40 protein-coding genes and 3 pseudogenes are annotated in these 42,132 nt (G+C 69.2%); 19 read left to right on the top strand and 24 right to left on the bottom strand.

Annotation, left to right across the window (positions count from 1 at the left end; all coding sequences use genetic code 11):
- Positions 1-93: 93 nt before the first annotated feature.
- A pseudogene (locus tag ACIP64_RS39960) lies at positions 94-513 on the bottom strand (RNA polymerase sigma factor); the annotation flags it as partial.
- 150 nt (positions 514-663) lie between these two features.
- Between ACIP64_RS39960 and ACIP64_RS39955 the strand changes: the two are divergent.
- The 5 genes from ACIP64_RS39955 (at position 664) to ACIP64_RS39935 (ending at position 3,153) form a co-directional block, all read left to right on the top strand.
- Positions 664-1,149: an Asp23/Gls24 family envelope stress response protein gene (locus tag ACIP64_RS39955; protein WP_401597363.1), complete on the top strand. Its 486-nt coding sequence runs from the start codon at positions 664-666 to the stop codon at positions 1,147-1,149.
- Between the two features lie 77 nt (positions 1,150-1,226).
- Positions 1,227-1,418, top strand: coding sequence for a hypothetical protein (locus tag ACIP64_RS39950; RefSeq protein ID WP_401597361.1), 192 nt, complete (start codon positions 1,227-1,229; stop codon positions 1,416-1,418).
- Positions 1,419-1,660: 242 nt separating this feature from the next.
- Positions 1,661-1,819, top strand: coding sequence for a hypothetical protein (locus ACIP64_RS39945; RefSeq protein WP_401597358.1), 159 nt, complete (start codon positions 1,661-1,663; stop codon positions 1,817-1,819).
- 64 nt (positions 1,820-1,883) lie between these two features.
- On the top strand, positions 1,884-2,525 hold the full coding sequence (locus tag ACIP64_RS39940) for a DUF6286 domain-containing protein (protein ID WP_401597355.1): 642 nt from the start codon (positions 1,884-1,886) through the stop codon (positions 2,523-2,525).
- A gap of 19 nt (positions 2,526-2,544) precedes the next feature.
- The gene (locus ACIP64_RS39935) at positions 2,545-3,153 is read left to right on the top strand and encodes an alkaline shock response membrane anchor protein AmaP (RefSeq protein ID WP_401597352.1); all 609 of its coding nucleotides are present in this window, start codon (positions 2,545-2,547) and stop codon (positions 3,151-3,153) included.
- A gap of 368 nt (positions 3,154-3,521) precedes the next feature.
- On the opposite strand, the gene ACIP64_RS39930 is transcribed toward ACIP64_RS39935, so the two are convergent.
- From ACIP64_RS39930 to ACIP64_RS39915, 4 genes are all read right to left on the bottom strand, one after another.
- Positions 3,522-4,367: an RNA polymerase sigma factor SigF gene (locus tag ACIP64_RS39930; RefSeq protein WP_401597371.1), complete on the bottom strand. Its 846-nt coding sequence runs from the start codon at positions 4,365-4,367 to the stop codon at positions 3,522-3,524.
- A gap of 143 nt (positions 4,368-4,510) precedes the next feature.
- Positions 4,511-4,942, bottom strand: coding sequence for a response regulator (locus ACIP64_RS39925; RefSeq protein WP_401597349.1), 432 nt, complete (start codon positions 4,940-4,942; stop codon positions 4,511-4,513).
- Positions 4,939-5,292 carry a hypothetical protein gene (locus ACIP64_RS39920; protein ID WP_401597346.1) on the bottom strand — a complete coding sequence of 118 codons (354 nt, stop codon included), beginning with the start codon at positions 5,290-5,292 and terminating at the stop codon, positions 4,939-4,941. Before ACIP64_RS39920 ends, ACIP64_RS39925 begins: the two co-directional genes overlap by 4 nt.
- 110 nt (positions 5,293-5,402) lie before the next feature.
- Positions 5,403-6,083 carry an HSP18 transcriptional regulator gene (locus ACIP64_RS39915; RefSeq protein ID WP_401597343.1) on the bottom strand — a complete coding sequence of 227 codons (681 nt, stop codon included), beginning with the start codon at positions 6,081-6,083 and terminating at the stop codon, positions 5,403-5,405.
- A 127-nt stretch (positions 6,084-6,210) separates the two neighbouring features.
- On the opposite strand from ACIP64_RS39915, the gene ACIP64_RS39910 reads away from it, so the two are divergent.
- The 3 genes from ACIP64_RS39910 to ACIP64_RS39900 all read left to right on the top strand — a co-directional run bounded on the left by ACIP64_RS39910 (position 6,211) and on the right by ACIP64_RS39900 (position 7,631).
- Positions 6,211-6,645, top strand: a complete 435-nt coding sequence (locus ACIP64_RS39910; RefSeq protein WP_401597341.1) for an Hsp20/alpha crystallin family protein — start codon at positions 6,211-6,213, stop codon at positions 6,643-6,645.
- A 111-nt stretch (positions 6,646-6,756) separates the two neighbouring features.
- Complete coding sequence (locus ACIP64_RS39905; protein WP_401597339.1) at positions 6,757-7,146, top strand: DUF2267 domain-containing protein; 390 nt, start codon at positions 6,757-6,759, stop codon at positions 7,144-7,146.
- Positions 7,147-7,199: 53 nt separating this feature from the next.
- Positions 7,200-7,631 (top strand): DUF2267 domain-containing protein, encoded by a 432-nt coding sequence (locus ACIP64_RS39900; protein ID WP_401597337.1) that lies wholly within the window; start codon positions 7,200-7,202, stop codon positions 7,629-7,631.
- A 246-nt stretch (positions 7,632-7,877) separates the two neighbouring features.
- Here ACIP64_RS39900 and ACIP64_RS39895 read toward each other — a convergent pair.
- A pseudogene (locus ACIP64_RS39895) lies at positions 7,878-8,216 on the bottom strand (cytochrome ubiquinol oxidase subunit I); the annotation flags it as partial.
- 662 nt (positions 8,217-8,878) lie between these two features.
- Positions 8,879-9,487, bottom strand: coding sequence for a TetR/AcrR family transcriptional regulator (locus ACIP64_RS39890; RefSeq protein WP_401597334.1), 609 nt, complete (start codon positions 9,485-9,487; stop codon positions 8,879-8,881).
- 103 nt (positions 9,488-9,590) lie between these two features.
- Here ACIP64_RS39890 and ACIP64_RS39885 point away from each other — a divergent pair, with 103 nt between their 5' ends.
- The 5 genes from ACIP64_RS39885 (at position 9,591) to ACIP64_RS39865 (ending at position 13,517) form a co-directional block, all read left to right on the top strand.
- A complete protein-coding gene (locus ACIP64_RS39885; RefSeq protein ID WP_401597332.1) occupies positions 9,591-10,601 on the top strand; it encodes a zinc-binding dehydrogenase in 1,011 nt (336 codons plus the stop codon).
- 20 nt (positions 10,602-10,621) lie between these two features.
- Positions 10,622-11,224 carry an NADPH-dependent F420 reductase gene (locus ACIP64_RS39880; protein WP_401597329.1) on the top strand — a complete coding sequence of 201 codons (603 nt, stop codon included), beginning with the start codon at positions 10,622-10,624 and terminating at the stop codon, positions 11,222-11,224.
- Positions 11,225-11,287: 63 nt separating this feature from the next.
- Positions 11,288-12,376 carry an alkene reductase gene (locus ACIP64_RS39875; protein WP_401597326.1) on the top strand — a complete coding sequence of 363 codons (1,089 nt, stop codon included), beginning with the start codon at positions 11,288-11,290 and terminating at the stop codon, positions 12,374-12,376.
- Positions 12,377-12,806: 430 nt separating this feature from the next.
- On the top strand, positions 12,807-13,238 hold the full coding sequence (locus ACIP64_RS39870) for a hypothetical protein (protein WP_401597323.1): 432 nt from the start codon (positions 12,807-12,809) through the stop codon (positions 13,236-13,238).
- Positions 13,239-13,271: 33 nt separating this feature from the next.
- Positions 13,272-13,517, top strand: a complete 246-nt coding sequence (locus tag ACIP64_RS39865; protein WP_401597320.1) for a hypothetical protein — start codon at positions 13,272-13,274, stop codon at positions 13,515-13,517.
- A gap of 73 nt (positions 13,518-13,590) precedes the next feature.
- Here the strand turns inward: ACIP64_RS39865 and ACIP64_RS39860 are convergent, their stop codons facing one another.
- On the bottom strand, positions 13,591-14,208 hold the full coding sequence (locus ACIP64_RS39860) for a TetR/AcrR family transcriptional regulator (protein ID WP_401597318.1): 618 nt from the start codon (positions 14,206-14,208) through the stop codon (positions 13,591-13,593).
- Between the two features lie 419 nt (positions 14,209-14,627).
- Between ACIP64_RS39860 and ACIP64_RS39855 the strand changes: the two genes are divergently transcribed.
- The 4 genes and pseudogenes from ACIP64_RS39855 to ACIP64_RS39840 all read left to right on the top strand — a co-directional run.
- Positions 14,628-15,242 carry an ester cyclase gene (locus ACIP64_RS39855; protein WP_401597315.1) on the top strand — a complete coding sequence of 205 codons (615 nt, stop codon included), beginning with the start codon at positions 14,628-14,630 and terminating at the stop codon, positions 15,240-15,242.
- A gap of 148 nt (positions 15,243-15,390) precedes the next feature.
- Positions 15,391-16,158, top strand: coding sequence for an SDR family NAD(P)-dependent oxidoreductase (locus ACIP64_RS39850; protein ID WP_401597312.1), 768 nt, complete (start codon positions 15,391-15,393; stop codon positions 16,156-16,158).
- A gap of 321 nt (positions 16,159-16,479) precedes the next feature.
- Positions 16,480-16,848 carry a DoxX family protein gene (locus ACIP64_RS39845; protein ID WP_401597309.1) on the top strand — a complete coding sequence of 123 codons (369 nt, stop codon included), beginning with the start codon at positions 16,480-16,482 and terminating at the stop codon, positions 16,846-16,848.
- 35 nt (positions 16,849-16,883) lie between these two features.
- A pseudogene (locus ACIP64_RS39840) lies at positions 16,884-17,332 on the top strand (sigma-70 family RNA polymerase sigma factor); the annotation flags it as partial.
- 352 nt (positions 17,333-17,684) lie between these two features.
- Here ACIP64_RS39840 and ACIP64_RS39835 read toward each other — a convergent pair.
- From ACIP64_RS39835 to ACIP64_RS39825, 3 genes are all read right to left on the bottom strand, one after another.
- Positions 17,685-17,870, bottom strand: coding sequence for a CsbD family protein (locus ACIP64_RS39835; RefSeq protein ID WP_401597307.1), 186 nt, complete (start codon positions 17,868-17,870; stop codon positions 17,685-17,687).
- 272 nt (positions 17,871-18,142) lie between these two features.
- Complete coding sequence (locus ACIP64_RS39830; protein WP_319660878.1) at positions 18,143-18,310, bottom strand: hydrophobic protein; 168 nt, start codon at positions 18,308-18,310, stop codon at positions 18,143-18,145.
- 521 nt (positions 18,311-18,831) lie between these two features.
- Entirely contained in the window at positions 18,832-21,156 is a 2,325-nt protein-coding gene (locus ACIP64_RS39825; protein WP_401597303.1) for a SpoIIE family protein phosphatase, read from the bottom strand.
- Positions 21,157-22,182: 1,026 nt separating this feature from the next.
- On the opposite strand from ACIP64_RS39825, the gene ACIP64_RS39820 reads away from it, so the two are divergent.
- On the top strand, positions 22,183-22,722 hold the full coding sequence (locus ACIP64_RS39820) for a phosphate-starvation-inducible PsiE family protein (RefSeq protein WP_401597369.1): 540 nt from the start codon (positions 22,183-22,185) through the stop codon (positions 22,720-22,722).
- Here the strand turns inward: ACIP64_RS39820 and ACIP64_RS39815 are convergent.
- The 12 genes from ACIP64_RS39815 to dnaK all read right to left on the bottom strand — a co-directional run bounded on the left by ACIP64_RS39815 (position 22,696) and on the right by dnaK (position 38,215).
- A complete protein-coding gene (locus tag ACIP64_RS39815) occupies positions 22,696-24,870 on the bottom strand; it encodes an FUSC family protein (RefSeq protein WP_401597366.1) in 2,175 nt (724 codons plus the stop codon). The two genes, ACIP64_RS39820 and ACIP64_RS39815, sit on opposite strands and share 27 nt — an antisense overlap.
- 253 nt (positions 24,871-25,123) lie before the next feature.
- Positions 25,124-26,299, bottom strand: coding sequence for a glutathione-independent formaldehyde dehydrogenase (locus ACIP64_RS39810; protein WP_401597300.1), 1,176 nt, complete (start codon positions 26,297-26,299; stop codon positions 25,124-25,126).
- Positions 26,300-26,612: 313 nt separating this feature from the next.
- Positions 26,613-27,704 carry a hypothetical protein gene (locus tag ACIP64_RS39805; protein WP_401597297.1) on the bottom strand — a complete coding sequence of 364 codons (1,092 nt, stop codon included), beginning with the start codon at positions 27,702-27,704 and terminating at the stop codon, positions 26,613-26,615.
- Positions 27,705-28,006: 302 nt separating this feature from the next.
- Positions 28,007-29,719, bottom strand: coding sequence for an FAD-dependent oxidoreductase (locus ACIP64_RS39800; RefSeq protein ID WP_401597295.1), 1,713 nt, complete (start codon positions 29,717-29,719; stop codon positions 28,007-28,009).
- On the bottom strand, positions 29,719-29,982 hold the full coding sequence (locus ACIP64_RS39795; RefSeq protein WP_401597292.1) for a UBP-type zinc finger domain-containing protein: 264 nt from the start codon (positions 29,980-29,982) through the stop codon (positions 29,719-29,721). Before ACIP64_RS39795 ends, ACIP64_RS39800 begins: the two co-directional genes overlap by 1 nt.
- Positions 29,983-30,424: 442 nt before the next feature.
- Positions 30,425-30,874: a DUF1931 family protein gene (locus ACIP64_RS39790; protein ID WP_401597290.1), complete on the bottom strand. Its 450-nt coding sequence runs from the start codon at positions 30,872-30,874 to the stop codon at positions 30,425-30,427.
- A gap of 379 nt (positions 30,875-31,253) precedes the next feature.
- Positions 31,254-31,712 carry a thioredoxin gene (trxA, locus tag ACIP64_RS39785; RefSeq protein WP_401597287.1) on the bottom strand — a complete coding sequence of 153 codons (459 nt, stop codon included), beginning with the start codon at positions 31,710-31,712 and terminating at the stop codon, positions 31,254-31,256.
- Positions 31,709-34,348: an ATP-dependent chaperone ClpB gene (gene clpB, locus ACIP64_RS39780; RefSeq protein WP_401597284.1), complete on the bottom strand. Its 2,640-nt coding sequence runs from the start codon at positions 34,346-34,348 to the stop codon at positions 31,709-31,711. Before clpB ends, trxA begins: the two co-directional genes overlap by 4 nt.
- The gene (locus ACIP64_RS39775; protein ID WP_401597281.1) at positions 34,339-34,746 is read right to left on the bottom strand and encodes a chaperone modulator CbpM; all 408 of its coding nucleotides are present in this window, start codon (positions 34,744-34,746) and stop codon (positions 34,339-34,341) included. The genes clpB and ACIP64_RS39775 overlap by 10 nt, the downstream gene beginning before the upstream one ends.
- Positions 34,743-35,696 (bottom strand): DnaJ C-terminal domain-containing protein, encoded by a 954-nt coding sequence (locus tag ACIP64_RS39770; RefSeq protein ID WP_401597278.1) that lies wholly within the window; start codon positions 35,694-35,696, stop codon positions 34,743-34,745. Before ACIP64_RS39770 ends, ACIP64_RS39775 begins: the two co-directional genes overlap by 4 nt.
- A 6-nt stretch (positions 35,697-35,702) precedes the next feature.
- On the bottom strand, positions 35,703-36,314 hold the full coding sequence (gene grpE / locus ACIP64_RS39765; protein WP_401597276.1) for a nucleotide exchange factor GrpE: 612 nt from the start codon (positions 36,312-36,314) through the stop codon (positions 35,703-35,705).
- Positions 36,315-36,322: 8 nt separating this feature from the next.
- The gene (gene dnaK, locus ACIP64_RS39760; protein ID WP_401597274.1) at positions 36,323-38,215 is read right to left on the bottom strand and encodes a molecular chaperone DnaK; all 1,893 of its coding nucleotides are present in this window, start codon (positions 38,213-38,215) and stop codon (positions 36,323-36,325) included.
- Positions 38,216-38,823: 608 nt separating this feature from the next.
- Here dnaK and ACIP64_RS39755 point away from each other — a divergent pair.
- Entirely contained in the window at positions 38,824-40,602 is a 1,779-nt protein-coding gene (locus ACIP64_RS39755; protein ID WP_401597272.1) for a PucR family transcriptional regulator, read from the top strand.
- A 153-nt stretch (positions 40,603-40,755) separates the two neighbouring features.
- Here the strand turns inward: ACIP64_RS39755 and ACIP64_RS39750 are convergent, their stop codons facing one another.
- Positions 40,756-41,208, bottom strand: a complete 453-nt coding sequence (locus tag ACIP64_RS39750) for a helicase associated domain-containing protein (protein ID WP_401597269.1) — start codon at positions 41,206-41,208, stop codon at positions 40,756-40,758.
- Positions 41,209-42,132: the final 924 nt, after the last annotated feature.

Below are 42,132 nucleotides of genomic sequence, written 5' to 3'. Positions count from 1 at the left end.
GCCGCCAACACCGGGGAATGACCAACATCAACCGAAGCAACGGGGGTCACCTTTCACCCGTCGGAAGCGGCTCAGAATTCAGGCGTCGCCGACAGCTGGGGAGCTGCCTATGCCCGCGGCAGTGGGTTCGGGCACTGAATTCAACGGTACCGGTGTCGGCTGGGCGCGCAGGAGGTTCAGGCAGCGGTTGACGGTGATGCGGTACATCCAAGTGCTGAAGGCCGAGGCGTGGCGGAATTCGGGCAGCCGCCTCCAGGCGCTGATGAAAGCGTCCTGAACGGCATCCTCTGCGTCCTGGAGGTTGCCCAGGGTGTGAAAAGCCAAGGCGAGCAAGGGACTGCTGTGGCGCCGGACCAGGATGGCGAAGGCTTCCTCATCGCCTTCGCCGGCGCGTATCGCCAGCAGATCATCCGGTGCGGAGGCCAAGCCGTTGGACCAGGCCGGGGCAGATGGCTCGGAAGCCGAGTTCAGGCCGGCCGTTCCGCGTGAGGAGGCACTGACGCTGTGTGTCATCACCGCACCTCCTCGCGGCCTTACACGTGCCCCACATGGGCCGCTTGATGCTTATTTACGGAAAGACGTGACGATTTGCCCAGCGGGTGTGTCGAACCTTGTGACGGGACACCTGAGCGGTGCCCACAGTGACCAATCGAGGAGACTGCCATGACGGACACCAGCGACCGTCCCTCCACTGGACTGGGCGGCTCCGAGCGCATCGGAACCCTGCTGAAGGGACCCACCGGCGCCGACACCAGCCCCGAAACGCGGGGCAAGACCACCATTGCCGATGGTGTCGTGGCCAAGATCGCGGGAATGGCGGCCCGCGAAGTACCCGGCATCCACAACCTTGGCGCCGGCATGGCCCGCGCCATCGGCGCAGTGCGCGAACGCGTTCCCGGCGGGGGGCCTGGCGTCAGTCGCGGAGTGAAATGCGAGGTGGGCGAGAGCCAAGCCGCCGTGGATCTCGACGTCGTCGTGGAGTACGGCTGCCCCATCGTCGACGTGGCGGCGGAGGTCCGAGTCAACGTCATCTCCGCCGTGGAACGCATGACCGGCCTGGAGGTCGTCGAGGTCAACCTCGTTGTCGACGACGTGAACCTGCCCGACGAGGAAGACGAGACCGAGCCGACCGAGGGCCGCGTCCGGTGAACATCGACAGCGGGCGACGCGGTCCCCCACCGGGCGGAGCGCGGCGCACGAACGCCCGTGGGACAGGTGAGTGAGAGATGAATACAGCAATAGCGGGTCTGGCAGCCGGGATAGCCCTGGGATTCGCCGGGTACTTCGGCGGATTCTGGGCCTTCCTCCTGGTGGCAGTCCTGGGCGCGGTGGGCTTGGTCGCCGGTCTGGTCATGCAAGGCGACGTCGACCTGCTCACTCGGCGGCAGCAGGACCACTCCGCTCGGAGGCCACGGTGAGTTCCACCCTTCCCGCCGCCGAACCACCCGAGCATCACCGCCGCGAGCAGGCGGACGGCCCCATGACGCCTGCCCTACGGGGAGCGACGGTCATACCGGACCGTGTCGTGGCTCGAATTGCCACGCGGGTCGCGAGCACAGCCCTCAAGAGGCTCACTGGTCCGCGGCATTCGCCCACGCGCCCGGCATCACCTGACGTTCGTGCGACGACTCACGACGGCACGGCTCGACTGGCGCTGTCGGTGGACCTTCCCTACCCCACGGACATTGCCGTCACTTGCCGGGAGCTCCAGCGCGAGGTCACCGAACGTGTGGCCCAGTTGACCGGTCTGCACGTCAACGATGTCGCACTGACGATCCGGCGCTTGGACACCGCCGACCGGCCGCACCGCGTCCAGTAACCCTCCATTCAGCGGAACCGCCCGGCCCCGGGCGCAGCTCCGCGCCCCACAGAGGATGGCTGCCATGAGGTCCAAGACCGAGGAACCTGCCACCCCGCACCGTTCCGAGAAGGACGCCTCCGGTACCAGGCCCTCGCCGAACGACACCCGCAGGCGAGGGAAGAAGGCACCTCGCCTCTGGTCGGACCGCCGCATTCCAGCCACCCTGATTGCCCTGGTAACCCTCTGCGTCAGCGGAGCGCTGCTGTACGACGTGATCGCAGTACGCGCCGGACATCGGGCCTGGGCGTGGCGCACCCATCTTGCCCAGGAGATGGCCACCCGCCCGGTCGATGACCTATGGATGCTGGTCGGCAGCTCGCTCGCCGTTGTCCTTGGCCTGTGGCTGCTCATCCTCGCCGCGACTCCCGGCCGGCGCCGACTGCTGCCCTTGCGGGCGCCGGCGGACTGCGCCGACACGCAGGCATGGCTTGACCGTCGGGGTGCCGAACTGCTGCTGCGTGACGCCGCGATGCGGGTCCCGGGCGTCGGTAGCGCCCGAGCCACCGTCGGACGCCGCCGCCTCACCGTCCACGCCTACGTGAGCTTCCGCGACCCAGGCACCGTACGCGACGACCTGACCCGCACCCTGCACGACCAGTGCCGCCTGCTCGCTCTGGCACACACCCCGCGACTGACTGTCCGAGCCCGACACCACACCCGCTGACCCGCCCCGGGAGCGCGCCATGAACGGCCGATCCACCCTCAACCGCCTCCTGCTGACCGCCGGCGGCCTGGTACTACTGGGCGGCGGCCTGCTCATCCTCACCGCCGGATTCGACGTCTACCGCCAGCTCAACCTGGCACCGCCCGCCGACTGGCCGCTCACCGCGCCGCACGACGTCCTGCTCAGCAACGCCGACCGCGTCCGTTGGAGCAGCCAAGGATGGTGGTGGTGGCCCGCAGTCATCGCCGCACTCACCCTGACCACCGTCCTCGCCCTCCTCTGGTTGATCACCCAAGTGCGCCGCCACCGCACCCGTACCGTGCACCTGGGCGGGACGCCCCCACCCGACGGCGTCGAACTGCGAGGCAGCGCACTGAGCAACGCCGTTGCCGCGGAAGCAGGCATGCTGTCTGGCGTGGAACGGGCGGACGCCCGCATCGCCGGACGGCCTGCACATCCCTGCCTGCACATGGCCCTCACCCTGACCGATGACGCCACGCCCGGCCCCGTGCTCAAGGCACTGTGTCACGGCCCCCTCGCGCAAGCCCGCGCCTCCACCGGCCTGGCTCACCTGCCGGCCCGGACACGCATGGACGTCGCGCGGCACAAATCGCGCCGCGTCACCTAGGAGCCCAGCGTTTGGACACCATCCGGAAGAGAAATCTGATGGCCGACATACCCAAGTCCGCTGTTGCCGACGCGGGATCTCGGGTCTGTCCAACGGACGGCACCTCTCCGTGCCAAGCGGGGGCGAACAGAGAAGTGCCGTGCTGACTACCCGGCATCGGCCTGCTCTCTCGGGCAGCGGCCCGCTGACCGCCAGAGGCAGCGAGATGCGTGCGAACGGACCGGGTACGCAACAGCGTCCCATTCGCTGCGCGGCCTCGCCCACGTGCGACCACGTTGGGCCTATGGTGTGCCATGTCGGCCCGGCCGGGATGCGGCGGTACAAGCCGCCGGTGGGTCCCCGGCCGTGCCGGCAACCGGGCGGTGAGGCTACGCCAGCGCCAGCGCCTGGGTGCGTAGGCGCTTCAGGATCCTGGTCAGGAGCCGGGATACCTGCATCTGCGACACGCCCAGTCGTTCGCCGATCTGCGCCTGGGTCAACTCGTGGCCGAAGCGAAGCGACAGGATGAGCCGGTCCCGCTCCGGCAGCTGCGCGATCAGCGGCCTGACTGCCTCGAGGTCCTCAATCTTGGTGAAGGCGTTGTCGTTGTAGCCCAGCCGGTCCGCCCACCCGGTTCCGCTGTCGCTCTCGTCGGTGGGTGGTGCGTCCAAGGATGCGGCGGAGTAGGCGTTGGCGGCCGTCATCGCCTCCACCACCTCTTCCTCGCCGATCTCCAGCCGGGTCGCGAGCTCGGCGACCGTCGGCGCCCGGCCCAGCTCAGCAGCGAGCACGTCTGTGCTCTTGGCGAGGTCCACCCGCAGCTCCTGCAGGCGCCGCGGCACGTGGACCGACCAGCTGGTGTCGCGGAAGAACCGCTTCATCTCGCCCACGATCGTCGGCAGGGCGAAGGTGACGAACTCCACCCCGTAGTCGGGGTCGAACCGGTCGACGGCCTTGATCAGGCCGATCGTGCCGACCTGGAGGATGTCCTCCATCTGCTCGGCGCGCTGGGAGAAACGGCGGGCCGCGAAATGCACCAGCGCCGTGTTCATCTCGATCAGCGTGTTCCGGACGTACTGGTAGTCCGCCGTGCCCTCTTCCAGCGTCTGCAGCCTGGCGAACATCACCTTGGAGACCTGCCGCACCTCGGGGGCCGTCATCGCACCGGAAGTCTCCGGCAGCGCCTCCTCGGTGCCGGTCTCCCGTACCGCGCCGACCACGCCGTCGGTCACCATCTGCATCCCAGCGACCCTCCTCACCAGTACGTTCTTCGTCACGCCTTTGAGGCACCGCCCGCTTACCCGCGATCACGCCGCCCATGCACCTCCCGTGAGAAGCGCCATCACCGCTGTTCTCCGCCATGGCCGCGCACTGCCAACTACCGCCGAGGAAACTTGGTGACCGTGTCGAGATAGAACGTGTCGATGCTCTGCACCGCGCGCTCGAAGTCGTCCAGATTGACCGGCTTGGTGACATAGGCATTCGCGTGCCGCTGGTACGCGCCGCTGATGTCGTCCGGTGCGGCCGACGTGGTCAGCACCACCACCGGGATCGTCTGCAGGTCCTCGTCGGTCTTGAGGACGGCCAGCAGTTCGCGGCCGTTCATCCGCGGCATGTTCAAGTCCAGCACGATCAGGTCCGGCCGGGGGTTGGCCGGGTCGCGCAGGTACTCCAAGGCCGCCATGCCGTCCTCGACCTGGGTGAGATTACGAGCGCCACGCGCGGTCAGGGCGTCCTCGATGAGCATCGCATCAGCGGCATCGTCTTCCACCAGCAGCACGTCGTAGGGGCGGGCGGGGGCGGCCATCATCGAGTACTCCGGGGCGATGGGTGGGGGGAAGGGTGGGTGATCAGTCCCGGCCAGCGGCGGCGAGCGCCCTGCCGGGTCATGTTCGACGCCCGGCCGATCTGCGGGTAACCAGCGCCGGCATCAGCCGCGTCATGCGCTGCCTGCTCCTCCAGGCGCTCAATGGCCTGCCGCAGATGAACCAGCATGTGCAGATGCGCCAAAGCTTCCGCCTGAGCGGGCGACTGCTCACCCCACGGCAAACGCTCGAACGCACGCCCAACGAGTTCACGGACAAGGCCGTCGACCGCACCATCGGCGAGCGCGGAGATCTCCTCCTCGCTCATCCGCAGCGAGAAATGCACACCAGGCATGAACACACCATAGGAGCTCCCAGCCGCTTTCGACAACAAGCGTTGTCATCCTGTGCACGGGTACGCCTGTACCGGCGGTGCGGGCGCGCTTCGGCCGTGGCCGTCGCGGCCTACGGCAAAAAGGCATCCCCCTGGCGTTCTTGGTCGCTGATGTGACGCAGCTGGTCGGCGTGGCGGGTGAGGCGTGCGATGCCTTCGGCGAGGTCGGGGTGTCCGGTCATATGGGGATGGGCGTCGGCGAGGGGGCCCATCAGCTCTGCCGCGTCATCGCCGGCCAGGGCCAGGTCCACGGCCGTGATGGCCGGGCGTGATGCCGGGGGGAGGTCGGGAAGGGCGGTGACCTGTGCGGCGAGCCGGCGCAGGCTGGCGGCGTTGTCGCGGGCCCATGCGGTGACCGAGCGGTCGGCGGCCCGGCGGTCACGGGTGGCCTTCACCCGCTGCTCCCCGGTGGTGCCGTCCGCTCCCGGCCGTAGGCGCAGGTAGCGGCGCTCGGCGGCCTGCCGGCTCGCGACGCCCAGCGGATCGGCCAGGTCCGCCCAGCTCGCGCCGGCGGCGCGGGCGGCTTCGATCAGGCCGGTTTCCCAGCGGGCGAGTTGCTCCCGGACCTCGCGGAGCAGGACCAGTGAGGCAAGCGCCTCCTGCCGCCCGCTCTCCGGGCCGGGCTGCGGCGTGGTGCCGTCGGCGGAGCGGGCGACGCGGAGGGCTTCCTCGATGGCGGCCAGGGCGGTCGCGGCGGCCAGGAACGGAGCGGGATCGTCCTCATGGGCCCCGGCGGGCGGATTGGTCGTCATGCGAGCACTCCCGGCTGTCATCCTTCCGACGACATCTGCGTTTGTCATCGCTTGGACGACATGCTACAACGGATGGCAGGTGAAGCGCATTGGCAGCTACTGCCCGAACACTTGGAGGTGTTTCACAATGTTGATGCGCACCGACCCCTTCCGTGAGCTGGATCGCCTGACGCAGCAGATGCTGGGAGCGACCGGTACCTGGTCGCGGCCGACGGCCATGCCCATGGACGCCTACCGCGAGGGGGACCAGTACGTGATCGTCTTCGACCTGCCCGGCGTCACGCCGGAGGCGATCGACGTCGACGTGGAGCGGAACATGCTCACCGTCAAGGCCGAGCGACGGCCCGTGGCCAAGGCCGATGACGTGCAGATGGAGCTGTCCGAACGGCCGCTGGGCGTGTTCTCCCGGCAGTTGGTGCTGGCCGACACCCTCGACACCGAGCACATCCAGGCCGACTACGAGGCCGGAGTGCTCACGCTGCGCATTCCGGTCGCGGAGCGGGCCAAGCCCCGCAAGATCTCCATCACCTCATCGACGGACCGCAAGCAGATCAGCGGCTGATCCCTGCCGGGCGCAGCCGCGGCCAAGATCCACAAGCAGCGGAGGGCGGGTCGCTCCATCCCCCCTCTTCGACCCGTCCTCCGCACCCGCGACAAGGGGCACATCGTGGTCATGCGATCTCAGGCATTCCTCGAGCGCGTTCAGGAACGCGGTGAGTACCCGACGCTGCAGGAGGCGGACCGCGCGGCACGCGTCGTGCTCGCCCTGCTCGGGGCGCACGTGGTCGGCCAGGAACGCGCCGAGCTCGCCGCCCGACTTCCGGAGACCTACGCGCTCATACTCCTCAATCCCCTCCAGGCCACCGAGCCATTGGACGCGGAACGGTTCGTGCGGGCCGCCGCCGCCTGGATCGACGGAGCCACCGAGCAGACCGCGCGCTGGGACGTGGGCGCGGTCCTCAGCGTGGCCGCCGAGGAAGCCGGCCCCGACCTGCTGCGACGACTGCTCCTGCAACTGCCCCCGTCCTACGACCTGCTGTTCGGCCACCTCGCGGCCGATTGACACCACGTCTCCTCCCGCTGACACCCAGCACTCGCAAGGAAGGACTCCCGCCGATGTTCCCGCAGCCCAACGCCACCAGCCCCGCGCCCGCGACGACATTCGGCCAACTGGTCGAACGTGTGCGGTACGAGGGCGTCTACGCCACCAGCGAAAAGGCCGAGCAGGCCGTATGGGACGTCCTCGCCGCCCTCGGCCGGCAACTCACCGGCGAAGAACGCGCCGCCCTGGCGACCGCCCTTCCCGTCGAGGCGGCCCTGGAGCTCACCGCCCAGATCACCACTGCCCCACGCACCGGTGCCGAATTCGTCAGCGACCTCGCCACCCGCACCGGCGGCACCACGGCCACCGCACGCTGGGACGCCGGCACTGTCTTCACCGTCATCGCCCAGCTCGCCGGTGACGACCTCGTCACCCGCATTCTGCACCAGCTGCCCCCCGGCTACGCGCTGCTGTTCGGCCGCGCCGACCTCACACCGGCAGCCTGACCCCAGCCGCAAGCCGGACGCGAGCCGGACCGACATAGTGCCGGGTGACCTCTTCGCGCTGGGCCGTGGTCAGCCAGGGCATGCGGTCGGTGAACGCTACGGCCGCACGGTGGGCGTCGCTGATCTCGCTCTGCCACACCAAGAAGTCTTCGCACTGGGCGACGCCCTCGGCAGCCGCGGGATGAGCAGCGGGACCCGGGAAGGGCTTCACTCGTGCTCCCCTTCGCCGAGGGACTTGGCTGCTCCCTAACCGGGCTCGACAACGTCGCGGCGCCCGGCGTTGAGTTCCTGGTCCCTAGCGGCGATTTCGGGGCGGTGGAGGTCGAAGGCCGAGGATTCGGATCGGATGCGGGGCAGGGTGAGGAAGCTGTGGCGCGGTGGGGGCAGGAGGTGGCCCATTCCAGGGACCGGCCGTAGCCCCATGGGTCGTCGACTTCGACGGGCTTGCCGTAGCGGGCGGATTTCCACACGTTGTAACAGGAACGGCAGCGTGGACAAGCCCAGCAGGAAGGCTCCGAGGGCGGAGACGGTGTTGAGGGTGGTGAAGCCGTCGGCGGCCAGGTAGTTGGCGTAGCGGCGGGGCAGGCATCGGCGTGGTCGGTGGGCCCGACGGGTGTCGTCGTGTGTCAGTGCGTCAGGTGCCAGCTTGGGGCGGCGGGCATGGGCGGGCAGCAGAAGCCGGGACAGTTACCACCTCACCCCAGCCGGTGGGGAACTGACGGTCCTTGCCGCCCTGCAACAGTAGGGGGGGCACCGACAAAATGTGCTGATCAGGGGTTTGCATCCCATCAGCGAAGATCGTTTCCCGCAGGCCAGCTCACGCACTGCATGAACCGCGACGGCCGCCCCGTGAGCGCGCCCAGAATCCGAGCCCGCCGTCCGGGCTCGACTTCGTGGACCACCGCCCATCCCGTCGAGCAGACGTTTCAGGCGGCGTGGGCCTGCCCGATCCGAGGGCGGAGATGCCTCGCAGACCGATGACGATGGCGCGCTCGCCGTCTGGTTTCGTCGTTCAGCAGCTCGGTGAGCAACGTGATGGGGAAGCACCCCCGAGGGCGCACGACCTTGGGGACGCCGCCCTCGGCTCGGGTGCGGGGCGCTAAGCGGCGCGGGCCGCCCGTGGGGTTCACAATGCCCAGCTCATTGCTCTCGGGCCGTTGCACAACGCCTGCGCCTCCGCCTGTGGGGGCCGGGCCGTCTGTCGCGAACGCCTCGGCCCCACGATCCCGCGGCGGCCCTGAATCGCATCAGTCGACGGCGTAGTTGCGGCCGGTCTGCAGGATCTCGTCGGAGAGTTCGGGCTCGACGTGGCGTACGGCGCGGGCGAGCATCAGCGCGCCGACCATTTCGCTGAGCAGGCGGACGGCCCTGTGGCGGGCCTCGGCCGGGTCGAGCTCGTGGCCCTTGTCCTCGGCTTCGCGCAGGAACTCGGCGGTGAAGCCGGTGAGGTAACCCTCGACGCCTTCGGCGTACGCGCTCTGCACGGCTTCGCTGTGCCGTCCGGCGTCGGTGGCCAGGGAGGCGGACGGGCAGCCGCCGTCCGGGGCGTCACGGTGCGCGGTGGACAGGTAGTCGGCCATGACCCGCTCCAGTGGAGAGCCGCCTTGGCCCGGACCGTCCTCGATCGTCCGGGCCAGGCCGGCGAGCGAGGCGGCGTAGGAGGCGCTGCACACCTCCACAGCCAGGTCGTTCTTGGAGGCGAAGTGGTTGTAGAAGCCGCCGTGGGTGAGTCCGGCTTCCTTCATCAATTCGGCGATGCCGACCGCGTCGATGCCCTGCGAGCGGAACATGCGGCTCGCCGCTTCGAGGATGTTCTGCCGGTTGCGGGCCTTGTCCTCCTTGGTGATCCGTGGCATGGCCGTCCTCTCGCATTGCTCATTTGACTTTTTTAATGATGCCCCTCATCGTAGCAGGAGGCTTCAATGACACCCATCATTAATATTCAGGAAGGGGAGCACCATGCGCGCCATCGCCTACGACCAGCACGGAGAAGCCGGGCAGGTACTACGCCTGAGCGAGCAGCCGGCCCCCGCTGCGCCCGAGGCCGGGCAGGTGCAGGTGCGGGTGCTGTCCCGGCCGATCCACCCCGGCGACCTGGCGGCAGTGGCGGGCTTCGCGGGTGGGCCGCGGCAGCGGTTCGCCACGCCACGGATTCCCGGCGTGGCGGCAATGGGCCTCATCGAGACCGTCGGCGAGGGTGTGCAGGACCTGCGGCCCGGCCGGCGGGTGGCGTTCTTCCCGGTGCCGGGCGCCTGGAGCGAACTCGTCACGGCGCCGACCGATCTTGTGGTGCCGGTGCCCGACGACCTCAGCGACGAGACCGCGGCTTTGATGCTGGCCAACCCGCTGACCCTGCTCTCCTTGCTGCAGGCGGTCCAGGACGCCCAGCACGGCCAGGCCGGTCCGGTGGTGCAGAGCGCCGCCGGCTCGTCGGTGGGAAAGCTGGTCAGCGCCGCAGCACTCAAGCACGGCATCGAGCTGGTCAACCTGGTGCGCAGCGCCACCGGGGCGGAGACCTTGCGGCAGCGCTTCCCCGCACTGCCGGCCATCTCGACGGCCGACGCCGACTGGCGCACTCAGGTCCAGGACGCGACCGGCGGCCGGGGCGCCCAGGTCGTACTGGACGCGGTGGGCGGATCCCTGTCCGGTGAGCTGGCCGGGCTGCTCGCCGACGGCGGCACGCTGATCACCTACGGAGGGCTCGGTTCCGGCAGCACGCCGCTGGAGTCACTCGCGCTGACCCCGCGGGGCCTGACCGTGCGGGGCACGTCCGTCTTCCAGTGGATGGCCGCCCGCACGCCCGAGGAACGGGCCGAGGACGTCGCCTTCGCCGTCCATCTGGCCGCGACCGCCCCGGAACTCTTCGAGGTCGCCGCCAGCTACGACCTCGCCGACTTCGCGAAGGCCATCGACCATGTCCGCCGCCCCGGCAGGAGCGGAACCGTCCTGCTCACCAGCCCCGCACCCTGAACCCCACGAAGGGCACCGCCATGAAGATTGGAACCCTGGGCGCTGGAACCGTCGCCCAGGCCATCGCCCGCCACGCCGTGGCCCACGGCCACGAGGTCGTCCTGAGCAACAGCCGCGGCCCCGCCTCCCTGGCCGGCCTCGCCGGCGAACTCGGACCGCTCGCCCACGCCGGCACCCCGCAGGAAGCCGCCGCGGCGGAACTCGTCGTGCTCGCAGTCGGCTGGCCCCAGATCCCGGACGCGGTAGCCGGCCTGCCGCCCTTCGACGGGCGCATCGTCATCGACGCCACCAACCAGTTCGCCGCCCCGCCGCCGCCCATGAAGATCGCCGACCTGGGCGAGCTGACCGGCAGCGAACACGTCGCCTCACTGCTGCCCGGAGCCCGCGTCGTCAAGGCGTTCAACACCCTCTACGGCCAGTACATCGCCGCCGACCCGCGCCACCAGGCCGGACGCCAGGTGCTGTTCCTCGCCGGTGACGACGCCGACGCCAAGACCACCGTCAAGGACCTCACCGCCGCCTTCGGCTTCGCCCCCGTCGACCTCGGCTCCCTGCGAGAGGGCGGACGCCTCATGCAGCTCGGCGGCCCACTGTCGGGCCTCCACGCCCTCAAACAGGACTGAGCCGGGCCCTCGCCCATTCCTGACTTCTCCTCCTCATCCCCCCTCAGCACAAGGAAGTTGCTCATGACCACCACCCAGCCCCTGCTGCAGCCCGTCCGTCTCGGCGCGCTGGAGCTTTCCAACAGCGTCGTCATGGCCCCCATGACCCGTGCTCGCGCTCAGAACGCCGAGCTGGCCCCCACCGACCTGCACGCGACCTTCTACGCGCAGCGCGCCGGCGCCGGCCTGATCGTCACCGAGGGAACGTGGGTCAACTCCGACGCGATCGGCTTCATCCACGCGCCCGGCATCTACACCGACAGCCAGACCGCCGGCTGGGCGAAGGTGACCGAAGCCGTCCACGAGGCCGGCGGGCGGATCGTCTCCCAGTTCGGTCACCTCGGCGCGGCCTCGCACCCCGACCACCTCGGCGGCCGCCTGCCCGCCGGACCCTCGGCCATCAACCCCGGCGAGAAGTCCTTCACCCCCTCCGGCCCGAAGGACACCGTCACCCCGCGCGCCTACACCGCCGCCGAGATCGCCGCCACCATTGCCGACTACCGCCATGCGGCCGAGAACGCCCGCCGCGCCGGCTTCGACGGCGTGGAAATCCACGCCCAGCAGTCCCACTTGATCCCGCAGTTCCTCAACCCGCGTCTCAATCAGCGCACCGACGCCTACGGAGGCAGCAGCGAGAAGCGGGCCCGGTTCCTCCTCGACATCCTCGACGCCGTCAGTGACGTGTGGGGCAGCGACCGCGTCAGCGTGAAGATGTCCCCGGGCTGGGCCAACGGAACCACGTTCACCGCGGACGAGGAGACACTCACCGACTACGACCAGCTGTTCAAGAAGCTCAGCGACAGCAACCTGGCCTACCTGCACCTGCTGGGCACCCCCGGCACCATCGAGGAGCGCATCGCCCTCTTCTCCCGCTACCGCGCCCACTACCTGGGCAACATCGTCGCCAACCTCGGCTTCACCCAGGCCCTCGGCAACGAGATCCTCGACCACGGGATCGTCAATGCGGTCTCCTTCGCCGAGCCCTTCATCGCCAACCCCGACCTGGTCGAGCGCTTCGCGCAGGGCCACCCGCTGGCCGACGGCGACCGGGGCACCTACTACGGCGGTCACGCCGAGGGCTACACCGACTACCCCGCCTTCACCGCCAACTGAGCAAGAAAGGTTCAGTGCTGGTGTGTGGGGCGGCAGAAGGTTTCCTGCTGCCCCACACCGAACGCAGCGCCGACCGGTTCCCGGACGCCACTGGCCGCGAACCACAGCAAACAGGGGCAACATCACAGGCCGGGTACCTCCAACGCAGCGGGCCCAGTCCCGAGCCACGAAACTGGGCCCGTTCGCGTCCCCCGGCGACTGACCTCCCCTTCCCGGCGGGCCCCCCGGCTCACCCCAGGATGCGCCGGCGTCCGCGAGCCGGGTTTCCAGTCCGGGAGGGGAGCAAGCCGACTGCATGGGTCAATGGCAGGGGCTCTGCCGTTCCTCTCCCGTGGCTTGCCCTCGCCAGCTGCCGCATCCTGGTGGGGGCGGTCTCGTCCCCGCGGAACTCACAGCCCCCTCAGGGCGGGGCCGCCCTTCCCCCTCGGCCGTGCCCGGTCCTTTGTCCGTCTCCCGGTGCCGGCGCCTGGGGTGGGGGTTCGTCGACAAGGTCCGCCGCGTCGTCGCCTCGCACGCCGAGTGCATCCGGTACCTCTCCGACCCGGGCACCGAAGCCCTGGCCGCGCAGTACGAGCTGGAGCAGGCCTTCGCGACGCTCCCAGCCGCTGCCGGTGCCCACGCCCATTCGGCGTTCCTGTGCGACCACGCCACCGCCACCGACACCGTCGGCGCAATGGGCGACCTCGTGGAGCACCTGGCCTTCGGCCTGCTCTACGACCCTGACGCCAAGCCCGAGGACCGGCCCAACACCGCACGCTCGTCATCAGCCAACAGCAACGGCTCCAACTTCGGACCCCGCCGTGGCACCGACACACCACCAGAAATACTCATCAAAAATCTTTCGGCGTGGCGGGCGGCGTAGCGGGCGACGACGGCACACGGCTGCCCGATCGACGTGTCGCCGCCCAGCGCTGGGTCCACCACCGACCTTGAGGAGTTCGGCCGCCGACACGCCGGCCGCTTCGAACGCGAAGACATCCATGCCGACCTCGCCGGCGCCGAGTGGACCGACGACGAGGTGTTCGCCGCCTACGGCCTGGACGACGCCACAATTGCCGCGCTGCGCTCCTGGGCCGTGGAGTGGGCCGATGAACCGGTGGCCGGGCTTCTCGAGGAGTCCGTCGGTCCTGACGCCGACTGAAGCGGCCCCCGCTGGTCCATCCGCGGACACATCGTGGACGACTCGGCCGCCGCACCGCGTAGGACGCGGTCTTTCAAGCGTTCGACGTCTCGCTGCACGGGCGCGGAAGCAGTAGACCATGGAGGACGAGGCTTGAGAGTGCGTCGGCCATGGTGTTCCTGTCCTGTTCGGCCGCCGGTGCGGCGGCGGGGTTCAGCCGTTCTGCGATCGGGTCTTGTGCGAGGGCCAGTGCGGGACCGGTGACGGCGAAGTACAGGATGTGCGTCGGCACACGCGGAATGCGGCCTGACGTCATGAGCCTGTCGACGAGCGGTGCGATGCTGTCCCAGAACGGCTTGATGAATCGCTGGTGGAGGTAGTCGAGGCGGTCGGAGTCGCGTGTTGACTCATCGCTGATCAGCCGATTCATACCCGAGGCGTTCGCGGCCACGCGGTAGAGCGCGACGATGACGTTCCTCAGGCGTTCGTCGTCGTCGAGGCACTGTGCGAGCAACCGGTCGAGCGCGGGCTGGGTATCCCGCAGCCCGAAGTCCACCACGGCGCGCCAGAAGTTCCCCTTCGACCCGTAACGCTCGTTGATGAAGTTGTGGCTGACCTCGAGCCGCCGGGCCAGCTCCCGCATGGTGGTCGCGGCGTAACCGAACTCGGCGAAGGCGATGAGGCCCCGCCGGAGGATCTCGCTGTCGTCCATGCGGACCGGGGCGTACTTCCCGCGCGTCGTCTCCTCCGGGTCCTGTGCTGGTGTTCCGTCCGTCACTCCGGCATCTCTCCGTTCGGTTCCCCGCGGCCTCATCGTGATCGCCGCTCTCTGCCGAGCGGCGAATGTCGCATTCCCTCGGGGTGCCGGTGCGCTTCCGGACCGGTCGTGCACCCCAGGTCTGCCATTTCCTGGCGTACGACCCGGGGAATCGGTGGTTGTCATGCTTCTCCGTCGCAGGCCACGAGGCTTTCCGGGATGCGAGTCTTTCACGCCGTCCGCAGCCCGGGCGGGAGAGTGCGTATCCGACCATGAGAAGTGCTTGACGCTTGTCAAGCATCGACGCATGATTGACGCGTCAAGTACATCGGCGCCCGTCAGGCACCGACTACTACGTCTTTCAGGAGTGCCCCGTGTTCTTCAGTAAGACCCGTGAGGCCGTATCCACCTCCGGTGCCACCTCCGCGTCCACGCGACGCCGCAAGGTGATCGGCACCGCGGCCGGCATCGTCGCCGTCGCCCTGACCGCCGTGGCCGTGCCGGCCGCGGCGCAGAGCCAGGGGTCGCACACCGGCTCGTCCAGCCACTCCCGCCACCACTACCTGTCGCCGCTGCAGGTCACCTCGGCGTACTACGCCAGCTACAACGGCGACCTGGCCGCCGGATTCGACCGCTACATCTCCAAGGACCTGGTGCTCCACGGATTCAACGGCCCCGAGAGCCGCGAGGACTGGATCAACGGCGATCTCAACATCAAGGCGGGGCTGACCGGCTTCAAGATGACCGTCCTGGACCAGATCGTGGAGGGCGACAAAGTCGTCACGCGGTGGAGTTTCGCAGGCCGTCACACCGGGACGGTCTTCGGCATTCCGGCCTCCGGCCGCGAGGTTCAGCTCAGCGGTATCTCCATCGACCGCGTGATACACGGCCAGTCCGTGGAGCACTGGTCGGAGGGGAACTTCGGAGTGTTCCTGGACGAGCTCCGCGCTGAGACGCCTCCCGGCACCGTCCACCCCAGCACCAAGTAAACCGGCGCCCGCTTTGGCGCAGGGCCCTGCCAAGGCCCGGTGACCGACCCACCCCGGGCGCACCGTGCACACGGGGCGCCCGGGGACCGGGGCTGCTGGCACGGGGCGCAAGGCCACTCGCACAATCCATTCGGCAGGAGAACGTTCCATGGCATCCCTTCTTGACGGCAAGGTCGTGCTGATCACCGGCACCGGCGTAGGTATGGGCCGCGTCGCGGCGCAGGTGTTCGCCAGAGAGGGCGCGAAGGTCGTCGGATGCGACATCCGGGCCGACGCCAACGAGAAGACCGTCGGACTCGTCCGCCGCGCGGGCGGCGAGATGACCGGCATCGCGCCGGTCGACCTCACCGACCCCGACCAGGTACGGCACCTGGTCGAGGATGCCGCGGGGGCCTACGGCGGACTCGACGTCGTCTACAACAACGCCGCCTCCCTGCGCTTCGGCGCCATACCTCACTTTCCCGTCGAGGACTGGCGGGCGACCATCACCGGGGAACTCGACATCCCCTTCTTCGTCTCGAAGTTCGCCTGGCCGCACCTGGTGCAGCGCGGTGGCGGCGTCATCATCAACGTCGCGTCCATGGCCGGAATGATCGCCGGCCACAACCCCCCGATGGTCGGGCACACCGCGGCGAACGCCGGGGTCATCGGCATGACGCGGCAGATGGCTCTCGAGGGCGCCGACCACGGGATTCGCGCGGTGGCGATCAGCCCGGGCCCCGTCCTGACCCCCGCCAGCGACCGCGACCTCGGCGACAACCAGGCGATGCGGGACGCGATCACCAGCAAGACACTGCTCAAGCGCTTCGCCCAGCCCGAGGAAATCGTCGAGCTGGCCGCCTTCCTCGCTTCCGACCGCGCCTCGTACATCACGGGCACGAACTACGCGGTCGACGGCGGCGCGAGCGCCTGGTAGCGGAGTACGCCCGGTCCCACCCTCGTCTCCCCGGGGTGGGACCGGGACCCCGAAGATCGCGACCGAGACGCAACCCGGACCGAATCCCGACCGACCGCGGCACGTGGGGATCGAAGGTCCACTCACCTGCGCTCCGCCCCCGCGGCTCGGACGAAGCGACGCAGGCCGCGCACCTGACCGCCTCCCTCCCCAGCGCCCAACGGCCCGGCAGAGCAGCCTCTGCCGAGCGGCACGCCAGTCGGCCCAGAGTTCACCGGGCCCCGCCGTCCCAACACTCATCACGCCACCCATCGTTACTTTCTCTTCTGACTAGGAACCGTCGTGTACATAGCCGCTGTCATCCTCAGCGTTTTGCTTGCCCTCGTCCTCCTCGCCGCCGGCGCCCCCAAGATGCAACTCAAGGGGGCCGTGCCGGACGGCCTTATCGAGAAGGGGCTCAGCTCCGCCCTGGTCCGATTCATCGGAATCGCGGAGGCGGCCGCAGCCGCCGGACTGATCGTCGGCATCTGGTGGCAGCCGCTCGGCATCGCGGCTGCGGTTGGCACGGTTGCGGTACTCATCGGCGCAATCAGCTTCCATGCAAAGAAGGGCGAGTACAGCGACAGCGCGACGCGCAACGCCGCAATCACCCCCATCGTGTTGCTGCTCGTGGCCGTGGCCAACGGCATCACGCTGGCCGCGTCACTGTAGGTGCGACCTGCGGCCCCCGGGCCGGAGCATGTAGGCCGCGCCGTCTGCAGGAGCTGCGGGTGGACCTGGCCAAGGCCACCGATGCACTGGCCGCGGATTTGGGCCGGGCGCCGACGGTGGCAGAGCTCGCGGCTCGGCTGGAGATCGGCGAGGAGGAGGTGGTGGAGGCGATGACGGCCGCCAATGCCTACTCCGAGGCGTCCTTGGACGCGCCGCCCACCGATGAGGGCTACAGCGGGACGGGGTGGGCGGACCGGCTGGGCTACGACGACAACGCCTTCGCGAAGATCGAGGGCCTCGAGGCGGTCAAGCCGCTGATCGCGCAGCTGCCGGAACGGGACCGGCTCATCCTGTCCCTGCGCTCGGCCACGAATTGACGCAGGCGCAGATCAGCGAACGGCTGGGAGTGTCCCAGATGCAGGTCTCCCGGCTCCTGACCCGGATCCTTGACCGCCTGAGGGAGCAGGTGCTGGCGCTGCCGTAATTCGTTGCCGAGATAGCGGCCCGGCCGGGGACCCACCGGCGGCTTGTACCGCCGTATCCCGGCCGGGTCGACACGGCACACGATAGGCCCCGGGCTGTCGCACATCGGTGAGGCCGTGCATCGAGTCGGACGCTGGGATGTACCGGCGGGACTTCGGTGCGGGTGAGGGGATGAGGCGAGGCGCCGCAACGGACGCCTGACAGCGTAGGACGGGCCGACCGGTCTGGCGTGCCGACAGCAGCGCCGCGCTCCCCGGCGCTGCTGTCGGCACGTTCTGGATCAGTGCCGCGGACATGCGTGTGGGGCCGCCCCTTAGGGGCGGCCCCACACGCATGTGCCCATTGGTGCTGGGTCAGGGGCGGGTGATGTCCTGGCCGACGTCCTTGAGCTTCTCCTTGGCCTCGCGGGCGTCGCCCTTGGCCTGCTCGGCGCGGCCCTTGGCGGTCAGGCGGTCATTGCCCACAGCCTTGCCGGCGGCTTCCTTGGCCTTGCCGACGGCCTGCTCGGTCTTCGCCTTGGCCTTCTCGTTGGCAGTCATACCGTGCACCTTTCGTGGCGTTGACGTCGGAGCGTTGTTGTGTCGTCTGACCGCCGGGCATTTCTGCAAACGTGCCAGGCGGACGATCCCGTGCGCTGTGCCGAATGCACGGGCGGCGGCTCGCCGGGGAGGTTCCGCGTTGGTTCCCGGTGCGCGGCCGGCGAGCCGCTTGCCGCTCGTCTACCCCGGTCCCAGCGGGGGTAGTGCAAAGGGTGGGGTTCGCGGCTTGGTCGGCGGCACGAACCCCACCCTTGGTCTGGGATGGTGTCAGGTCACCATCGGTACCAGCGGCGGCGTCCGCCGCCTTCGGCCGCTCGGAAGACGAACCCGAGCGCCCATACCACCAACACGATGATGGCGATCCACCACAGCGCCTTGAGGGCGAACCCGGCGCCGAACAGGACCAGGGCGAGCAGCAGGACAAGCAGCAAAGGAACCATGTCGTCAACCTCCTGACCTCGCGTCTGCCCCGCAAGCCGGCCGCTACGCGCGAACGGCGGAGCAGGCATCGGTGTGGTCGGTGGCCCGACGGGTGTCGTCGTGTGTCAGTGCGCCAGGGGCCGGCTCGGGGCGGCGGGCATGGGCGGGCAGCAGAAGCCGGGACAGTTGCCACCTCACCCCAGCCGGTGGGGAACTGCTCGTCGTCCTTGCCGCCCTGCAACAGTGGGGTGACTGCTACTGCATACGCCCTTCCGGACCCACCGTTCTGCGCCGTCAGTGCTCCTCGGGGGATTTCCGTGCATGTTGGTCTCATCTCCGACAGCCGTGGTCTTGAGATTCCCATGGCAGACGTTGACATGGTGATCGTCAATCCTGGTTGACCCCCGCGGTGTTGCTGGCGATGCCGGTCGGTCCAGCAGACGATGCGGTAGATTTCCGCGCCAGGACGGCAGCCGGGTGCCCGAAACTTCCTGGGCCCCAGGCAAGTCCGGTTTCTGTAGATTTTGTACGCGTCTTGCAGCTAGGAAGCCGCAGGTGACAGCCGAGGTGCAGGGTTTGTGGCCCTCCTTTTTGACTGCTCTGCCCATACGCTTTTTCCCTGATCCCCATATCGGGTACCCCATTGGTCCGCGAGGGTGGCGACGATGAACAGACCTCGGCCGGTCTCGTCGATGGTGCGGGCGTGTTTCACGTGTGGAGCGCAGGTCGAGGCATCGCTGACCTCGCTGGTCAGCATCTCGTCAAGGATCAGCCGTAGCTGCAGTGGTGGGGCGCCGTAGCGGACCGCGTTGCCGACGAGTTCGCTGACGATGAGCTCATTGGTGAACGCAATGTTTTCGTCCACGCCCCAGGCATGAAGTTGGCGCCGAGCTGCCGCACGGGCGAGCGGGGCGGCCTCGGGATACGGCGGCAGGGGGAGGACCAGCACCTGATCTGGGGGCAGCGCTTTCGTGCGCGCGAGCAGCATCAGTCTTTCGTCGGTCTGGTGGCCGTGTGTGAGCGCATGTGTGATGTCGTCTCGCAGTTCGGGCAGACTCCGTTCGTTGCCGCGGTCCAGGAGCGGGCGCAGTGGCCCCGTCAGGACCTCGCTTGCGAGTGGCGCGGTGGCCATGGCCAAGGTGGTGCCTTCGGGGAGGCTGACCGTGGTCGCGGGAAACGGGGCGTTGCCCGTTCCGGCGAGCAAGGGACCTGGAGGCACGGTCAAGGTGGACGAAGTGCCGTCGGGGAAGACGGCTACTGGCTCCGGGAGACCGGCACGGGCGAGGGCGCAGGTGAGAGTGACGGGGTCGTAGATCGCGATGGCGCAGCCGGCAGTGAGCGACTCGTGGTGCAGAGGATCGCTGGGCGGCAACGCGGCACGTTCGGCTGCGAGACGGGTCGCGGTGTCGCTCAATCGGGCCAGTAGCTCGTCGGGCCCCAGGTCCAGCGCGGCAATTGAGTGGAGCGCCGTCCGGAGCAGCCCCATCGTGACCGCAGCGGCGACGCCTCGCCCGGCGACGTCGCCGACGACCAGCGCGGTCCGTGCGCCGGGCAACGCGATCGCGTCGAACCATACGCCGCCACCTTCCGGCCCTGGAAAGTGCAGTTGGCAGACTTCTACGGAGCTTGGTGTGGCTGGGCGCTGGGGGAGAAGCCTGCGCTGCAGAGTGGCTGCGATGGTCCGCTCACGGGTGTACCGACGGGCGTTGTCGATGCACAGAGCGGCGTGCGCGCACACGTCGGACGCAAGCTGGAGGTCCTCCTCCTCGAAGGGATCTTCGTGCTGGTGGCGGTAGAAGCTGACGACCCCCAGAGCATGACCACGCAATGCCAGCGGTGCCACGATCAAACAGTGGGCATCGGACCGTTTGATGGAGTCCGCCAGGGCTGGGTCGGCGGCGAGCCATGCGGTGTCGGCGTCGATCGGGACCAGGCGTGGGCGGAGGTCGGAAAGTACGTGCGAGAAGGGGGTGCCGGATGGCAGCGGGCGCACGTCTCCCGACCGGTAGGCCGGGGTCCGTCCTCCTCGGAAGGCTGTTCGGTGCAGGGGAACGTTGTGGTCGACGGGGACCAGCGGAGGGTCCTCGCCGCGGACGACGTCTTCGATGACTTCGACGACGGCGATGCCGGTGAAGGCAGGCACTACTGCGTCCACCAGTTCTCGGCACACAGCCAGCACGTCCAGCCGGCGCCCCACGCATGTGCGGACGGTGTCCAGGAGGACCAGCCGTTTCAGCGCGTTCTCACGCTCGGTAACGTCAATCGCTGACGCCACCAGACCGAGCACGTCCCCACGGCCGCCCTCCAGGCGGGCGAAGGAGACGGAGTAGATGCGGCGTCTGTGCTGGCCAGGTGCTTCGGCGGTCCGGACGAGCCGGTTCAGTACCGGCACTCCGCTGTCCATGACCCTGTGAGCCACCGCGAGCTCTTGCTCAGGGTCTTCGAGTTCGAATGCCTCGGTGAACGGCTTGCCGATCAGGTCCGCCACTGGCGTGTCGCGCAGCCAGCGGGTGCCGGTGTTCATTCGGACCACGCGCAGTTGGTTGTCCAGGACGTAGATCCCCACCGGGGACTGGGTGAACATGGCCTTCAAGACCGCCACGTCCTGCTGTGAGACGGCGTTCGCTGCAGCGCGTACCTGCCAAACAACGGAAGTGCCGTTCAGTATTGGTCTGACCAGCACCGGGGCCCCATCAAAGATGCTGCCTCGGCGCCCGCGGTCAGTGCCGATCTCACGCATCAGCGCGACGACGGACTGGCCTACGGCTTCCTCGGCGGACCATCCGAACAACTCCTCCGCAAGGCGCTGCCACTCGATCACCCGCCCGTCCTCGGCGATCATCATGAGCACGTCGCGGTCGGGCATCGAAAACACCTCCCGCTCATCCACCCCCGGTGTGCGCAGTGCACTCCTTCACCAGTTCAAGCGCGTGGCGGCCCCCCGGCAACCCGACCCGGGCGCTTCAAGCTGTAGCGGCGGGCTGATCTACCTATTGCGGAGGATGCCGCGAAAGCCGCCCTCCCCTCCTCCACAGACGCGGTACGCACGCCGGCGTGCAGGCACTGCCGCCCGGACGCTGCCTTGGGGTTCGACCCGCGAGACGCCGACCACACGCACCGACCGCTCTTGGCCTCGGGCCACGATCGCAAGGTGCACGGCGACCGCGCTGTTCTTGTTCAACCACGCAGCTGGCGCCCACGTCTGACCCGCTCTTCACGTCGTAGAGCACGAAGGAGACCGGTTCGGCCACGGAGCCGGGGCGCATCCGGCGGGGGCGGATGGGACGGAAAACGGCCCGCGGGTTGTGTCGCAGGTGCTGTCGAGGATGGTGCGATCCCGTCCCGCGGTGAGGATGTCGGCCTTGACCGTCCACCGCTGGCCCTGCTTCTCGACGGCGATGCGCACCCGGCGCTGCTTGGGCCGCCGGTGCGGCGCTGCAGGCGTCGACGTCGGTGGTGTCCTGGACCAGGCGGATGGACGCGGGCAGCGGGCTGCACGGGGATCACCGGTGTCAGGATCGGGAAGTACGCGCGATACCCGATGCCGGAACGTCGCCTGCTCCGACGCGGGTGCGCCCGACCTGCCCCGACCGCGTTCCAACACGCCACGGGCGCCGGGGCCGTGGACACCCGTTGGACAGCCGTTCCTCCTGCTTGGCCGCCGACCGAGCCTCGAACGTGACAGGGCATGCGCCTGGTCAACGACACCACCCGCGCGATCCATGAATCACAGACCCTGCGCGTCGAGCGCGTCTACGCCACCCGAGGAGCCGGTCCGCCCTGGACCAGGGCCTGCCCCCGGGCTGTCACTACAGGGAGGGATCGGCTCGGCCACCCCGCCCGTCTACCCGTTCGGCTGCATGCCGCGCCCGCGGGCCGGGGCACACCTAGCATGCTGACTGTGCGACTTATTCTCCCGAAGGTCGAGGGTGGCGGCCGGGTACAGGGTCTGCTGCAGCTCATCGAGGACGGCATCCATCTCGTCGTCGCGGCGCTCCTCGTGCTGCTCGCGGGGCTTTTGACTGTCGGGGTCGTCCATGACGTCATCACATCGATCCAGGGGCCGTACCGCGAGGATGCGGTTGTTCTGTCCGCCCTGGACAACGGCCTTGTGCTGTTCATCGTGGCTGAACTGCTTCATACCGTCCGTCTCACCATCAGGAACCAGACCCTCGATGCGGAGCCGTTTCTCGTCGTCGGCCTGATCGCCGGCATTCGCAAGGTCCTCATCGTGACGGCCGAGGCGGAGAGGTCCTTCCGGTGGAACGTCGAGGGGATCGAACTGCTCATCCTGGCGGGGTTGATCCTCGTGATGGCGACGGCGGCGTATGTGTGGCGGCGTTCGACGCGGCCGGGAGACTACTTTCCGCTTCCAGAGGCGCGGCGCCGCCCGTCGCCGGCGCCGTCACCCGCTCCGGTGAGCGGGTCCTGATCCGTCACCTCCTGCCGCCGCGGCCGCCCGTACCCGCTGCTCCTCACGTGCAGAGCCGATGTCCCGTTCCAGGGGTGTGCGGCTGACGGCCGTCGTGAGGTCCTCCAGGGCCCGTTTCTGCAGTTCCGCCCCGCGCAGCACCACCGGGCTCCGGTCCTCGGCGGCGTTTTCCCACTCGTGGAGCGCTTCTTCCACCCGCCGCCAGTCCGGGGTTTTGTGCTCGCGCACGTCGTCTGCTGCCTGCGCGGTGTCCGCCTCCAGGGCGGCGGCGAGCCGCTCTGCCTCGGGGAAGGAGCGGCCGTCGGCCCGTGGGACGTGGCTCTCCATGAGCATCGCCGCCCGGCCGAAACCCTTGAGCGCCTTTTGTGCTTCCTCCGCCTCGCGCGACGTCAGGCCCCTGGGGCGAAGCGGTTCCTGCCGTGCCCGGTCGTAGGCCCCCTGCCAGGCGGCTCGTGCCTGCCTGCTCGCCAGCAGTGCCCTGCGCAGGTCGGCGCGATGTTCCCGGGTCGGTTCGGCGTAGCTGCGCAGCACCGCGGCCGCGTAGCGGCCATTGGCGGCGAGCCAGTCCGCGAGTCGGCCCGGCAGCCGGGGCGTCTCCCATGCGGGGAACACCACATACGCCAGCATGGCCAGGGCCCCGCCGATCAGGGTGAGCACCACCCGCTCCGGGACCGTCTGCTCCCATGCCTGGCCGCCCATGCCGAGCAGGAAGACGACGTACGCGGCGGTGAAGCACTGGGAGTAGGCGTAGCCCGTACGGATCAGCGTGTACGACAGGCCCGCCGAGACCACCGCAAGCGCACCGAACACGTGGGCGTCCGGGCCCACGGTGCGCACCATCGCGGTGGCGAGCGCGACTCCTGCCAGGGTCCCGGCAAGACGGGCCACCGCACGCGCGTACGTCCGGTGGAAGTCCGGCCGCATCACCATCACCGAGGCGATGGGCGCCCAGTAGCCGTGGTTCAGCGGTAGCCGGGTGGCGATCAGATAGCCGAGCGTGGCCACCGCCGCCAGACGGAGGGCGTGCCGGAGCACGGGCGAGTCGAGGCGGAGTTCGCTGCGGGCGGCCCGGACGACGACTGGGAGCAGACGGAACATGGTCGGGCGCACCAGAAACTGGGCGCTCGCGGGGCCGGGTGGCGTGGGCGTCTTCCCGCGCGCGCCACCGCTCCCGGCGATCTCCATCGCCTCGCCGAGCAGTTCCACGAGCTGCTCGGCGGCTTGCCGGGCGGGCCCCTCCAGCACCTCGTGCTCGTCGTCGAGGTGCAGGATCTCCGCGGTCTGGGGCGGCACCTGTGCGGGGGTGCCGCGGCGGATCGTACGGGCGGCCGCGTCCAGGACGTCGGCGGCCGCGTCGAGCAACTCCCGCGCGCGGTCCCGCCCGGGTCCCTCCGCCGGGGCGCCGACGTCGGGGTCGGCGAGCGCGGCGACGACCGGCCGAATGCGTTCGGCCAGGCCCCGGGGGCCGTGGAGGACGGCAGGGCGGGTGCGGGCCTGTGACGGCGTCACGGCGGCCGCGTCCCGGGCTGTCATCAATGGCTCCGGGTCGAAGGGGGCGGTCGGGTCGTGCCGCAGCCGGCGGGCGTAGTCCGCCACGGCGGCCAGGGCGTCGGCGAGCGCGTCTCGATGCGCTCCCCAACGGCGGATCGGGAACAGCCAGATCAGCACGGCCTGCGCCACACCGCCGAGCGCGATGATCCCGGCGTGCTCCAGGGCTCGCCCGGCGCTCGTGGGCAGGGTGACGGTCACCAGCATGCTGCCTACGGTCGTCGCTGCGACGATCCCGGCGGTCGATCCGACGGCCCACGCCATCCCGGCGAGAAAGGCCCATACGGCCAGCAGTGGGAGGTACGTCACGAGCCGCCCCGCCGCCAGGTAGCCCACGAAGGTGCTGAGCGCCAGACCCGCGCCCGCGCCGAGCGCGATCACCTTGCGTGGACGCCAGGTGCGCTGGAATGTGGCCGCACCCGCGGAGTAGGCGCCGAGGGCTGCGGACGCGGCGTACGCGGGGGAGACCAGCCACAGGGTCGGCCCGAGGACGATCGCCACCCCGACTGCCGTACGCAGCGCGAGGAGGGGTTCCAGCCGTGTCTCCTCGATCGTGAGCCCGGACCGCACGACCTCCCAGAGGGCGCGCAGCCACGTCACGGGTGCGAGCTTGGCCGGACTGTCCTGCCGGGTCGCCTCGGGCCCGTTCGAGGTGCGGCAGCCGTCGGGCAAGGAAGCCTCCCAAGCTCCGTGAAAGGGCTGGCGGCCGCAGCCGCCAGCTCGGGGTGCGGCCACTGCGGACACCTGAGCGTCCGCTGTCCGTCCTACCGGGCCGGAGCGCGGGCGATGTGTCCCGGCCCCGGCCGGAGGAACTGGTGGGACGGCGGCTCGGAATACTTACCGCCCGGGACACCTACCGCTTGTGGCCGTTCCCGTGTCCGTTCGGATGCAGGACCACCTTGGTCCAGCCCTCGTCACGGGCGTCGAAGTGCTGGTAGGCGGTGGGGGCCTCATCGAGGCTGAGTTCGTGGGAGACGACGAAGCTCGGCTTTGCCTTCCCGCCGGCGATCAGATCCCGCAGCGCCCGGTTGTACCTCTTCACCGGCGCCTGTCCGGTGCCCATGTGCTGACCCTTGAACCACATCAGGCCGAAGTCGATCGGGACTTTGCCCTGCGCCTCCAGCTCCCCTTGGGCCTCGGCGCCGCCGGGGTCCTGGGGCAGGAACACGCCCACCACGCCGATGTCGCCGGTGAACCTGACCGAGTCGATCAGTGCGTTGACGGTGAGGCTGGCGTCCTCGTGGCCCTTGGGGTCGTGTGCCTGGTAGCCGACGCACTCACAGCCGTTGTCGGCGCCCAGACCGAGGGTGGCGTCCTTGACGACCTCCGCCGGCTTCTGCTCGGCGGTGTTGATCGGGATGGCCCCGATCTCCTCCGCCTTGCGCAGCCGGTCGGGCTGGTGGTCGGCCACCCAGACGCGGCCGGCGCCCTTGAGGAGGGCCGAGTAGGCCGCCATCAGCCCGACGGGACCGGCTCCGAAGACGATGGTCTGGTCGCCGGGTTTGACGTGGGCCATCTCGGTGGCGTGATAGCCGGTGGGGAAGATGTCGGCGAGCATCACGTAGTCGGTCTGCCGGTCGGCGGCGTCCTCGCCCAGACGCAGCGCGTTGAAGTCGCCGTAGGGTACGCGCAGCAGTTCCGCCTGGCCGCCCTGGTAGGGGCCCATGTCGGCGAATCCGTAGGCGGCTCCGGCGAGGGCCGGTTCCGGCTGCATGGTCAGGCAGTAGTTGGTCAGACCCCGCTCGCACTGCTTGCAGAAGCCGCAAGCGATGTTGAAGGGCAGGACCACGTACTGGCCGACCTGGACCTTGCGGACGGCCGAGCCGACCTCCACGACCTGGCCCATGTTCTCGTGTCCCAGGGTGCGGCCGGATTCGAACGAGGTGCGGCCTTCGTACATGTGCAGGTCCGAACCGCAGATGTTGGTAGTGGTGATCTTGACGATGATGTCGCAGGGATGTTCGATCTTCGCGTCCGGTACGTCCTTCACGGTGACCGTTCGCGGGCCTTCGTATACCGCTGCTTTCATGATGGCTTCCTTTGGTGCCGCGGCATGACCGCAGCACGGCAGGGACGGAGACTGGCGCAGAGAGCCTGACTCCAGGAAGTGGATGCGACGGGGTCCGTGGCTCCGGCGTGCCTCTGCGGGCCGTTGCCACGGCAGTTGGACCGGTGGTGGCCACATCTGGGCCGTCAAGCGGAATCCCGGCGCTCCGGCGGCGTATCGTCCGGGTCCCGTCGGCCCGCGACGCGATATGGCCACGCGCCTATCGACCAGCGGAATTCCCGGACCCGGACAATCGCCGACAAATGACGCTTCTCAAGCCAACGTTACCAGCCGGCTAGTCATGATGGCCGTCCTGAAGCATGCGGCGACGTTCCTGTTCGCGCTTGGAGTAGGCGGCCGCCCGGATCGCCTCGTCGCTCTCCAAGCCTGAGCCCAGCGCTCCACCCACGGTGGCGACCGAAGCGACGAACCAGGACAACGTCCAGTATTCCGCGGCGTGCAGCGGGGTTCGTGTGGTGGATGCGAACACTTGGCCGTTGATGATGAACAGGGCCCACACCAGGTTGATGACGATCAAACCGCCGTAGCAGACGAGTACTCCGATCCCCACGGTCATGACGGTCGAGGTGTTGTAGAGCCTTGCCCTCTGCCTCGCCTCCCGGGAGACCTCTGCTGATCGATGCCACAGCTGCGCATCCACGATCAGCCAGCCGATCATGAGCGCGACGGACCCGACCGTGGCGATCACGAGGCGTGGCGTGCTCAGGGACTCGGCCAGGCTCCAGATGGTGGAGTTCACCGTGGCGACTGCTCCTGTGGCGAGTGCGGCCGCCAGGGCTTTCGACAAGCCCGGCACCAACCGCCACGGCCGGTTGGCGCGGACCATACCGAGGAGCACTCTCAGGTACCCGCGGGGCCCGCTGACGACGTACCGGAGATCAGCGGTCTCCTCCTCACCGACCTGGCCCGGGTGAACAGGCGCGAGGCGACTGACGAAGGACCCCAAGAGCGGCTGACCCTGCGGAGGTCCATCGGGCCCGGAGGCCCCGGGGCCCGCCAGGCTGAGGACGGCTTCTTCCACGGCCCGCCGAGCCCTGGTCTGCAGACGCAAGCCCCCCAGCGGAGGGAGGGACAGCAGGGCCAAGCCGTGTTCGTGACTCAAGTCCACAACGAGTTTGAGCCCATGCGAGTGCAGCGGAAGGTCGGTGAGGGCCACGACGATGTCCCAGCTCTCCGCTCTTCCGCGGTCCATGATCCGGCGCATCAAGGTGGGCGGGTCCTCGGTCCCTGCGGTGAAGGGCTCACTGACCACCTCGACGTCGAAACGCCGTCCCTGGCCCCACTTGTCGGCGAGCCGAGCAGGAAGTACCCGTGCCATGCGCCGCGCGATCTCCGTCGGCGCATCCGGATCCGCCAGGAGAGCCACGACCGTAACGCCCTTAGAGGACACCCGCATGACTCCTTCTCGACGGTTGCCCCCGCGATCGCCCGCGCCCACAGGATGCCCCCGAGGTAACGTCGATGCCGCGTGACACGCTGGCCGCCGCCGGCAGGTGCACGGGGTACGGCCGGACCTCCTCCGCCGTGCTCATCGGCATCTCCCGTCTCTACGCCATGCCGTTTGAGTTACCGTCACCGCGGCGTTCTGCACACACCGGCGGCGTTGCGCTCGCTTGCCGGGTCCCATTCAAGGGCTGGACCGGCCCGCCACCGCCCGAGGCCCCTGCACTAGGAGCCGGCGGAGCGGACCAGACTTCCCGTCTTTCCGCGGTGCTCGTGCACGAGGCGGATCGCCATGGCACCCTCACCGGTTGCCGAGGCCACGCGCTTGACCGAGCCGCTCCTGACGTCGCCGGCGGCGAAGACCCCGGGAAGGGTGGTCTCCAGCAGCAACGGACCCCGGCCGAGCGAGTCCCACCGGGTCGGGTCGGCCGCCGCCTCGGCGTCGGCGCCGGTGAGGACGAAGCCCTTGTCGTCCAGGGCCAGTACGCCCCTGAGCCATTCCGTGTGCGGCCGGGCCCCGATGAACACGAAGAGCGCCGCAACCCGCAGCTCCCGGCGCTCACCACTCGCGTTGTCCTCCACCGTCAGCGACTCCAGCTTCTCCTGCCCGGAGGCCACCCGGACTTCGGTGTGGAGCAGCACCTCGATCTTCGGGTGCCGTTCCACCCGGTCCACCAGGTAGCGCGACATGTCCGCGTTGAGGTCACCGCCCCGGACGAGGAGGTGGACCCTGGACGCGTGCTTCGCGAGGAACAGTGCCGCCTGCCCGGCGGAGTTCCCGCCGCCGACCACGGCAACCGGGTCCGTCTGGCAGAGACTGGCCTCGTGGACCGTCGCGGCGTAGTAGACGCTGTTGCCCTCCAGGCGGTCGATGCCGGGCGCCTCGAGCCGGCGGTACCAGACGCCCGAGGCGAGCACCACGGCGCCTGCCCGGGCTCGGGACCCGTCTGTGAAGGTGACGACGTACTCGTCGTCCTGCGGCCTGAGCCCGCTGACCTGGGCCGGCACCATCAGGCGGGCACCGAACTTGCGGGCCTGGAGCACCGCGCGTTCGATGAGCTCACCGCCGGAGATGCCCGACGGGAAGCCGAGGTAGTTCTCGATCCGAGACGTGGTGCCGGCCTGGCCTCCGGTGGCCATGGCGTCGACGGTGACCGTGGTGAGACCGTCGGAGGCACCGTACACGGCGGCGGCGAGTCCCGCGGGGCCCGCCCCGACCACCATCACGTCACACCGCCCGGCCTCCGGGGAGGGGGCGGGCAGCCCGATGAGCCTGGCGAGTTCGGCGTTGCTCGGATTGCGCAGCACCCGTTCGCCCTTCCAAAGGACCACCGGAGTCTCCTCGGGGCGGATGGAGAACCGGCGCAGCAGCGCCTCTGCCTCCTTGTCCTTCTCCAGATCCACCCAGCGGTGGGGCAGCCGGTTGCGAGCGGCGAACTGGCGCAACCGCAGCGTGTCCGGCGAATAGCACGACCCCAGGATCCGGAAGCCGGCGCCGAGGCCGATGAGCAGATACCGGCGGCCCAGGTAGGCGCGGAGGATGAGGTCGCCGAGGACCGGGTCGCGGCCGACCAGGGAGCGTTGCCGCTCCACCGGCACGGCCAGGACCTCGCCGGCCTCGCGCACCACGGCGGTGTCGAACGCCGCCTGGCCTTCCAGCAACCCGAGTTCACCCAGGAATCTGCCGGGTCCGTGCACGGCCACCGTGCGCTCGTCGGACCCGCCGAGGTCGTGGACCATCTCGACGGTCCCGCTGAGGATCGCGAGGAACTCCCGGAACGGCTCGCCCTCGCAGTACAGCACTTGGCCCTCGGCGGTCCTTCGGCGCTCACCGTGCGCGGCGAGGACCTCGAACTGCTCCGGTGTCAGGCGCGGGAACGCCCCGTACCGGTCCGGTGTCTCGTGGACCGCGCTCTGCTGGTGCTCGGCCGCGTTCATCAGACCAGGGCCTCGTGGACGTAGCACCAGCGCCAGTCCTCTCCCGGCTGGAAGGACTGCACAATGGGGTGACCGGCGCTGCCGGCGTGCCGCCTGGCGTGCTTGAGGGGCGAGGAATCGCAGCAGCCGACGTGCCCGCAGGTGAGGCAGAGCCGCAGGTGTACCCACGGGGAATGCTCCTTGAGACACTCCTCGCAGCCCTCCGGGGTGTGCGGCGTCACGGCGCGCACCATCGCCAGGTGTGGGTCGGAAATCGTGACCATCAGGCTTCTCCTTCCGTGTGATGGGACTGCTCAGCAGCGGCCCGCGAAGCTCTCCTTCTCAAACAGCGGCGCAGTTCCGGAGCGGCGGCACCAGCCGGGCGGGTCGTCGCCCCCTCCCCGGCCAAGTAGGACCAGGGGCGTTTCGATGCGGTTCTCCTGCTGGCACCTGTCGGCGGGGTGGTCCGCCACGTGCAGGTCCTGAAGCGCGTGTTGCCGTGCGCGTCGGAGACGATGGAGAAGCCGTGGTCTCGGCCTTGTTGTGGAACTCGTCGAAGCAGCGGTCAGGGGAAACGCTGCGGGGAGTAGACGATCCCCGTGGGGTTGGGGGTCGCCCGCCTGCGGGCAGCTGGAGAGCCCGCGCTCAGGACCGGCCGCGCTTCCGGTGGAGGTGGCAGACCGCTCTTGGCGGCCCCCTGGACGTGCATGAGGCGGCGATCGCCACTCACAGCAGGAGGTCGAAGACTGCTCGGGCCTCGTCCCAGTGCTGGGTCTGGGGGTTCTTCAGCTCGGGGTGGAGGATTTTGAAGCTCTGAGCAAGGGCCAGGCTGAGTCCGCCGACGATGTCCGGATAAGCCGCCTCGGTCTCCTCGTCGGGCGTCCGGTCCAGCGCGGGGTGGCTGGCGAGCTGTTCCAGTATCGGTTTGACTTCCACCTCCTGGTCGATCTTCTGGAAGTGGTGAATGCTTTCCTGCAGGCCCTTCGTGATCGGCAGGTCACAGGTCCGGATGATGTCCCGTCCGTTGGCCTTGGCGGTGGCCTGGGCAACGATCAGCAGATCGTAGAGCTTGGCGTCGACGAAGTCGCTGTAACGCTTGAGATCGTTCTTATCGACGTCCAGCCCCGCGGCTGCGCGGAAGAACCTTTCGAACCTGGCGATGGACATCACAGTCATAACGGCAACCTCCGACTGCGGGTGCCGGGGTGACTCCCGGCCCCAAGGTTTCTCCGCCAGCCTCGCCGACGGGGCATGTGAACGCATACGCATGTCGGGACCAATCAGCCTCCCCGAGTTGCACTGCCAGGCCCAGACGTCCGATCCGCAAAGCAGGCGGAGGAGCGTGCGATCCGTCGAGCCAGACATGTTTGTGGGTGGGCCCATGATCGCTGTCATTGTTTGTGTTGGTCGGCCTGGGCAGCCAAGTGAATTGCGCTTGGCCGTACGCAGGCCTTTCATTCGAGGCCGCCGAGCGGTTACGGCAGCACGCGGGCCGGCGAGTTCGGCATACCGGAGAGCGGTCTCGTCGGTTTCCGCAGTGGCCTGCCCATGGTGTTCACGCTCCAGCAGTGGTTTGCCAGCCCGAAAGCGCCTGCTCGACCCACGAGCGCAGGACGTGCGCGGGTGCCGCGCCGGCCTGCCGGGCGACGGTCTCTCCGTGGTCGAGGACGAGCAGTGTCGGTACCGCCTGGACCTGAAAACGCTGCGACAGCTGCGGGTTTTTATCGACGTCTACCTTGACGAGCTTGATTCGGCCGGCGAGGTCGCGGGCGACCTGTTCGAGGGCGGGGCTGACCATGCGGCAGGGGCCGCACCAGGTAGCCCACAGGTCGACCACGACGGGGACGTCGGCCCGCTCGGCGACCTCGGTGAAGTCGTCGTCGCCCGCGTCCACCATCCACGGTAGGAGCTGCTTGCAGTGGCCGCACTGGGGGCGTCCCTCCGCTGCCGCCGGCACCCGGTTGATACGCCCGCAGTTCGGACAACTCACGGTTGCAGCCTGCATCGTGTTCATGCCGCCCGCGCTCCCTTCACGTCCCCGGGCTGGTCGTAGGTGACAACCAGCTCTCCGTGCTCGGCGTCGACGCGCACCGTCGCACCGTCCTGGACGTCGCCGCGCAGCAGGGCGCGTCCGACCAGCGTCTCGACCTCGTGGGAGATGTAGCGGCGAAGCGGCCGGGCCCCGTACACCGGGTCGTAGCCCTGGTGGGCGATCACCTCGCGGGCCGCGTCGGTGAGTTCGACGGTGATGCGGCGTTCGGCGAGCCGCTGCCGCAGCTCGCCGAACTGCAGCTCGACGATCCGCTCGATCTGCCGCTCGCCGAGCGGCTTGAACAGCACGATGTCGTCGACGCGGTTGAGGAACTCCGGGCGGAAGTGCCCGCGCAGTTCGCCCATCACCCGGGCGTATGCATCGGGCTTGATCTCTCCCTCGGCGGTGGCGCCGTCGAGGAGGTGCTCGGAGCCGATGTTGGAGGTCATGATGACGATGGTGTTGCGGAAGTCGACGGTGCGGCCCTGTGCATCGGTGATGCGGCCATCATCGAGCATTTGCAGCAGGGTGTTGAAGACATCGGTGTGCGCCTTCTCGATCTCGTCGAGGAGCACAACGGAGTACGGCTTGCGGCGCACGGCCTCGGTGAGCTGTCCGCCCTCCTCGTAGCCGACGTATCCGGGCGGTGCGCCCATGAGCCGGCTGACGGTGTGCCGCTCCTGGTACTCGCTCATGTCGAGGCGGACCATGTTCTCCTCGGAGTCGAACAGAGTCCGGGCGAGGGTCTTGGCCAGCTCGGTCTTCCCGACGCCGGTGGGGCCGAGGAAGATGAACGAGCCGATGGGCCGGCGAGGGTCGCGGATGCCGGAGCGGGCTCGGATGATGGCGTCGGTGACGAGCTTGACGGCCTCGTCCTGGCCGATGACGCGCTCGCGCAGGATCTCGTCGAGGCGCAGCAGTTTCTCGCGTTCGCCCTCTTGGAGACGGGCGACGGGGATGCCGGTCCAGGCGGCGACGATCTCGGCGATTTCCTCCTCGGTGACGACCTCGCGCAGCAGCCGGTCCTTCCCCTGTTTGGCGGCCAGTTGTTCCTCCTCCGCGGTGAGTCGCCGCTCCAGTTCCTGGAGGCGGCCGTAGCGGAGTTCGGCGGCGCGGTTGAGGTCGTAGGCGCGTTCGGCCTCCTCTGCGTCGTGGCGGACCTGCTCCAGTTCCTGGCGCAGTTCCTGCACGCGGCGGATCGCCTGCCGTTCGGCCTCCCACTGGGCGTGTTTGGCGTCGGCCTCGCCGCGCAGGTCGGCCAGTTCCCTGCGCAGCTCCTCCAGACGGGCTTTGCTGGCGGGGTCGGTCTCCTTGGACAGGGCCGCTTCCTCGATCTCCAGGCGTGTGACGCGGCGGGTGATCTCGTCGAGTTCGGCGGGCATCGAGTCGATCTCGGTACGCAGCCGGGCGCACGCCTCGTCGACGAGGTCGATGGCCTTGTCGGGCAGGAATCGATCGGTGATGTAGCGGTGGCTGAGGGTGGCCGCGGAGACCAGCGCGTTGTCCTGGATCTTCACGCCGTGGAACACCTCGAGGCGTTCGCGCAGTCCGCGCAGGATGGAGATGGTGTCCTCCACGCTCGGCTCGTCGACCAGGACCTGCTGGAAGCGGCGTTCGAGGGCGGCGTCCTTCTCGATGTGCTTGCGGTACTCGTCGAGGGTGGTGGCGCCGATCATGTGGAGTTCGCCGCGGGCGAGCATCGGCTTGAGCATGTTGCCCGCGTCCATGGCCCCTTCGGCTGCGCCCGCTCCTACGACGGTGTGGAGTTCGTCGACGAAGAGCAGGATGCGCCCCTGGGCGGCCTTCACCTCGGCCAGCACGGCCTTGAGGCGTTCCTCGAACTCGCCGCGGTACTTGGCACCGGCGACCAGGGAGCCCATGTCGAGGGCGAACACCGTCTTGTCGCGCAGGCCCTCGGGGACGTCGCCGCGAACGATGCGCTGGGCCAAGCCCTCGACGATGGCGGTCTTGCCGACGCCGGGGTCGCCGATGAGGACGGGGTTATTCTTGGTCTTGCGGCTGAGGATCTGGGTCACGCGGCGGATCTCCGCGTCCCTCCCGATGACCGGGTCCATCCTGCCGCCGCGCGCCTCGAGGACCAGGTCGCGGCCGTACTTCTCCAGAGCCTCATAGGCCACTTCGGGGTTGGCGGAGGTGACGCGCTGGTTGCCGCGGACCTGGGTGAGCGCGTTCAGGAACGAGTCCCTGGTGATGCCGGCCTGTTTGAGCAGTCGCCCGGCGGCGGTCGAAGAGCTCTCGTCTGCCAGGGCGAGCAGGAGGTGCTCCACGGACACGTATTCGTCCTTGAGGCGTTTGGCCTCCCGTTCGGCGGCGTCCAGCAGGCGGCTGAGGCGCTGGGTGACGAAGACCTGGCCGGGTGCCGCGCCAGGGCCGGTGACCTTCGGGCGGCGGGAGAGTTCCTCCCGCACGGCCGCGCGCAGTTCCTTCGGCTCGGTGCCGGCCTGCTGCAGCAACCGCGGGATCAGACCGTCCTCCTGATCGAGAAGTGCGAGCAGCAGGTGCTCCCCGTCGACCTCGGTGTGCCCCAAGCCGACGGCCGCGCTCTGAGCCTCCTGGAGGGCTTCCTGGGACTTCTGGGTGAGACGGTTCATGTCCATGGGGATGTTTCACTCCTCGTGCCGCGGCCGCGCAGGGCGGCTTCGAGCAGGCTGATGCGGTCCAGCAGGTCGAGCACCAGGCCGATGGATGCGTAGTTGAGGCAGAGTCCGGCGCGCAGCCGCTGGATGCGGGCGAGAACCGCCGGGGCCGTGGGGTCGAACACCAGGTGCCCCGCGGCGTCGCGTTCGGCGTCGACAAGGCCGAGGGCGACGAACCGGCGGATCAGATCGGGGTGGAGGCCCGAACGGCGCGCCACGGCGTCCAGCGAGAGCCTGGGGGCGGGCACGAGCCCGTACCGGACAGCCGTCGAGGCGGTGACGTCGGCGCCCGTTCGTACCGGACGGGCGCCCACGCCGGCCCGGCCGATGCCTGCCGCTCCCACGGGTCGGTCGTTCATCGCGTCCTCCTGGGGTCGAACGAGGAGGTTGCCGCCAGCTCCTCGAACAGTTCGCGCTCCCTGTCGCCGAGGGTGGGCGGCACCATGATGCGGACTTCGGCGTACAGGTCACCGTTCGCGCCCCGCGGGTTCGGCATGCCCTCACCGCGCAGCCTCAGCCGCCGGCCGCTGGACGAACCCGCGGGCACCGTGACCTTGGCCGTTCCGCCGCCGGGGGTGGGCACCGGAACTGTCGCGCCCAGCGAGGCCTCCCAGGGGGTGACCGGAAGCTGCACGTACACATCCCGGCCGTCGAGGCGGAAGCGGGGATGCGGCTGGATCCGCATCCGCAGATACAGGTCCCCCGCGGAGCCGTCGCCGCTGCCTCGGCCGCCCTCGCCCGCCAGCCGGATGCGCTGCCCGTCGACGACGCCGGGCGGCACGTCCACCTCGTACCGCCGCGGCTGCCCGGTGGGACCGGCGAGCGTGACGGTGCGACGGCCGCCTCTGTACGCCTCCTCGACGGTGAGCGGCAGCTCGGCCTCCTGATCCGCCCCAGGGACGTTGCCTGGAGCGGTGCCGGCTCCGAACATGGAGCCGAGCAGGTCCTCGATGTCGATGTCCTCCGCACCGAAGCCGTCGCCGAAGCCAGTGGTGTACCGGACGCGGGGACCGCCCCCGCCCGCGGTCCTCCGACCGCGGAATCCGCCGCCCGCTCCCGCCGCGACCCGTTCGTCGAAGTCCTCGGGGACCTTACGGAAGTCCTCGCCGAAGCGGTCGTAGCGGGCCCGGGCCTTGGGATCGGACAGGACGCTGTGTGCCTCGTTGAGGTCCTTGAAGCGTTCCTCCGCCCCGGGGTCCTTGTTGACGTCGGGGTGGTACCTGCGGGCGAGTTTGCGATACGCCTGCTGGATCTCGTCCTGGCTCGCGCTCCGCGACACGCCCAGCACCTCGTAGTAGTCCCGTGCCATGACCGGTCACTCCCGCTTCGCGACGGTCACCGCGGCCGGCCTGAGCTGCATCTCGCCGTCCCCGTAGCCGGGGCGCAGCACCTCGACGACAGTGCCCGGTTCCACGTCGGGGTCCTGGACGACGCCGACCACCTCGTGCCGGGCCGGATCGAAGGCGACGCCGGTCTCCGCATGCCGCGGGTAGCCGAGCCGTGCGAGGACGTTCACCGCCTGGTCGCGTACGGCCCGGACGCCCTCCACGATCGCGCCCGAATCCCCGCCGGCGTGGGTCAGGGCGAGTTCGAGGTTGTCGATGACGGGCAGGAAAGCGGCCGCCGTGCGGGACCGCTCGACCGCCCGCTCCCGCTCCAGCTCCCTGGCGTGACGCTTGCGAAGGTTGTCGAGGTCGGCGAGCGCGCGCCGCCAGCGGTCCTCCAGTTCCCGGATCGCGGTCGTGTACTCGTCCTCGGCACGCGCGGGGCCGGCGGCGTCGGGCCCCGGTTCGCCGTCCGCCGCTTCCGGCCGGGGCAGCGGGCCCGGTTGCGGCACGTCCCCACGCGGAGGGCGTACGGCGTTCTCCGGGACCGGTTCGACCGGATCCGACGGAGGGCGGCCGGGTTCCTGGGGGCGGGTGGGCATGGCGCGCCTCAGCCCCTCTCGAACTCGGCGTCGACGACATCGTCGTCACTGCCACTCGTGGGACCACCGGTGTCGGCGTCCTGGCCGGGACGGCCTGTGGGAGCGGCGCCTTGATGGGCAGCCAGCCCGGCGAGCACTTGCTGGAGTTCGGAGGTCAGGGGCCGCACTCGCTCCACGCCCGCCTCGTCCTTGACGGCCTCCCGGGCGTCGGACACGAGCATCTCGGCGCGTGCCTTCTCATGTGCGGGCGCTGCGTCTCCCAGTTCGGCGAGGCGCCTCTCGACCTGGTACGCGACGGCGTCGAGTTCGTTGCGGGCATCGACGGCCTCGCGGAGTGCCTGGTCCTGGCCCCGGTTGCTCTCGGCCTCCTGCACCATGCGTTCGACCTCACTGCGGTCCAGGTTGGAACTCTCGCTGATGGTGATGCCCTGTTCCTTGCCGGTGTCCTTGTCACGGGCGGTGACGTGGAGGATGCCGTTGGCGTCGATGTCGAAGGTGACCTCGATCTGTGGTTCTCCCCGTGGCGCCGGCCGGATGTCGGTGAGCTGGAAGCGGCCGAGTACGCGGTTGTCGGCCGCGGACTCGCGCTCGCCCTGCAGGACCACCACGTCGACGGCCGGCTGGTTGTCCTCCGCGGTGGAGAACGTCTCGCTGCGGCGTACCGGGATGGTGGTGTTCCGCTCGATGATCTTCGTCATCACGCCGCCGCGCGTCTCGACACCCAGCGACAGCGGGGTCACGTCGAGCAGCAAGACGTCCTTGACCTCGCCCTTGAGCACGCCGGCCTGGATCGCGGCGCCCAGGGCCACGACCTCGTCGGGGTTGACGCTCATGTTGGGGTCCTTGCCGCCCGTCAGCCGGCGGACCAGGGCCTGGACCGCCGGGATACGTGTGGAGCCGCCGACGAGGATGACCTCGTCGATGTCGCTCTCGCCGACCTTGGCGTCGGCCATGGCCTGTTGGACCGGTCCCAGGCAACGCTCCACCAGGTCGCCGGTGATCTGCTCGAACGTGGACCGCATGATCGAGTCGGTGAGGTGCTTCGGACCGGACGCGTCGGCGGTGATGAACGGCAGGCTCACCTGCGTCTGCGTCACCGAGCTGAGCTCGGTCTTGGCCTTCTCCGCGGCCTCGAAGAGCCGCTGCAGCGCCTGCGGGTCCTTGCGCAGGTCGATGCCGTTCTCCTTCTGGAAGTCGTCCGCGAGGTAATCCACCAGACGCCGGTCGAAGTCGTCGCCGCCCAGGTGGCTGTCGCCGGCGGTGGAGCGCACCTCGACCACGCCGTCGCCGACATCGAGCAGGCTCACGTCGAAGGTGCCGCCACCCAGGTCGAACACGAGCACCGTCTCGTGCTCCTTCTTGTCCAGGCCGTACGCGAGGGCAGCCGCCGTCGGCTCGTTGATGATCCGCAGCACCTCCAGGCCCGCGATCCGTCCGGCGTCCTTGGTGGCGGTGCGCTGGGCGTCGTTGAAGTAGGCGGGCACCGTGACGACCGCCTCCGTGACCCGCTCCCCGAGCTGCTTCCCGGCGTCGTCGGCAAGTTTGCGCAGCACCTGTGCGCTGATCTCCTCGGGCGCGTACAGCTTGTCGCGCACCTTGAAGCGGGCCGCTCCGCCGTCGCCCTCGACGACGTCGTAAGCCACTGCCCTGGCCTCCTCGGAGACCTCGTCGAAATGCCGGCCGATGAACCGCTTGGCCGAGTAGATGGTGCCCTTCGGGTTGAGGATCGCCTGCCGCCGGGCCAGCTGTCCCACGAGACGTTCCCCGGTGTCGGTGAAGGCGACGACGGACGGTGTCGTACGGCTGCCCTCGGTGTTGGGCACGACGGAAGGTTCACCGCCCTCCCACACGGCGATCACGGAGTTCGTGGTGCCCAGATCGATGCCCACTGCCTTGGCCATGAGGAACTCCTCCCGATGCGGCGGCATGCGCCGGCACTGCGGATCTGTCGTTCATGTATGGTCCCGACCGGTCCGAAATCAGGTCGTACAGGGCGGCGACGAAGCGAAGGCGAGGGGGCCGCCCGATCGCCGAGGCCGCGAACCCAAGGTCAGCGCACCGGAGAGGGCCCCGCGCGACGCTTGCGTACTGGCTGGCCCGCCGTAGTTCGTACGGCCGACGACATCCTCGACGAGGCGGACGTCATGACCGATGACGGCCACCCTTTGTCCGAGAAAACTCCCGGTCCGCGACGTGATCGACGGCGCGTCCGGCTTCCTGGTACGTCCTGTACGTGACCATCGGCCTTCATGGGTGCCCGGTCATCGCCCAGTGCTTCCGCGGCCCCCGACACACCCAGACTCGCGAACCGAGCACCTCTACGCCTGCACCCGGCAAGTCAAAGAACAGCAGAGCCCGTCGCCCCGCGAGCACAACCGGATACTCCGGACATATCGGGTAAGGCTCTACGCGAAGGGTCGCCGTCATTTCTCGGCCGGCTCGGGGGACGGGAGTAATCCCATGGCCGGCTGCCGGGGCGTACCGCCCCTACGGAGAACGGAGTGATCTTATGACCGGCAGCCGGGCGCACAGCCTGTACCGCCGCCACGACCGGGAGATCAGCCCACGGCGGTGTAACGGGCGGTACCCCACGCCCGCGCGGAGAGGACAGCGCCCACGCGTTCCCACCCCAGCCGAGCATGCCCCCCACGAACTGATGGCGCTCTCCCGCGCCCTGTTCGACACACGGGACGAAGGCGAGATCCTGCGCTTGGCCATGGACCGCATAGCCGCCGCAGGGCCATACAGCGCCGAAGCCGGATACCTCAGGGTGGACGGTGACCTGGTCCCCAGCCCAAGGGGCCGACAGATCCATGCCTTGGCCGTGGACCGGAAGGTACGAGAGCTGACTGGGCAGGACGGCCCTGTGGCCGTACCCGACCGGCCCTGGGGACGGGCCCTGGGGCTGCGCGGACACGAGGGACTCCTCGGCTACCTCGTGGTGACGTCCCGGTCCCAGCCCACCGAGGCCGAGCGATCCCTGCTCGCCACGCTCGTCCGGCACACCGCTGCTGCTTTGTCAGTCGCCTTCGCACACCGCTGCCACCGCGAGGACGCGCTGGAGCTTCACCGGCTGCGGGAGGAACGGACAGCCCTCCAGCGGCAACTGATTTCCGTCGTGGCCGAGCTGGGGTGGCAGCGAGCCGTACACGCGATCATGACCGAGGTCGCCGGCTCGGGCGGCGGCGAGGAAGCCATCACCCGCGCTCTGCACAGGCTCACCGGACTTCCCGCGCTGGTCGAGGACCGCTTCGGTCGGCTGAGGTCCTGGACCGGCCCCAGCCGCCCTGACCCCTATCCGGAACCGGACCCCCTGCGCCAGGACGAGATGCTGCACGCCGTCGCCCGGGAGGCCGGGCCGGTGCGGATCAAAGACCGGCTGATCACCCTCGTCCGCCCGCACGGAGAGATACTGGGCGTGCTGGCCTTGGTGGACGCCAGGGAGGAAGCCGACGAGCACACGGTGCTCGCACTGGAGCACGCCGCCACCTCGCTCGCCCTGGAGCTGGCACACCTGCGGCACCTGGCCGAAGTGGAACTAAGACTGCACCGCGAGCTGGCCGACGACCTCCTGGCCGGGACGGACGCGGCGAGCGCCTACGCCCGGTCCGAGGCAGTCGGACACGACCTGCACCGCAGCCACTACATCGTCGTGGTGCAGTGGTCGAACCGGACTGCAGACGACTCTTTCGCACAAACCGTGGGCCGAACGGCCTCTGCCGTGGGCATGCGCTCGCTGCTGACCCGACGTTCCGACCACGTGGTCCTACTCGCCGACGACAGACCGCCCGCCAGCGCTTTGTACGAGGCGCTCGCCCGGGAGATCGGGACACGGTCCGGGGCTATCGGGGTGAGCGTCCCCTGCAACTCCCCGGACGACATCCCCCACCGCTACCAGCAGGCACAGCGCGCCCTGGAAGTGCGCCGCCGCTCCCGCGACTGCTACGGCACGACGTTCTTCGACGAGCTAGGCATCTATCGCATCCTGGGACCCGGCAACGATTACCGGGAACTGGAGACGTTCGTCCATGAGTGGCTCGGGCAGCTCATCGACTACGACTCCCGGCACCATACAGCCATGGTGGAGACCCTATGCAGGTACTTCGACTGCGGCGGCAACTACGACGAGACCGCCAAATTCCTCGCGATTCACCGCAGCACGTTGCGCTATCGGCTCCAGCGCATCCGCGACATCAGCGGCAACAACCTCGCGAACGTCGAGGATCGGCTCAATCTCCAGGTGGCGACCCGGGTGTGGAAGATCATGTTCGGCCTGTCTGGTAATTGATCTTGTGGCAGGTCGAGGTGAGTTGACGGACGCGGCATGGGAGCGCAAGTCGTCTCCAAGTAGAGCCCACCGCAGCCGACGGCACTCAAAGGCGTCATGGGGCGGGATCATGCCATGTGCCACGGACACCGCCGCGTCACCACATGCTCCTGCTCAAGCCCAGCGCATGCCGAGTTCAACGAGTTCTGTGACGCGCTCCGGGGCGAGGTTGGCACGTCGGGCCCGCTGGTTGGCGATGAAGACCCCAAGAGCATGGCCGGTGCCGTCGACGTCCTCGACATGGGATCGGGGGACGTTGAGGTGTCCTTCCCGTTGGGCGTATTGACGGGCGGCGGTGAGGTTGGCTGCCCAGATCTGCGCCCGGGTGCGCTTCGGCCTCGCCGCCCCTGAGGCCGGTGCCTGCTCCTCTTCCGCGGCGGCGGTGATGCCGAGGATTTCGGTCAGGAGCCATTGCTGGACGGCGCTGAGGGTGTCCCACTGGGTTCGCTGGGCTCGTACACATCGGCCGATGTCCTCGCCCTGGACGACGAGCTGACCATCCCGGTCAGGCAGTGTGCCGCCAGCGGTGTGGTAGGTGCGGGCGAGGTGGAAGCAGCGTTGCCACACGACGGGCCAGGTGGGGCACCAGGCGGGGTCGATGTCCTCGAGTGCCTCGCGCCGCTCCCGGTCCAGTCTCGCGCCCTTCCGGTCGTCTGCGGTGGTGCCTCGGCGGGCTGCGGATCGTCGGCTGGTCCGCCTCGACCACCCAAGCAGACCCGTCTGGGTGCGTGGTTCACGAGTCGAGACCGGTCGGGCCCGGACACAGGTGGTGCTCACGGGGTGGCCGTGGTGCTTCGTCCAACCCGATAGCTGGCCTTCGGGAACGATCTTGTTGCGTGTGGGAAACGATCTTCGCTGGTGGGGAGGCGGCGGGCGAGGCGGACCTGATCCGGCGTTCGGTGCGGTCGGGTTCCGGCACCTGGAAGTGTTCCGCGGCCTGGCGTCGGGGCCGGCAATCCTCGATGACGCAGCGGGCCATCGCAGCCGTCCGGCATCGGCCAGGGGCGCATTGCGGTGTGACACAAGCGCCCTTCTGTCACTGGTGCAGATGCCGCAATCCATACCAGGTCGGAAGGCTCTCACCCGGTTCAAGGCCGAGACCTGCACTACCCGTCCAGGCCCTTTCCTGACAGAGCAGGTAGGACCTTGCGGACGGGTGGCGTAATCCCCGAAGTGCGTTGCCTGAATCGTGACGTTCTACACAAGAGGGCATCTGCACGTGCATCTGCACGTGCAGATGCACGTGATTTCAACTCTTGGGACCCCGTGGGCCGTTAACGTCAACTCAGGACGCCCGCCCTCCGACTGAAGGTTTTGCGGACCGGTCGGGAGCGGGCGTCCCACGCACAACCACGCCTCCAACTGAGAGAAACGAGGTTTCGCATGCCCATCCATCCTAGTACTGCAACGGTCTTTGCCGTGACGGGTGGGCAGCGGGCTCGTTGAGGTGGGCATGGGGTGGGATGTGGTGCTGTCTGATGCGAGCCGGTG

Origin of the sequence: Streptomyces sp. NPDC088733 (assembly GCF_044751185.1) — a bacterium.
Lineage (GTDB): Bacteria > Actinomycetota > Actinomycetes > Streptomycetales > Streptomycetaceae > Actinacidiphila.
Note: the sequence above shows the minus strand (reverse complement) of the source record. Positions and strands in the feature narration are given on the sequence as shown.

What these genes read in the sequence shown, in the direction of transcription:
- ACIP64_RS39770 (WP_401597278.1), bottom strand. Translation starts at nt 35,696, where the DNA reads ATGGCACGGGACTACTACGAGGTGCTGGGCGTGTCGCGGAGCGCGAGC.
- ACIP64_RS39890 (WP_401597334.1), bottom strand. Translation starts at nt 9,487, where the DNA reads ATGCCACGGATCACCAAGGAGGACAAGGCCCGCAACCGGCAGAACATC.
- ACIP64_RS39880 (WP_401597329.1), top strand. Translation starts at nt 10,622, where the DNA reads ATGAAGATTGGAACCCTGGGCGCTGGAACCGTCGCCCAGGCCATCGCC.
- ACIP64_RS39795 (WP_401597292.1), bottom strand. Translation starts at nt 29,982, where the DNA reads ATGGTCACGATTTCCGACCCACACCTGGCGATGGTGCGCGCCGTGACG.
- ACIP64_RS39755 (WP_401597272.1), top strand. Translation starts at nt 38,824, where the DNA reads ATGACCGGCAGCCGGGCGCACAGCCTGTACCGCCGCCACGACCGGGAG.
- ACIP64_RS39920 (WP_401597346.1), bottom strand. Translation starts at nt 5,292, where the DNA reads ATGCCTGGTGTGCATTTCTCGCTGCGGATGAGCGAGGAGGAGATCTCC.
- ACIP64_RS39900 (WP_401597337.1), top strand. Translation starts at nt 7,200, where the DNA reads ATGTTCCCGCAGCCCAACGCCACCAGCCCCGCGCCCGCGACGACATTC.
- ACIP64_RS39910 (WP_401597341.1), top strand. Translation starts at nt 6,211, where the DNA reads ATGTTGATGCGCACCGACCCCTTCCGTGAGCTGGATCGCCTGACGCAG.
- ACIP64_RS39830 (WP_319660878.1), bottom strand. Translation starts at nt 18,310, where the DNA reads ATGGTTCCTTTGCTGCTTGTCCTGCTGCTCGCCCTGGTCCTGTTCGGC.
- ACIP64_RS39775 (WP_401597281.1), bottom strand. Translation starts at nt 34,746, where the DNA reads ATGAACGACCGACCCGTGGGAGCGGCAGGCATCGGCCGGGCCGGCGTG.
- ACIP64_RS39940 (WP_401597355.1), top strand. Translation starts at nt 1,884, where the DNA reads ATGAGGTCCAAGACCGAGGAACCTGCCACCCCGCACCGTTCCGAGAAG.
- grpE (WP_401597276.1), bottom strand. Translation starts at nt 36,314, where the DNA reads ATGCCCACCCGCCCCCAGGAACCCGGCCGCCCTCCGTCGGATCCGGTC.
- ACIP64_RS39905 (WP_401597339.1), top strand. Translation starts at nt 6,757, where the DNA reads ATGCGATCTCAGGCATTCCTCGAGCGCGTTCAGGAACGCGGTGAGTAC.
- ACIP64_RS39935 (WP_401597352.1), top strand. Translation starts at nt 2,545, where the DNA reads ATGAACGGCCGATCCACCCTCAACCGCCTCCTGCTGACCGCCGGCGGC.
- ACIP64_RS39800 (WP_401597295.1), bottom strand. Translation starts at nt 29,719, where the DNA reads ATGAACGCGGCCGAGCACCAGCAGAGCGCGGTCCACGAGACACCGGAC.
- trxA (WP_401597287.1), bottom strand. Translation starts at nt 31,712, where the DNA reads ATGAACACGATGCAGGCTGCAACCGTGAGTTGTCCGAACTGCGGGCGT.
- ACIP64_RS39875 (WP_401597326.1), top strand. Translation starts at nt 11,288, where the DNA reads ATGACCACCACCCAGCCCCTGCTGCAGCCCGTCCGTCTCGGCGCGCTG.
- ACIP64_RS39915 (WP_401597343.1), bottom strand. Translation starts at nt 6,083, where the DNA reads ATGACGACCAATCCGCCCGCCGGGGCCCATGAGGACGATCCCGCTCCG.
- ACIP64_RS39825 (WP_401597303.1), bottom strand. Translation starts at nt 21,156, where the DNA reads ATGCCCGACCGCGACGTGCTCATGATGATCGCCGAGGACGGGCGGGTG.
- ACIP64_RS39860 (WP_401597318.1), bottom strand. Translation starts at nt 14,208, where the DNA reads ATGGACGACAGCGAGATCCTCCGGCGGGGCCTCATCGCCTTCGCCGAG.
- dnaK (WP_401597274.1), bottom strand. Translation starts at nt 38,215, where the DNA reads ATGGCCAAGGCAGTGGGCATCGATCTGGGCACCACGAACTCCGTGATC.
- ACIP64_RS39790 (WP_401597290.1), bottom strand. Translation starts at nt 30,874, where the DNA reads ATGACTGTGATGTCCATCGCCAGGTTCGAAAGGTTCTTCCGCGCAGCC.
- clpB (WP_401597284.1), bottom strand. Translation starts at nt 34,348, where the DNA reads ATGGACATGAACCGTCTCACCCAGAAGTCCCAGGAAGCCCTCCAGGAG.
- ACIP64_RS39950 (WP_401597361.1), top strand. Translation starts at nt 1,227, where the DNA reads ATGAATACAGCAATAGCGGGTCTGGCAGCCGGGATAGCCCTGGGATTC.
- ACIP64_RS39955 (WP_401597363.1), top strand. Translation starts at nt 664, where the DNA reads ATGACGGACACCAGCGACCGTCCCTCCACTGGACTGGGCGGCTCCGAG.
- ACIP64_RS39820 (WP_401597369.1), top strand. Translation starts at nt 22,183, where the DNA reads ATGCTGACTGTGCGACTTATTCTCCCGAAGGTCGAGGGTGGCGGCCGG.
- ACIP64_RS39925 (WP_401597349.1), bottom strand. Translation starts at nt 4,942, where the DNA reads ATGATGGCCGCCCCCGCCCGCCCCTACGACGTGCTGCTGGTGGAAGAC.
- ACIP64_RS39885 (WP_401597332.1), top strand. Translation starts at nt 9,591, where the DNA reads ATGCGCGCCATCGCCTACGACCAGCACGGAGAAGCCGGGCAGGTACTA.
- ACIP64_RS39850 (WP_401597312.1), top strand. Translation starts at nt 15,391, where the DNA reads ATGGCATCCCTTCTTGACGGCAAGGTCGTGCTGATCACCGGCACCGGC.
- ACIP64_RS39930 (WP_401597371.1), bottom strand. Translation starts at nt 4,367, where the DNA reads ATGGTGACCGACGGCGTGGTCGGCGCGGTACGGGAGACCGGCACCGAG.
- ACIP64_RS39810 (WP_401597300.1), bottom strand. Translation starts at nt 26,299, where the DNA reads ATGAAAGCAGCGGTATACGAAGGCCCGCGAACGGTCACCGTGAAGGAC.
- ACIP64_RS39835 (WP_401597307.1), bottom strand. Translation starts at nt 17,870, where the DNA reads ATGACTGCCAACGAGAAGGCCAAGGCGAAGACCGAGCAGGCCGTCGGC.